General features: G+C 60.9%; 37 protein-coding genes, 2 rRNA genes and 1 pseudogene. 29 read left to right on the top strand and 11 right to left on the bottom strand.

Annotation, left to right across the window (positions count from 1 at the left end; all coding sequences use genetic code 11):
* Positions 1–98: ribosomal RNA gene (gene rrf, locus KGA97_RS14745) — 5S ribosomal RNA — on the top strand; the annotation flags it as partial.
* A 104-nt stretch (positions 99–202) separates the two neighbouring features.
* Positions 203–318, top strand: a 5S ribosomal RNA gene (gene rrf, locus KGA97_RS14740).
* A 215-nt stretch (positions 319–533) separates the two neighbouring features.
* On the opposite strand, the gene KGA97_RS14735 is transcribed toward rrf (KGA97_RS14740), so the two are convergent.
* Together KGA97_RS14735 and KGA97_RS29600 are read right to left on the bottom strand one after the other, a co-directional pair.
* Positions 534–1,580, bottom strand: coding sequence for a FecR domain-containing protein (locus tag KGA97_RS14735; protein ID WP_223481008.1), 1,047 nt, complete (start codon positions 1,578–1,580; stop codon positions 534–536).
* Positions 1,580–1,663: pseudogene (locus KGA97_RS29600) on the bottom strand (RNA polymerase subunit sigma); the annotation flags it as partial. The gene KGA97_RS14735 and the pseudogene KGA97_RS29600, both read right to left, overlap by 1 nt.
* A 309-nt stretch (positions 1,664–1,972) precedes the next feature.
* On the opposite strand from KGA97_RS29600, the gene KGA97_RS14730 reads away from it, so the two are divergent.
* Positions 1,973–3,853, top strand: coding sequence for a methyl-accepting chemotaxis protein (locus tag KGA97_RS14730; RefSeq protein ID WP_223481006.1), 1,881 nt, complete (start codon positions 1,973–1,975; stop codon positions 3,851–3,853).
* Positions 3,854–3,978: 125 nt separating this feature from the next.
* On the opposite strand, the gene KGA97_RS14725 is transcribed toward KGA97_RS14730, so the two are convergent.
* The 5 genes from KGA97_RS14725 to KGA97_RS14705 form a co-directional block, all read right to left on the bottom strand.
* Entirely contained in the window at positions 3,979–4,446 is a 468-nt protein-coding gene (locus tag KGA97_RS14725) for an SRPBCC family protein (RefSeq protein ID WP_223481005.1), read from the bottom strand.
* A gap of 22 nt (positions 4,447–4,468) precedes the next feature.
* Positions 4,469–7,885: a non-ribosomal peptide synthetase gene (locus KGA97_RS14720; RefSeq protein WP_223481004.1), complete on the bottom strand. Its 3,417-nt coding sequence runs from the start codon at positions 7,883–7,885 to the stop codon at positions 4,469–4,471.
* A gap of 13 nt (positions 7,886–7,898) precedes the next feature.
* Positions 7,899–8,828 (bottom strand): diiron oxygenase, encoded by a 930-nt coding sequence (locus KGA97_RS14715; RefSeq protein ID WP_207285538.1) that lies wholly within the window; start codon positions 8,826–8,828, stop codon positions 7,899–7,901.
* Entirely contained in the window at positions 8,825–9,601 is a 777-nt protein-coding gene (locus tag KGA97_RS14710; protein WP_008039599.1) for a DUF3050 domain-containing protein, read from the bottom strand. The genes KGA97_RS14715 and KGA97_RS14710 overlap by 4 nt, the downstream gene beginning before the upstream one ends.
* A gap of 638 nt (positions 9,602–10,239) precedes the next feature.
* Positions 10,240–10,950: a GntR family transcriptional regulator gene (locus KGA97_RS14705; RefSeq protein ID WP_008039600.1), complete on the bottom strand. Its 711-nt coding sequence runs from the start codon at positions 10,948–10,950 to the stop codon at positions 10,240–10,242.
* A gap of 193 nt (positions 10,951–11,143) precedes the next feature.
* Here KGA97_RS14705 and lapG point away from each other — a divergent pair, with 193 nt between their 5' ends.
* Both lapG and lapD read left to right on the top strand, forming a co-directional pair.
* Positions 11,144–11,836: a cysteine protease LapG gene (gene lapG / locus KGA97_RS14700; protein ID WP_008039602.1), complete on the top strand. Its 693-nt coding sequence runs from the start codon at positions 11,144–11,146 to the stop codon at positions 11,834–11,836.
* A gap of 14 nt (positions 11,837–11,850) precedes the next feature.
* Positions 11,851–13,797, top strand: coding sequence for a cyclic di-GMP receptor LapD (lapD, locus tag KGA97_RS14695; RefSeq protein ID WP_223481003.1), 1,947 nt, complete (start codon positions 11,851–11,853; stop codon positions 13,795–13,797).
* A 96-nt stretch (positions 13,798–13,893) separates the two neighbouring features.
* Here the strand turns inward: lapD and KGA97_RS14690 are convergent, their stop codons facing one another.
* On the bottom strand, positions 13,894–14,259 hold the full coding sequence (locus tag KGA97_RS14690; protein WP_192226609.1) for a tryptophan synthase subunit beta: 366 nt from the start codon (positions 14,257–14,259) through the stop codon (positions 13,894–13,896).
* A 499-nt stretch (positions 14,260–14,758) separates the two neighbouring features.
* On the opposite strand from KGA97_RS14690, the gene bcsQ reads away from it, so the two are divergent.
* From bcsQ to KGA97_RS14605, 17 genes are all read left to right on the top strand, one after another.
* Positions 14,759–15,898, top strand: a complete 1,140-nt coding sequence (gene bcsQ, locus KGA97_RS14685; protein ID WP_223481002.1) for a cellulose biosynthesis protein BcsQ — start codon at positions 14,759–14,761, stop codon at positions 15,896–15,898.
* Positions 15,895–18,117: a UDP-forming cellulose synthase catalytic subunit gene (bcsA, locus tag KGA97_RS14680; RefSeq protein ID WP_411738668.1), complete on the top strand. Its 2,223-nt coding sequence runs from the start codon at positions 15,895–15,897 to the stop codon at positions 18,115–18,117. Before bcsQ ends, bcsA begins: the two co-directional genes overlap by 4 nt.
* Positions 18,117–20,390 (top strand): cellulose biosynthesis cyclic di-GMP-binding regulatory protein BcsB, encoded by a 2,274-nt coding sequence (gene bcsB, locus KGA97_RS14675; RefSeq protein WP_223481001.1) that lies wholly within the window; start codon positions 18,117–18,119, stop codon positions 20,388–20,390. Before bcsA ends, bcsB begins: the two co-directional genes overlap by 1 nt.
* Positions 20,390–21,625 (top strand): cellulose synthase complex periplasmic endoglucanase BcsZ, encoded by a 1,236-nt coding sequence (gene bcsZ, locus KGA97_RS14670; protein ID WP_223481000.1) that lies wholly within the window; start codon positions 20,390–20,392, stop codon positions 21,623–21,625. Before bcsB ends, bcsZ begins: the two co-directional genes overlap by 1 nt.
* Positions 21,601–25,578: a cellulose biosynthesis protein BcsC gene (locus tag KGA97_RS14665; protein ID WP_223480999.1), complete on the top strand. Its 3,978-nt coding sequence runs from the start codon at positions 21,601–21,603 to the stop codon at positions 25,576–25,578. Before bcsZ ends, KGA97_RS14665 begins: the two co-directional genes overlap by 25 nt.
* 54 nt (positions 25,579–25,632) lie before the next feature.
* Entirely contained in the window at positions 25,633–26,256 is a 624-nt protein-coding gene (locus KGA97_RS14660; RefSeq protein ID WP_207285608.1) for an SGNH/GDSL hydrolase family protein, read from the top strand.
* Positions 26,253–26,921, top strand: a complete 669-nt coding sequence (locus KGA97_RS14655) for an alginate O-acetyltransferase AlgF (protein ID WP_223480998.1) — start codon at positions 26,253–26,255, stop codon at positions 26,919–26,921. The genes KGA97_RS14660 and KGA97_RS14655 overlap by 4 nt, the downstream gene beginning before the upstream one ends.
* 18 nt (positions 26,922–26,939) lie before the next feature.
* Positions 26,940–28,355 (top strand): MBOAT family O-acyltransferase, encoded by a 1,416-nt coding sequence (locus tag KGA97_RS14650; RefSeq protein ID WP_223451063.1) that lies wholly within the window; start codon positions 26,940–26,942, stop codon positions 28,353–28,355.
* A gap of 11 nt (positions 28,356–28,366) precedes the next feature.
* Entirely contained in the window at positions 28,367–29,509 is a 1,143-nt protein-coding gene (locus tag KGA97_RS14645; RefSeq protein WP_223480997.1) for an alginate O-acetyltransferase AlgX-related protein, read from the top strand.
* Positions 29,510–29,810: 301 nt separating this feature from the next.
* Complete coding sequence (locus KGA97_RS14640) at positions 29,811–30,698, top strand: TauD/TfdA dioxygenase family protein (protein ID WP_223480996.1); 888 nt, start codon at positions 29,811–29,813, stop codon at positions 30,696–30,698.
* 18 nt (positions 30,699–30,716) lie between these two features.
* A complete protein-coding gene (locus KGA97_RS14635) occupies positions 30,717–31,742 on the top strand; it encodes an ABC transporter substrate-binding protein (RefSeq protein ID WP_223480995.1) in 1,026 nt (341 codons plus the stop codon).
* A 5-nt stretch (positions 31,743–31,747) separates the two neighbouring features.
* Entirely contained in the window at positions 31,748–32,608 is an 861-nt protein-coding gene (locus KGA97_RS14630; RefSeq protein ID WP_008024500.1) for an ABC transporter ATP-binding protein, read from the top strand.
* Positions 32,609–32,628: 20 nt separating this feature from the next.
* Positions 32,629–33,495 carry an ABC transporter permease gene (locus KGA97_RS14625; RefSeq protein WP_084323356.1) on the top strand — a complete coding sequence of 289 codons (867 nt, stop codon included), beginning with the start codon at positions 32,629–32,631 and terminating at the stop codon, positions 33,493–33,495.
* 202 nt (positions 33,496–33,697) lie between these two features.
* Entirely contained in the window at positions 33,698–34,624 is a 927-nt protein-coding gene (locus KGA97_RS14620) for a LysR family transcriptional regulator (protein WP_192226630.1), read from the top strand.
* 212 nt (positions 34,625–34,836) lie between these two features.
* Positions 34,837–36,375, top strand: coding sequence for an MFS transporter (locus KGA97_RS14615; RefSeq protein ID WP_223480994.1), 1,539 nt, complete (start codon positions 34,837–34,839; stop codon positions 36,373–36,375).
* A gap of 26 nt (positions 36,376–36,401) precedes the next feature.
* Positions 36,402–37,466, top strand: coding sequence for an HlyD family secretion protein (locus KGA97_RS14610; protein ID WP_223480993.1), 1,065 nt, complete (start codon positions 36,402–36,404; stop codon positions 37,464–37,466).
* Entirely contained in the window at positions 37,463–39,049 is a 1,587-nt protein-coding gene (locus KGA97_RS14605) for an efflux transporter outer membrane subunit (protein WP_223480992.1), read from the top strand. Before KGA97_RS14610 ends, KGA97_RS14605 begins: the two co-directional genes overlap by 4 nt.
* On the opposite strand, the gene KGA97_RS14600 is transcribed toward KGA97_RS14605, so the two are convergent.
* A complete protein-coding gene (locus tag KGA97_RS14600) occupies positions 39,030–39,719 on the bottom strand; it encodes an NYN domain-containing protein (protein ID WP_192226638.1) in 690 nt (229 codons plus the stop codon). The two genes, KGA97_RS14605 and KGA97_RS14600, sit on opposite strands and share 20 nt — an antisense overlap.
* Positions 39,720–40,219: 500 nt before the next feature.
* Here KGA97_RS14600 and KGA97_RS14595 point away from each other — a divergent pair, with 500 nt between their 5' ends.
* From KGA97_RS14595 to KGA97_RS14580, 4 genes are read left to right on the top strand one after another with little or no spacing between them, the layout of a single operon-like run.
* Positions 40,220–41,005 carry an efflux RND transporter periplasmic adaptor subunit gene (locus KGA97_RS14595; RefSeq protein ID WP_008039635.1) on the top strand — a complete coding sequence of 262 codons (786 nt, stop codon included), beginning with the start codon at positions 40,220–40,222 and terminating at the stop codon, positions 41,003–41,005.
* Positions 41,002–42,321, top strand: coding sequence for an efflux RND transporter periplasmic adaptor subunit (locus KGA97_RS14590; protein ID WP_223480991.1), 1,320 nt, complete (start codon positions 41,002–41,004; stop codon positions 42,319–42,321). The genes KGA97_RS14595 and KGA97_RS14590 overlap by 4 nt, the downstream gene beginning before the upstream one ends.
* On the top strand, positions 42,322–44,418 hold the full coding sequence (locus KGA97_RS14585; protein WP_223480990.1) for an efflux RND transporter periplasmic adaptor subunit: 2,097 nt from the start codon (positions 42,322–42,324) through the stop codon (positions 44,416–44,418).
* Between the two features lie 11 nt (positions 44,419–44,429).
* The gene (locus KGA97_RS14580) at positions 44,430–44,927 is read left to right on the top strand and encodes a GNAT family N-acetyltransferase (RefSeq protein WP_008039649.1); all 498 of its coding nucleotides are present in this window, start codon (positions 44,430–44,432) and stop codon (positions 44,925–44,927) included.
* Positions 44,928–45,053: 126 nt separating this feature from the next.
* Here the strand turns inward: KGA97_RS14580 and KGA97_RS14575 are convergent, their stop codons facing one another.
* Positions 45,054–45,365, bottom strand: a complete 312-nt coding sequence (locus KGA97_RS14575; protein WP_223480989.1) for a DUF6916 family protein — start codon at positions 45,363–45,365, stop codon at positions 45,054–45,056.
* A gap of 54 nt (positions 45,366–45,419) precedes the next feature.
* Positions 45,420–46,007, bottom strand: a complete 588-nt coding sequence (locus tag KGA97_RS14570) for a phage tail protein (RefSeq protein WP_008039652.1) — start codon at positions 46,005–46,007, stop codon at positions 45,420–45,422.
* 240 nt (positions 46,008–46,247) lie between these two features.
* Between KGA97_RS14570 and KGA97_RS14565 the strand changes: the two genes are divergently transcribed.
* From KGA97_RS14565 to KGA97_RS14555, 3 genes are all read left to right on the top strand, one after another.
* Positions 46,248–47,819, top strand: a complete 1,572-nt coding sequence (locus tag KGA97_RS14565; protein WP_223480988.1) for a glycosyltransferase family 39 protein — start codon at positions 46,248–46,250, stop codon at positions 47,817–47,819.
* Positions 47,820–47,962: 143 nt separating this feature from the next.
* A complete protein-coding gene (locus KGA97_RS14560) occupies positions 47,963–48,817 on the top strand; it encodes a sulfotransferase family protein (RefSeq protein WP_223480987.1) in 855 nt (284 codons plus the stop codon).
* A gap of 51 nt (positions 48,818–48,868) precedes the next feature.
* On the top strand, positions 48,869–50,001 hold a 1,133-nt coding region (locus KGA97_RS14555), incomplete at its 3' end, for a DUF4347 domain-containing protein (RefSeq protein ID WP_223480986.1).

Here is a 50,001-nt window from a genome sequence, read left to right as displayed (position 1 = left end):
TTGGAACCACCTGATCCCATCCCGAACTCAGCAGTGAAACGATGCATCGCCGATGGTAGTGTGGGGTTTCCCCATGTGAGAGTAGGTCATCGTCAAGATTAAATTCCGAAACCCCAATTGCGAAAGCAGTTGGGGTTTTGTTTTAGTAGAAGTCACCAATTTTGCTGGCACGTTACGGCGTAACGGGCTGGACACAGAATTTCTTGACGACCATAGAGCATTGGAACCACCTGATCCCATCCCGAACTCAGCAGTGAAACGATGCATCGCCGATGGTAGTGTGGGGTTTCCCCATGTGAGAGTAGGTCATCGTCAAGATTGAATTCCGAAACCCCTGTCTGCTAACGCAGACAGGGGTTTTGTCGTTTCGGGCTCGCTAATATCTCGATTGCCTGCTTAGGAAAAACAAAAAAGCCAGCCCCTGAAAATCAAGGGCTGGATTTTTTGTATGCCGAGTATTTGGAACTGATAGCTCACTGTGGCGGTTTTCGATCAGTTGCCCACCTGGCGCACAAATTGATCGAGCACATCGCTCAAAGGTCCGGCGGCAACGTTGTAGCGCTGGCTGCTGACTGCCGCTCCAACGTCACCCACCATCGGGTGCGGTAGCGCAGTTGCACGGGCAAGGTCTGCGGAAGGATGGCCAGCAGCTTGTCGGTGTCCTCCAACCGGAAGACACCGGACAGCCGCAAGTCGGCAATATCTGTTGTGCACGTCAGATAACCATGGCGGTAGCGTCCGACCTCCTGCAGGAAATCGCCAAGACGCATGTTGCGGGTGACGATCAGACCGTCGACCCAGGCGCCGACATCCATGGCCTGCGGTGGTGCAAAACGTGCCCGCTGATGATCAATCACATAGTTCTGACCGGCCTGTACCTGAATCGGCATGCCATCGGCAGGCAGTGGTGAATGGATCGCGACCATGCCGCTGGTCACGCTGAGCCGCGTGCAGTCCGCTTCCTGGCGAAGGATGAAACGTGCGGCGACGCCCTCATACACACCGTGGTGACTGTGCACGCGTAGCGGTCGATCCAGTGAAGATCCTTCATCGGCCCCGCCGAACGTCACGATGATTTCGCCACGGGTCAGTTTGATCCGACGCTGGTGCGCGGTGTAGTCCAGATCCACTGAGCTGGCGGTGTTCAGTTCCAGTCGCGTGCCATCCGGCAGCTGGAAACCACGGCGCTCGCCCATAGCGGTGGCGAAATCCGCGGTCCACTGTTGCCAGCCCGTCAGATCCCTGCCCAGCCATGCTGCCGATCCCATCAACAACGCACCCGACAACAGTTTCAAGGCCTGGCGCCTGCCCAGTCCTTGAGCACTGTTTTCCAGCGTGTTGAAGGCGACGTGGGCACCGGGTACCGCATGCAAATTGTTGCTGAGTTCGGCGTGCAGGGACTGCACCCGTTGCCAGGCCAGTTCGTGTTCCAGATGTTCTGCCCGCCAGACATCGCATTGCTGGCGCAGCCTGGAATTGCTCGCGTTGTTTCGCAAGCGCAGCAGCCAGTGGATGGCTTGTTTGACCACCTGTTGATGAGGTTCGCCACGCCGACCCAGTGCCGAATTATCCACAGGCATCATGTTGGGTACCGCAGCAGGTAGCAGTGATAGAGCGAATCAGCGACATAGCGCTCCACCGAACGTTGAGAGTGAGCCCTTCGGCTGCATTAGCCCGAACGTCACAAATGATAATTACTCGCATTGTTGTCAAGGGACGGGGAATTTGCAACTGCCGCTCGAACAACCGTCATCACACCAATGCTACTCAAGCGCTCTAGCATGCCGTTCGGCGGGTATCTGACGGAAATACCGGTCATTTCGTACATGCCCCTAAGATTTATCCCGCCTGTGCCGACAGACTGGTGAGACATGCGTGCACCAAAGTAGAGCGGCCTTAGAGCCGCTTGAGCTGTACATGGAATGTTGCAACCCGGAACGCATCCCCACTTTCTGCATAGAAGCCCTATGAAATGAATCTCAAGTTCAGCCATAAAATCCTGTTGGCCGCCTCCGGCGTCGTGGTGCTGGCTTTTGCGTTGTTCACTTTGTACAACGACTATCTGCAGCGAAATACCATTCGGCAAAACCTCGAATCCTCCGTTCAACAAGCCGGCGACCTGACCGCCAGCAGCGTGCAGAACTGGATGAGCGGCCGCGTGCTGGTGCTGGAAAACCTCGCGCAAAACGTCGCTCATCAAGGCGCCAATGCCGATCTGCCGGGGCTGGTTGATCAGCCGGCCTTCACCTCCAACTTCCAGTTCACGTACGTCGGCCAGACTAATGGCGTGTTCACTCAGCGCCCAGACGCGAAGATGCCGGATGGCTACGATCCGCGTCAGCGTCCCTGGTACAAGCAAGCGGTTGTCGCTGACAAAACCATGCTGACCCCGCCTTACATGGCGGCCGTCGGTGGGTTGGTCGTGACCATCGCCATGCCGGTGAAAAAGAATGGCGAGTTGCTTGGCGTGGTCGGCGGCGACCTGAGCCTGGAAACCCTGGTGAAGATCATCAACTCGGTGGACTTCGGCGGCATTGGCCATGCGTTTCTGGTCAGTGCCGACGGCCAGGTGATCGTCAGCCCGGACAAAGACCTGGTCATGAAGAACCTGAAGGACATCTACCCCAACGCCGGCCTGCGCATCGAGAAGGGCAATCAGCAAGTCACCCTGAACAACCAGGAACGCATCCTCTCGTTCACCCCGGTCAACGGTTTGCCGAATGCTGCGTGGTACATCGGTCTGTCGATCGATAAGGACAAGGCCTACGCACCATTGAGCCAATTCCGCACCTCAGCGTTGATCGCGATGTTTATCGCTGTCACCGTCATTGCGGTGCTGCTGACCCTGCTGATCAACGTGCTGATGCGCCCGTTGACCACCATGGGTCGTGCGATGCAGGACATTGCCCAGGGCGAAGGCGACCTGACCCGTCGTCTGTCCGTGGAAAGCAAAGATGAATTCGGCGAACTGGGCGGCTCCTTCAACCAGTTCGTGGAGCGAATTCACGCGTCGATTTGCGAAGTGTCCTCGGCAACCCGGCAGGTCCATGACCTGTCGCAACGGGTGATGGCTTCGTCCAACGCGTCGATCGTCGGTTCCGACGAACAAAGTGCGCGCACCAACAGCGTGGCGGCGGCGATTAACCAGTTGGGCGCCGCCACCCAGGAAATCGCCCGCAACGCCGCCGACGCTTCGCAGCATGCAAGCGGCGCGAGCGAGCAGGCCGATGACGGTCGTCAGGTGGTGGAAAAAACCATTCTGGCCATGACCGAGCTGTCGCAGAAAATCAGCCTGTCGTGCACGCAGATCGAAACCCTGAACGCGAGCACCGACAACATCGGGCACATTCTCGATGTGATCAAAGGCATCTCCCAGCAGACCAACTTGTTGGCGCTCAACGCCGCCATTGAAGCGGCACGCGCCGGTGAAGCCGGTCGTGGTTTTGCGGTGGTGGCGGACGAGGTACGCAACCTGGCGCATCGCACGCAGGAATCGGCCGAGGAGATTCACAAGATGATCACGTCGCTGCAGGTCGGCTCGCGTGAAGCGGTGACCACCATGAACGCCAGTCAGGTCTCCAGCGAAGAGAGCGTTGAAGTGGCGAACCAGGCGGGTCTGCGTCTGGTCAGCGTGACGAAGCGCATTGGCGAAATCGACGGGATGAACCAGTCGGTGGCGGCAGCGACCGAGGAGCAGACGGCGGTGGTGGAAACCCTCAACGTCGACGTTAACCAGATCAATCTGCTGAATCAGCAGAGCGTGGCCAACCTCAATGAAACGTTGAAGGATTGCGATGCATTGTCGTTGCAGGCGAATCGGTTGAAGCAGTTGGTTGATAGCTTCAAGATCTGATTCAGGTCAGATCACCGCGTTATCGTTCTTCGCGAGCAAGCCTCGCTCCTACAGGTTACTCGATACCTTGTAGGAGCGAGGCTTGCCCGCGAAGAGGACTGGCGCATCACCGAAAAAAGTGTGTCCTACGCAAACAGCTTCAACACATTATTCATCGCATCATCGGCAAACCCCTGCACAAAATCCTTGAACCCCGGCAGTGCCTCGGCGCCACCCTGAGCCGGCTCGGCGTTGATGGTCCATGTCGCTCGGGACTTACCTTCGCCCAGCGTTTCAACCGTCATCGCCGCCCACAAATTGGCCACGCCCAAGGTGTTGTAGATCGTGGTCCAGGTCATGCTCCGCGCCTGGTCATCCCGCGAATTGAGTTGCTCGACCACCAGGTTGCCGTCCTTGAAGAATTTCTTGCGCAGCGATGACACGCCTTCGCCGGTCATCTCGATGTGCGACAACGCCGGGATGAATTGATCGAAGCCGGCAAAGTTGCCGACCACCGCCCAGACTTTTTCGGCCTGCGCCGGCACGTCCACCGAAGACACGACGAGGCAGCCTTGCGGGTTTTTGATCAGGGTATCGGGTTGCAGGTTTTTCATGGTTTTGCTCCGCTTGAGTGATTCAGATGAAGTTGATTTCTTTGAGGTAGTCGCAGCCGCGACGCAGCAGCGCCGGGGATTTTTCCGGGTAGTGCGCGCCCATCTGCCGTACGCCGGCCTGTGCGTTGTCATGGCCGATCATCGAGATGTCGCCGATGTCTTCTTCGAAGCCGTTGAGGTAAAAACCGAGTACGCCGAACAGCGCGTTGTCACTGTCGACCCGGCCCAATTGCTGCTGCCAGTCGGAGACGCTGACCATGGAGAATTCCCGACCCGCCTCACGAAAGGACGCGACGTAATCGTCCCAACTCAGCGGCTCGGGGTTGTGCAGGTTGAACACCGCTTTTTCCGCTGAATATCGGCTGGCGTGAAAGGCGATGAAACGGGCGAGAAAGTCCACCGGCATCAGGTCGAAATTCAACGCGAATTCCGGCACCTGACCGAGCTGGATCGAGCCTTTGAGCATCAGCATCAAGCGGTTTTTGTGCGGTTGGCAGACGCCGCTCAAGCTGTTGAAACTGATGTTGCCGGGGCGGTACAGATTGACCCGAACCCCGCGCTCCCGAGCCCTTTCCAGGATCCGTTCGCCGACCCACTTGGACAGGTTGTAGCCATTCTTGATGTAGATCGGCGGGGTCTGCGCGGCGGGCAGTTCGAGCACCCGGCCATCAGCGGAAATCGTGCTCGAAGCCGACAGCGTCGAGACGAAATTGAAGATTTTTTTACTGCGTCCTTCGCACAGGCGCAGGCACTCGAAGATCGGTTCTACGTTGTCCCGCGCCAGCGACTCGTAATCCAGCACGTGATTGACGTTGGCGGCGTTGTGCACCAGCGCGCCGTACTCGCGATCCAGGCGCTCATAAACATCCACCGCAAGCCCCAGCGAGGGCTGTGTGATGTCCGCCGCGTAAACCCGCACCCGGCTCAAATCCAGATGCTCCAGACGGTTTTCCCGCAACGCGTGGGCGAAGCGTTCCGCCGCCGATTGCCCGCTGCCATCGCGCACCAGACACGCTACTTCGCTGGCGCCCCACGCCAACAACGCCTCGACAATATGCACACCGACAAAACTGTTGGCGCCGGTGACGATCACCTTGTGTACATCACCCATGCGACTGACGGGCAGCGGCTCGATATTCAGCTCGCGGAAGGCATCCGCCATGGCCTGTTCGCTCAGTACTTCCTCTGTGCCGGAGCCGCGCACCAGTGTCGCCAGTTTCGCGATGGTCGGCAGTTCGATGAAGCGATTGATCGAGATGCTGCGACCGAACTCTTCACGCAGGCGCAACAGCATGCGCGACAGCAGGATCGAGTGGCCGCCCAAATTGAAGAAACTTTCGTCGGTGGAAATGTCGCTGGCCGGCAACTCCAGCAGCTCGGCCCAGATCTCCAGCAGCAGCGCTTCATCGGCACTGGCCGGCAAGCGTCGCTCGGTGTTTTCGGCGATGCTGACGGGCAGCTCCAGCAGGGCCTTACGATCGACCTTGCCGTTGCTGGCAAATGGCATGCTCGCCAGTTCGGTCCAGGCGGTGGGCTGCATGTAGTCCGGCAGAAACTGGGTGGCGTGCGCCTTCAGCGCTTCACGCGCCGCGCCGGGCAGCGCTTCTTGAGGCTGGGCGAGGAACGCCAGAATCCGCCGTTGGCTGTCGATGACCACGGCCACCTGGCGGTACAGCTGACTGTCGCGCAGGCAACGTTCGATCTCCTCCGGCTCGACCCGAAAGCCGCGAATCTTTACCTGATTGTCCCGGCGGCCGCACAGCTCGATGCCAGCGTCGGTCCACTTCGCCATGTCGCCGGTGCGGTAGGCCCACAGGTGCTCACCGCTCGGCAGGCTCACGTTCAAATAGCGCTCGACGGTCTGTTGCGGATTGTTCAGATAGCCCAGGCACACACCGGGTCCGACGATGTACAACTCGCCGACGGTCTGTTCGGCCACCGGTTGAAAATCTTCATCGAGAATCAGCACCTGACTGTTGGCAATGGGCGCGCCGAGGGTGCGATTGCTGTCGCCGGCGCGCAGTTGCCGCGCGGTGATCAGCACCGTCGCTTCGGTCGGGCCATAGAGGTTGTAGAGGTTGCCCTGGCGGGTGAGCTGCTCAATGACATAGGGCTCGCACACGTCGCCACCGGTCATCACGTGATCCAGCACCTGCAACTGCTCCAGCGGCAGAATGCTCAACAAGGCTGGCGGCAGAAACGCGTGGCTCAAGCGTTGGTGGCGGATCAGTTCCACCAGTTGCAGCGGATCACGGCGTTGATCGTCGCTGGGCACGATCAGCTCGGCGCCCTGCAACAGGGTCGGGAAAATATCGATCAGCGACGAGTCGAAACTCAACGACGAAAACTGCAGCGCCCGGCTCTGCTCCGTCAGTTGCACATAGTCGGCGTACCACGCGGTGAAATGCGCGAGGTTGGCCTGGCTGAGCAACACGCCTTTGGGATGGCCGGTGGTGCCGGAGGTGTAGAGCGCCATGCACGGCGCATCGAGGTCCGGGCGCTGGCGCATCAAAGGTTGGTCGAGATCCACGCTGTCGATGTCGATCGCGCTGATGTCCAGGCTGAGCATCTCGGATGCAAGAGGATGCTGCCCGTCGTGCAGCAGCAACACGGCACCGGCATTCGACAGAATGTAGTGCTGACGTTGCAGCGGATGGCTCGGCTCCAGCGGCAGATACACCGCGCCGCTGCCGAGAATCGCCAGAATCCCCGCATACAACGCGCTGCATTTCGGCAGGCAAATGCCGATCACCCACGGCCCGTCGAGTTGTTCGAGCATTGGCTGCAAACGCTGCTGGATGGCGCGGCTGTGAGCGTGCAGTTGGCGATAGCTGAGGGACGTGCCGGCAAGGTTCAGCGCCGGTCTGTCGGCGGACTGCATGAAGCGCTGTTCAAGCCGCTCGATCATCGGCACTTGCGCGAGTTGCAGCAACCGAGGATCAGCAGTGGAATTGAGCCGATGGACGAAGGCCAGGCGCTCCAGGAACCGCAGGCTTTCTAGCCGCTCGAAATGCACCGGGGTCGCTGGCTCGGCCAATAGAAAATAGTCGGCGTCCCGCGAGAAACGACTGACCAGCAACGCTACGTGGTCCACCAGCTCCGCCACCGCCCGCACACGCAATGCCTGGCCGTTGCCCGAAGGTTCGTCGGCAATCGGCACGCGCGTGAGCAGCGTCGAACCGTGCAGGCATAGCAAGTCCAACGTCACCAGACCTGAAGTCTGCGGCTCGCCGATGCCCAGTTGCAGCGTCAGTCGCGATGTCGCGCCGAAGTCCTCAAACGGCAGGCTTGTGTCGTCGATCAGCAAATCGAACGGTCCCGCCGCAGGCTGACCAACTGCCTCAAGCCGCATCAGTGAATGACCGTGTTGTTCGAGCTCCAGCGCCAGGTCGGTCAGGGCCTGGCTCTGCCCGATGAGCAGAATGTCGAGACGTCTCATGATGTGCTCCTCGTTAAACCAGGTAGTCGCTCAGGGCTTCTTGAACGCACGGCGAATCGAGCAGCGAACTGCTGCGGAAAAACCGCACGATGTTGGCGACCAGCGGGTGATGGCGGTTGATCGGGAAGGCCAGTCCCGACACCTCGCGCTTGAGTGCGGCGCGCGCGGCTTCGCTGATCTGCAAGGAATCGATCAGGCGGAAGTCGAACGACTTCTGAATGTCGTTGGTCAGGTAATGGCCGATAAACACCGGCAGAATCTGCGCGATGCATTGGCGGTCTTCTTCACTTGCGGTGTGCCAGTAGATGCGCACCAGCCGCGCCCAGAAGCCCGAGTGACGACCCTCGTCGAGCAGGTGGTCAGCCATCAAACCCTTGATCGATTGCTTGACCGTGTCGTCCTTGGCAAACGCCGCCACATCACCGGTGACTGTGTTCTCGGCGATGGCTACGCAGATCAATTCCACGGCACTGCGCAGGTGTTCCGGTGCGAGTGCCACGGCGGCCGGAATCGCCCGGCTCAGTTCGATTTCATCCGGCAGGTCGATGGGCGTAATGCCCGTCATGGCGACGGTTTGCTGCATGAAATCCATCGCCACCAGCGCGTGGTAATCCTCGTCCACCACCACGGTCATGGCGTCGTAACGGCAGGCGAACGGGAAGGCCACGGCAAAGCGGTTCTTGGCGATGCTGCGCGCGGTTTTGTCGACGATCTCGGTTTCGAAAATCACCACGTCGTTGATGAATTTGTAGAGCGTCTGCACCAGGGCGAAATCCCGTTGCTCCGGGCATTCGCGCAGAAAGGTTTCGCTCAATACCAGCGGTTGGCGACTGAGCGGGTAGATCAGCTTTTCGTCGTTCTCCAGCACGCGGCGCGGTCGGGTGCGGATGGTCGCGCGGCTTTCCCAGGCGTCGGCGAAGGATTGGTAGTCGGCGGCGTTCATGCGTTCACCTCCGCCAACGGCTCGCTCATGCTCAGACGCAGGCCGTCCCACAGGGCAATGCGGCTTTCCACGGCGGCGAGGGCGCTGGCGTAGACGTCTTCTTCGCGTTGCGGATCGCCATTGACCAATCGCGCGAGGAGTTTTTCCGCTGCCGGGCCGTGGTCTTCGGAATCGACTTCGATGTGCCGTTCCAGGTAGTAACGAAAGGTCGGCGCTTGCTCAATGCCGATGCCCCAATCGTCGAGAATCCGCTGGAACATCTGCGGAATCACGCTCTCACGACCGTGCAAAAATGCCGCTGCAACACTGTGGCCAGGTGCATGCAGCGCGGTGTGCAAGGTGTGGCGCACGAACTGCGCAGCGGCCGGGTCAACGTCCACGCTCTGCAATGCCACGTCATAACTCACGCCTTCTTGCTGCAGCGCCACGAAGCGTTCGATGACGGCCGTGCTGGCCCCCACTTCGCGCATCGCATCGAGGTACAACTCGAAATGGCTGTAATGGCCGTGGGCCGGACGATCATCGGACTCTTCACCAAGCACGATCTCGTTGATCAGGCGCGCCGCTTGCGGATCGCTCGGCGGCAGCCAGGGCAACTGAACGCAGGTCAGTTCCTGTTGCAGGCGCTTGGTCAGCGACATGAAATCCCATACCGCAAACACATGGGATTCCATGAAGCGTTGAAGTACCGAAAGCGAATGTATTTCAGAGAAAATCGGGTGCGCGCTAAGTTCTGCTTTCTTCTGATTAAGACGGTCTTTAGTCGATTTCATGGCGAGCCTATAAGTGGTCCGGAGTGAGGTGTGATCAATAAGTAATGAGTGCTTTAAAAAGTCTGATGGCGAGCGGATGCCTCAAATGAATTGATCGGTATTAGTTGCATATAAGTCTTATGGCTAAAGGGTTGCAGCCAGTAGCCAGTAGTGGCGGAGAAAAACTAATACACGAATAAAGTGCTGGGCAAGTTATTTTTATACTATTTTAAAGTTTAACTTTTTCGAGCGTGACAAGTTCCAATAAGACTTTTTGAATAAGTTTTATTTGGGCGTAGTTGCTCCTTTCGGCTTATATAAGTCGAAATCGAAATAAAGAGTGAATGCCTCACTCGAAGCAACTTTCTAAGGGTGATCGTTAGTGTGATTTGAGGGGTGGAAGTTGGCCGGGACGCCGATGCTTCCTTTCCCGTGGCAAGACTCCTTCCTTAGGTTCTTGATGCGGGGACTGCGCCGCTCATGCGGTGCGTCGCCCGTTTGTTATTCGTTGGCAGCCCAAGAGTGAGCGTAAATCAAGGCAGCCGCTATCACCGACGCGTCATAGGGTCAGTGCTAGGGGCGGGTTTGGCAGAAAGGATGTGCAGGCGCGGCAAGCGCGGGCGAGCAGGTCGACCTGCTCGCGCCGTTGCCGGGGTGATTTATTTCGAGGTTTTTCTGCTTTGCGCTTCGGGGCTTTCGAGATAGCGGGTGATGACCTCGACACCTCGGTTGAGGTGATGTTCGAGCAGCTTCACCGAACGCTCGATGTCGCGGTCTTCCACCGCCCGCAGCAGCGCACGGTGATCTTCCTGGGACAGTTTGCCCAGGCCCATGGCTTCCAGGTTGAAGCGCAGGAAGCGTTCCTCTTCGTTCAGTCCGTCTTCGACCAGCCTCAAGAGCCGACGGTTAGGCGCCTTGCAATACATCGACATATGGAACAGGCGGTTAAGCCGGCCGATTTCGGTGTAATCGTGTTCCGTTTCCAGTTCGTCGATGTAGCGGGCGGCCTGCTCGAAGTCTTCGTTGGTGAGCAAGGGGATCGACAGGCGCAGGGCTTCGGACTCCAGAAGGATGCGCAATGCGTAAGTCTCGACGGCGTCGCCCTGAACCAGTGGCGCGACCACCGCACCTTTGTGGGCGACCACGTTAAGCAGTGCATGGGCTTCGAGCTGGCGCAAGGCTTCACGGACCGGCATGCGGCTGACACCGAACAGGTCGGCCAGGTCTTGTTGGCGAAGGGCCGTGCCGCAAGGAATGCGACCATCGAGAATGGCGGCACGCAGGGTCTCTTCGATGACCGAGCGGGCCAAATGCGCGGGAATCGGCCCGTTGACCTTGATACTGCTGAGAGGGTTGGGCTTCTGTGTCACTACAACGCACCCTGAATGACTGAGATAATTTGGATCCAAGAGGACACTAGTGACTGCCTGACAGGTTGTCAAACGCACACAGGGTCACACTTCAAGTTTAGTCGGCCCGCAGTGATCTCACCGTGCCATTGTTATTTAACAGGCTAACCTTCAACATCAATCGATTCCACCTGCCCACCCTGGATGCCTCGCATTGGCGGCACGTTTCGCGATCCCTCGGACCTTGCGCTGGTTGTGCTGCGCGTTGCTGCTGGCCGGTGTCATTTCGGGCGGCCTGCACGCCGACTGGGATTTTTCCCTGATCAGCCGTCGGGCGCAGGCGTTGTACGGGCCATTGGGCGAGGGTCAGCAGCGCATCGATGCCTGGCAGCAATTGTTGGCGACGCAGAAGCAACTCAGTGAGCTGGACCAGCTCAATGTGGTCAACCAATTCTTCAACAAACAGATGCGCTATGAAGAGGACATCGACCTGTGGCACGAGGTCGATTATTGGGAAACCCCGATCGAAGCCTTGTGGAGAGGCGCCGGTGATTGCGAAGACTTCGCCATCGCCAAGTATTTCAGCCTGCGCCGCCTCGGCGTTTCCAGTGACAAGTTGCGCATTACTTACGTTAAGGCCCTGAGCCTCAATCGCGCGCACATGGTGCTGACCTACTACGCCAGCCCCGACGCCATGCCGCTGGTGCTCGATAGCCTGATCGACGCGATCAAGCCCGCCAGCCAACGTACCGATCTGTTGCCGGTCTACGCTTTCAATGCCGAAGGCTTGTGGTTGCCGGGTGCCAAGGGCAACAAGAAAGTGGGCGATACCAAGCGGTTGTCCCGTTGGCAGGATGTGTTGAAGAAAATGCAGGCGGAAGGATTCCCGGTCGAAACGATTAACTAGGAGCACGCGCTCAGATGTCTTTGTTCAAACAGCTATTGATCGCTATTTGTCTGTTCCTGGTGGTCGCCTTCACCGGCAGCTTCATGGTCAGCCTCGAGAGCTCGCGCACCCAGTACGTCAACCAGTTGCGCTCCCATGCCCAGGACGCCGCGACGGCGTTGGCGCTGTCGTTGACGCCGAACATCGATGACCCGGCGATGGTCGAGCTGCTGGTCAGCTCGATCTTCGACAGCGGTTACTACGCGAGCATCCGCGTGGTCGATCTGTCGAACGACAAGACACTGGTCGAACGCAACGGCATCCCGGCGGTCACCAATGTGCCGGACTGGTTCATCAAACTGATCGGCCTGGAACCGGCGGGTGGCGATGCGATTGTCAGCCGTGGCTGGGAGCAGGCTGCGCGGGTCGAAGTGGTCAGCCATCCGATGTTCGCGCTGGCCAAGCTTTGGCAGAGCGCACTGGGCAGTCTCGGCTGGTTGCTGCTTTGCGGCGCGGTGAGTGCGGCGCTCGGTGCGTTGCTGTTGCGCCGGCAATTGAAACCGCTGGACTACATGGTCCAGCAATCTCACGCCATTGCCCGCCGCGAATTCCTCAGCCTGCCGGACCTGCCGCGCACACCTGAATTGCGCCGGGTGGTGCAGGCCATGAACCAGATGGTCGAGAAGCTCAAGGCGTTGTTCCAGGAGCAGGCCGAACGCAGTGAAAAACTGCGCGCCGAGTCCTATCAGGACAACCTGACCGGGTTGGCCAACCGGCGCTATTTCGAGATGCAATTGAACGCGCGGGTGAGCAATCCGGAGCAGGCGAGTTCGGGTTATTTGCTGCTGCTACGGGTCAAGGACCTCGCCGGGCTGAATCAGCGTCTGGGCGGTCAACACACCGATGATTTGTTGATAGCGGTCGGCGAGCAACTGTCCCGCGAGTGCGCCAAATACCCCGAAACGCTGAACCTTGTCACGCGGATCCGTGGTGGTGAATTTGCCGTGCTGGCGCCGGGATTGCTGCGCGCAGAAGCGCTGCAACTGGCGCAAAACCTCGACAGCGCCTTGGTCACCCTGCATGCGACCGGCGCCACCGACGTGGCCGCCGTGGCTTTCATCGGGCTGGCGCCGTTTGTGTATGGCGACGCCCCGCAAGCGGTGCTCGGGCTGGCGGATCAGGCACTGGCGCAGGCTGAAGGCCAGGGCGATTCCCGGTGGGTGTGCCTGGACCGCGCAACGTCGGCCCCTGTCGGCGATGATCATCATGCCTGGCACAGCTTGCTCGATCTGGCGCTGAGTCAGCAGCGCTTCGAGCTGTATTTCCAGCCGGTGGTGGCCAGCCAGGACACGACACTGGTGCTGCATTACAAAGTGCTTTCACGCCTGATCGACGAGCAGGGCCAGGCGATCCCCGCCGGCCGGTTCTTGCCGTGGCTTGAGCGTTTCGGCTGGGCCGCGCGCCTGGACCGCCTGATGCTGGAGCGGGTGCTCGAGCAGATGGCCGACCATGAAGCGTCGTTGGCGCTGAACCTGTCCTCGGCGACGCTGGCCAATCCGCAGGCGCTGAGTCAACTCTTCGATATTTTGCGGGCGCATTCCAGTTTGGGGTCGCGGCTGACACTGGAAATCGGCGAGGAACAACTGCCGGAGCAAGCTGAGCTGGAAGAGCTGACACGGCGACTACGTGAACTCGGCTTCTCGCTGAGCCTGCAACACTTTGGCGGGCGCTTCAGCATGATCGGCAACCTGGCACGGCTCGGGTTGGCGTATTTGAAGATCGACGGCGTTTACATCCGCGCGATTGATCAGGAGAGCGACAAGCGTTTGTTCATCGAGGCGATTCAGCGGGCGGCGCACAGCATCGACTTGCCGTTGATTGCCGAGCGGGTCGAGACGGACGGGGAGCTGGCGGTGATCCGCGAGATGGGGATTTACGGTGTGCAGGGGCAGTTGTTTGGTGAGCCGAAGCCCTGGGAGTGATCAGATCTGAAGATCGCCATCGCGAACAACCCGGTAAACATTGTAGGAGCCGGCTTGCCGGCGATGGCGTCAGCACAGACAACGACAAAGGTTGGATCAGATCAACCCCGAATCATCCTCATCCACCAGATTACTCAACCCACCCAACGCCTCCCGGGCCTGTGACCGGTCCATCAGTTTGGCCTGTGCGGCGGCCGGCAGGTCGGTGACGCGGATCACGCCCTTATCGGTCAGCACCTGAATCAGGTCGTCGAGTACCCGGATCATGTCCAGGTCACTTTGCCTCAATTGCTTGAGTTGTTTGATTTGCTGAAGTTGTTTGTGGCTGGTCGCCATGACTTCGCTGGCAAACCAGGCTTGAAGATCGGGATGGTCGGCCGGGAGTATTTCGGTAGACCCGGCATAGGCCTCGGTTTCCACGCGCATCAGTTGGCCGTCTGCATTGCGTTGCACGTAGAACATTGAGCATCCCTCATGAATGACCCGCATAGGTCTGTCAGCAGCATAGCCAACGGAGCGGTGCCTGGATGTCAGGCCGTGGCAAAACATGCTTATGAACTAAGTAACTAATTGATTTAAAAGATATATACGAAACAACTAAACGTCTGTTGGTTAATTGCCTGGGTAAATGGTCCGCTTATTGCTCCGTTGTTACTCGTGTTCGTGATGTTGTCAGCGACTGAATGAGCCTGCCATTCGGCGCCAAAATGAGCGGTCGTTCAGGCTTGAGTGGATAATCGCGCGCCGTCCGGTCGAGCCGTTTTTTCGGTGAATGCATGCATAGATAAGCAGCCAAAAAAACAGCGCCAAGTCAAAAAAATGGCGATTAAAAAATAATTTTGATCGCGATTAAGTATTACGCTAGTGTAGTTCAAAATATTGACGATATCATTTTAGTGGCTCACCTCGACGGACCGTCACGAGCTTCGTGTTCTATCTCAGTAAGCGCCTCGGGCAGTCTATGAATCGTACAGACGATATATCGAACCTGTTCAACAGGTTCGGGGCAAGTGCGGACAGCTATCTCGAATTCGATAGCCATTTTGACTACAAAGAAAAGCCGTTGGCGCTGGTGCCGACTACGCCTGTGTCCGTGGTGATTGACGCCCCTGAGGCCGCTGCCGAGGTGGTTGAAGCCGCACCGGTCGAGCGCGCGATCCCTGTCGAGGCTGAACTGCCGCCCGTCAAAATCCCCAAGGTTGCTGCGCCGCTTCGCCATTTACTGGCCGAGGTCGCGCTGGCGCGTCAGGCAGAAGCGCAGGCACGCAACGAAGAGGCGCTGCGCCAGGTGCTGCCTCATGGCCGTCCGAGCAAAACCAAGGCGCATGTCATCGCGTTGATATCGGGCAAGGGCGGTGTTGGCAAAAGCACCCTGGCCTCGGCGCTGGCCACCCTGTTGCGGGTTGAGCACGGTCAGACGCTGGCCATCGACCTCGATCCGCAAAATGCCTTGCAGCATCACCTGGGTGCCGAGCCGGATGTAGCGGGCATGGCCAACGCCAGCCTGCAGGGTGAAAACTGGAATTCACTGCTGTTGGCCGGGCCGGCAGGCTCATTGTTGCTGCCTTATGGTGCGGTCACTGAAGATGAGCGCCGGACGCTGGAACGCTATCTGGAAAACGATCGATTCTGGCTGGCCCGTCAGTTGGCGAACATGGCGCTGGGCGAAAACGACGTGGTGATTCTCGACACACCACCGGGTCGTACGGCTTACCTGGACCAGGCCTTGATGGTGGCTGATCAGGTGCTGGTGGTGGTGACCGCCGACGCCGCGTGCTTCCTGACGCTGGACCCGATGCAGCGCTTGCTCGACGAACGCAAGGCCCGGGGGCAGGCTCCGCTGTGCAATTACGTGATCAATCAGTTCGACGGCTCCCGAGCGTTTTGCCGGGATATGCAAGAGGTGCTCAAGCGCCGTCTCGGTAACGATCTGCTGGGGGCCGTGGCGCTGGATCACAGCATCGGTGAGGCGTTGGCGTACGGTCAAAACCCGTTGCTGGAACCGGGCTTTTCCCCGGCCTGCCGAGACATGCGAGTCCTGAGTGACACGCTCAAGGCGCAACTGAAATCGATGGATATCGCGGAGTCGTACGCTTCGTGATTACAGCCTCAGCTCCCGATACCGAAGCCCTGACGCGATCGCAGCGTTGGGCGCAGGCGCTGTCCGAACGCGTAGACAGTTTGCCCAAGGCATTGCGTCGAGCGTTGATCCTCGGCATCACGCTGATGTGCGCGCTGCTGGCTGTTTTTATCATCACGGTGCCGTTCGATCTGTATTCGCAGTGCCTCTTTGCGGCGGGTTGCTTCGCCACCGCGTTGGTGCTGCGCAAGATTCCGGGGCGCCTGACGGTGATGGTGCTGATCGGTTTGTCACTGACGGCGTCCCTGCGCTATCTGTACTGGCGGCTGACGTCCACCCTCGGTTTCGAAGGCTGGCTGGACATGCTGTTTGGCTACGGCCTGGTCATGGCCGAGCTGTACGCGATGATCGTGCTGGTGTTCGGTTACATCCAGACCGCCTGGCCGCTGCGCCGCAAACCGATATTGATGAGCGGCCCGCCCAGTGAATGGCCGACGGTCGATGTGTTCATCCCGTCGTACAACGAAACACTGGATATCGTCAAAGTCACGATCTTCGCCGCTCAGGCCATCGACTGGCCTCGCGACAAGCTGCGCGTGCACGTCCTCGATGACGGACGCCGCGAGGACTTCCGCGAGTTCTGCGGGCAGATCGGCGTCAACTACATCGTTCGTGACAACAACCGCCACGCCAAGGCAGGCAACCTCAATGAAGCGTTGAAGGTCACCAGTGGCGAGTTCGTGGCGATTTTCGACGCCGACCACGTGCCCACGCGCTCTTTCCTGCAGGTGAGTATCGGCTGGTTCCTCAAGGACCCGAAGCTGGCGATGCTGCAAACGCCGCACTTCTTTTTCTCCCCTGACCCGTTCGAAAAAAACCTCGACACCTTCCGTTCCGTGCCGAACGAAGGCGAGCTTTTCTACGGCCTCGTACAGGACGGCAACGACCTGTGGAACGCGACGTTCTTCTGCGGTTCCTGTGCCGTCATCCGCCGTGAACCGTTGCTGGAAGTCGGTGGCGTGGCCGTCGAGACCGTGACCGAAGACGCCCACACGGCGCTCAAACTCAACCGTGCCGGCTACAACACTGCGTACCTGGCCATTCCTCAGGCGGCGGGCCTGGCGACTGAAAGCCTGTCGCGCCACATCAGCCAGCGGATTCGCTGGGCACGGGGCATGGCGCAGATTTTTCGCACCGATAACCCGCTGTTCGGCAAAGGCCTCAGCCTGGGTCAGCGACTGTGCTACGTGAACGCGATGCTGCACTTTTTCTATGGTTTGCCGCGTCTGGCGTTCCTTACCGCGCCGCTGGCCTTTCTGATTTTCGACGCGCGGATCTACCACGCCTCGGCCTTGATGATCACCGCTTATGTGCTGCCGCACATCCTTCACGCCAGCCTGACCAACTCCAGCATTCAGGGGCGATTCCGCCATTCGTTCTGGAACGAGGTCTACGAGACGGTACTGGCCTGGTACATCATGGGCCCGGTGCTGATGGCGCTGGTCAATCCCAAGTTCGGCGGCTTCAACGTGACCGACAAGGGCGGGATCATCGACAAGAAGTACTTCGAATGGAAGCTGGCGCGCCCCTACATCATCCTGCTGAGTTTGAACGTCGTCGGCATGATCATCGGTGTGGTGAAGCTGATGGAGGGCGCGGACGATGCGGCGACCACGATCCTGATCAACCTGGCCTGGACCGTTTACAACATCATCATCACCAGCGCCTCGGTGGCGGTGGCCAGTGAAACCCGGCAGATGCGTTCCGAGCCGCGGGTCGCGGCGGCGCTGCCGATGCGCCTGACCCGGGCCGACGGCAGCGTTATCGAAGGCACCACTCTCGATTTCTCGCAAAAAGGCCTGGGCTTCCGTTTGCCTGACGGGGTGACGGTTCCCCAGGGCGAGCGGGTACAGATCTCCCTGTTTCGCAATCAACACCTGAGCGTGTTCCCGGCGGTGATTGTGTTCAGTCGCGGCACCGTTTTGGGCGCGCAGTTTGATCAGTTGACGCTGCGCCAGCAAAGCGAACTGGTGCGCCTGACCTTCTCGCGCGCCGACACCTGGGCGTCGACCTGGGGCAGCGGTCAGGTGGATACGCCGTTGGTGGCGTTGCGTGACGTCAGTGCCATTGGCCTGCGCGGTATCTACGAACTCTTCAAGGCCACGGCCCTGGAAGCGCGGGCCTGGCTGCGCAACCGTCGTCCACCCCCACCCCTCTTAGAAAACGTTCTGGACAAGTGATGAACTCGAAGTCTTTCGCTGTCGGTAACCTGCGCGGCGTTCGCCGCGCTCTGGCTCGTGCGACCTGCACCTTGCTGGCGTTGGGGAGTGGTGTCGCGGCGTTCGCCGAAACGGCGCCGGTGACCAGTGCCACGGCAGGTGCCGGCAACTACAGCCTGACGCTCAAGCAGCTGGGCCGGAATTATCCGATGACCCTGCGCGGCGTCGAGTCCGCCGACAGCGTCAACTTCGACGTGCGCGCCGATGCGATCGTGACCGGCGCACACCTGACGTTGCAATACACCTATTCCCCTGCGCTGCTGGCCGATCTTTCGCAGATCAACGTGATGGTCAACGATGAGGTGGCTGCCAGCTTGCCGTTGCCCAAGGAAAACGCCGGGGCGATGCAAAAAAAGGTGGTGGAGATTCCCGCTCACCTGATCACCGAGTTCAACCGTTTGAGCCTGCAGTTCGTCGGCCACTATTCGATGAGTTGCGAAGACCCGCAGCACTCCAGCCTGTGGGCCAGGATCAGCAACAACAGTCAGCTCGACATTCAAGTGTCGCCACTGACCTTGCCGGACGATCTGGCGATCCTGCCGCTGCCGTTTTTCGACCGTCGGGATGCGCGTCAGCTGAGCTTGCCGTTCGTGTTTGCCGCTGCGCCAGACAACAGCACCCTGGAAGCCGCCGGCGCACTGTCGTCGTGGTTCGGCGCCCAGGCCAGCTATCGCGGCGCGGTGTTTTCCTCGCGCTTCAACCAGCTGCCGGCCAGCGGCAATGCCGTGGTGCTACTCAGTGGTCCTGATGCGCTGCAACTCGGTGGTTTGACGCTGCCGGCGGCGACAGGGCCGACCCTGACGCTGATGAGCAACCCCAACGATGCGAACGGCAAATTGCTGGTGATCACCGGTCGCGACGGGGCCGAGCTCAAGCGCGCAGCGACGGCGTTGGTGCTGGGCAGTCAGGCGTTGTCGGGCAGCCGCGTGGTGATCGACCATCTCGACAATGTGCAGCCACGCAAACCGTACGATGCACCGAACTGGTTGCCCACCGATCGTCCGGTCAAGCTGGGTGAGTTGATTGCGGCCAAGCAATTGAATGTCGCCGGCTACAACCCCGGCGAGATCACCGTGCCGCTGAATTTCCCGCCGGACCTGTTCACCTGGCGCGACGAAGGCGCACCGCTGGACCTCAAATACCGCTACACCCCGCAAGAGAAATCCTCCAACTCGTCGTTCATTGTCAGCTTCAACGACGGGCTGATTCAGTCTCGCAACCTGCCGTCCCAGGACAAACTCGACAGCGGTGTGCTCAGCGCGCTGAAGACCAACGACAGTCTGGCCCGCGAAGTTCGTGTGCGCCTGCCGTTGAACTCGGTCGCCCTGCAATCGCGCCTGCAACTGCGCTACATGTTCGATTACATCAAGCAAGGCGAGTGCGGCGACATCATCATCGACAACATGCGCGGCAGCGTAGACCCGGAATCGACCCTGGACCTGCGCGGCTACGACCACTTCATGGCCATGCCGAACCTCGGCGTGTTCAAGGATGCAGGCTTCCCGTTCACCCGTTTGGCCGACCTGTCGCAAACCGCCGTGGTGCTGCCGGACAACGCCGGGGCTACTGACCTGGATGCCTACCTCACGGTGCTCGGACGGTTTGGCCAGTCCACCGGCTACCCGGCCACCGGCGTACAGGTGACGCAAGCGGCGCAGGTCGCTGCGGCTGCCGACAAGGATCTGCTGGTGTTGGCGTCCGGTGCCAACCAGCCGCTGCTGACTCAGTGGGCTGACCGTCTGCCGGCGGCCGGAAATGACGGCCAGCAACGTTTCGAACTGTCCGATTTGCCCATGCGCGTACGGGATTGGTTCAGCCCCGACCCGGATGCCAACCAGCGCAAGGCACGGCTGGCCATGGCGTTTTCCGGCGGGCAGCGCAGCACGTACCTGACCGGTTTCGAGTCGCCGCTGAAGAGCGGTCGCAGCGTCGTGGTGATTGCCAGCGACCGGCCGGAAGGCCTCACCGAAGCGACCAAAGCCTTGGTCGGTGGCGAAGAGTACACCCAGTCGATCCAGGGCAGCCTGGTGGTGGTTCGCGGCAAATCCATCGAGGCGCTGGTGGCGGACGAGCAGTACTACGTCGGCGAACTCGGGCCGTTCAAGTACGTGCAATGGATGTTGTCGCGGCATGTGGGCTGGATGTTTGCGCTGACCGGGCTGGCCATCGTGCTGCTCAGTGGTCTGGCGTACGTGTCGCTGCGTGCCCGCGCCAAACGACGTCTTGACGTGTGATGCTCGTGCCCGCCTTCGCCCATAAACGCCCGTGCCGTGCCGCCGTGATCGCGCTGTCGACGCTGCTGCTGGCATGGCTGCTGCCCGCCACCGCCCAGGCGCAACGTTGCGAGGCATCGACCTGGCCGTTGTGGCAGACGTTCGTCGAGCACTTTGTGCAACCCGACGGGCGTGTGCTGGACGCCAGCACGCCGCAACGTCACAGCTCGTCTGAAGGTCAGTCGTACGCCATGTTCTTCGCCCTGGTGGCGAATGATCGGGTCACCTTCGACAAGCTGTGGCGCTGGAGTCAGGACAACCTCGCCCAGGGCGACATCAAGAACAATCTGCCAGGTTGGTTCTGGGGCCTGGACGAGCAGGGCCAATGGCGCTTGCTGGACAGCAATTCGGCTTCTGACGCCGATCTCTGGTTCGCCTACGCGTTGCTCGAAGCCGGAAGACTTTGGCAGAGCGACGCCTACACCCAGGCGGCGCGCCAGATCCTGCACAACGTTGTCACCCAGGAGGTCGAGGACCTGCCGGGGCTTGGCAAAATGCTGATGCCGGGGAAATTCGGATTTATCAAACCTGACCTCGACAAACCCGAGCTGTGGCAGCTCAACCCCAGTTACCTGCCGATTCCGGTGCTGCGCCGATTCGCCGACATCGATCGCAACGGACCGTGGGCGGAAATCGCCACGAACACCGCGACCCTGATCAAGGCCGTCAGCTACAAAGGCTTCGTTGCCGATTGGGTCAGTTATCGCCGCACCGGGCCGGGCAAGGGCGAGTTCATCGTCGACCCGGTCAAGGGTGAATTGGGCAGTTACGATGCGATCCGCACGTACCTGTGGGCGGGCGTAATGCCCGTCAAGGACCCGCTGCGCAAACCGCTGCTCGGCAGCCTGGGCGGCATGCTCGCCGCCACGCTCGCCGACGGTGTGCCGCCGGAGAAAGTCCAGGTGCTCAGCGGTCAGCGCAGCGGTGCCGGCCCGTTCGGTTTTTCCGCCGCGCTGCTGCCGTATTTCAAAGCGCTGGGCAATGCGTCGCTGCAACAGCAACAGGCCTTGCGCGTGCAGCAACTGATGGCCCAGACCCTGACCCCCGAAGCGGTCCAGGCAAAGCAGCCACCCTATTACTTTTTTGTACTGAGCCTGTTTTCGCTGGGCTACATGGACAACCGCTACCACTTCCTCGATCACGGGAAGTTGCAACCGATGTGGGAGAAGCAATGCCAGCGCGCCGTCACGCCATAGCCTTCGGGGTTTTCGCCGCCCTGATCCACAGCAGCAGCTTTGCCGAGCTCAATGGTGCCGGCAAGGCGCTGCTGCAACAGGGGCAATACTGGCAGGCACAAGGTGACCAGGTCCGGGCCACCGAAGCCTGGAAAAAACTGCTGCTGATCGATCCGCAGCAAGCCGATGCGATTTACGGTCTGGGCTTGCTGGAGCTCAAGGCCAACCGTCCTGCGGGTGCCAATCGCTACCTGGATCAGCTCAAGCAATCCCATCCCGGCGAATCGCAAACGTTGTTGCTGGAACAGGCCATCGCCTTGCAGAGCGGCAACAATCTCGATCAGTTGGAGCAGGCGCGCCTGCTGGCAACGGCGGGCGAACTGGACAAGGCCATGCCGATTTATCGGCAGATTTTCGCGGGCAAGGCACCTCAAGGGGAGCTGGGCCTGGAGTTCTACAACTACCTCGGTTACTCGACCGGTGGCTGGGCCGAGTCGCGCCAGGGCCTGGAGCGTTTGCTGCAACAAAGCCCGGACAACGCCAAGGTCAAACTGGTGTTGGCCAAGCTGCTGCTGCGCAACGAGACGACCCGTACCGACGGCATTCGTCGCTTGGGTCAGCTGTCGACCCTGCCCGAACTGGGCGGTGAGGCTACCGAAAGTTGGCGCGAGGGGCTGGTGTGGCTGGGTTCGCCACGAGCGGCGGAGATCCCGTTGTTCGAGGAGTACCTCAAGGCCAATCCGGATGACGCCGAGATTCGCACGCAAATGAACAGCCGTGGCACGGCTGCCGTGGCTGCCCAGCAGAATCCGAACCTGGCACGCGGTTTCAAGGCGCTTCAGGACAACCAGTTGAATGTCGCCGAGCAAGCCTTTCTGGCGCGACTCAAAGAACAAGCGCAGGACGCCGACGCGTTGGGCGGCCTGGGGATCGTTCGTCAGCGTCAGGGCCGCTTGAGCGACGCCAATGAATTGCTCAAGCGTGCCGCAGGCCGTGGCGGCAACCCGCGCTGGCAAGCGGCGCTGGAGAGCAATCGCTACTGGGATCTGCTGGGCCAGGCTGACAAAGCCAAATCCGACCATGATCTGGTGCGGGCGCGCAGCCTGTTGCAACAGGCCATCGCCAGTAAGCCGCGACAAGTCGAAGGCTATGTCGCTTTGGGTGGTGTGCAAGCGGAGCAGAACCAGTTGGACAATGCCGAGGCGAGCTATCGTCAGGCACTGACCCTGGACAATGACAACCCTGCGGCCCTGCTGGGGCTGATCACCGTGCTGGCGCAAAACGGTCAGGCCAGCCAAGGGTTGCGAATGATCGAAGGGCTGAATCCGGCCCAGCAAAAACGCCTTGGCGATTTGCGGCCATTGCGTGCCGCCGTCGCGGTCGGCCAGGCGAAAAATGCCGAGCGCAGCGGCGACCTCAACGGCGCGATTGCCGCGCAACAGGAAGCCGTGCGCAACGACCCGCAAAATGTCTGGACGCGCTATGACCTGGCGCGTCTGTACGTGCAAGCGAAGGCCCCGGACAAAGCCCGGCAGACCATGGCGGAGCTTCTTAAGGCCGATCCGCAGCGCGTTGATGCGCTGTACGTCAGCGCGCTGCTGTCGAGCCAGTTGGGCGAATGGTCGAACGCGCAAAGCACGCTGGAGCGCATCCCGGTGAGCCAGCGCAGCACGGCGATGCAACAACTGGCCAACGAGGTTCAAGTGCAATCCCTGGCCAGCCAGGCCTCGACCCTGGCCAAACAAGGTGACCGCAGCCAAGCCATCACCTTGCTGCGTCGTGCCGAACTGGCGGCCAACGGCAAACCCGAATCATTGGGCATGCTGGCCTCGGCGTACGTCGATGCCGGTGATACCGAACACGCGTTGTCGATGCTGCGCAACGCCATGGCACAAAGCAGCACACCGTCGGCGTCGCTGCGCCTGGCGTACGCCGGCGTGCTGCTGAAGACCGGTGACGACGTGCAGGTCAATCAGATCCTGCACGAGTTGCAGAGCCAGCCATTGGCGGCGGCGGATCAGCGCAGTTACGACCAATTGTTGTACCTCTACACCGTGCGTCAGGCCGATCTGTTGCGGGAGAAGGGCGACCTCGTGGCGGCCTACGACACGCTCGCGCCGGCCCTGGCGCAGCGTCCGAATGACCCCTTGGCGGTTGGCGCGCTGGCGCGCATGTACCTGGCCAACAACAACGCCAAAAAAGCCATCGAGCTGTATCAACCGCTGCTCGACCAGGCACCGAATGATCCGCAGCTGCAGATCGGCATGGCCCAGGCCTTGAATCAGTCCGGCGATTATCGCGGCGCTGAAAAAGCCATGGACAAGGCGCTGGAACTGGCACCGAACGATGCGCCGATCCTCGCCACCGCCGCCAGTCTGTATCGCGCCCAAGGCAAGAACGCCAAGGCCGCGCAGCTGTATGCGCGCGCCCTGGCACTGCAAGCGCCGAGCAAGGAAGACGCCAATCCGTTTGCCGGGACCGTGGCTGCCAACCCGTTCGTGGGCAAGGCTGGCCAGCGCAGTCAATCGCGGCTGGCCGAGGCTACGCTGTCGCAAATTCCGGCGCCCGCGCAGGTGCAAGTTGCGCAGGCGGCGGATGAGGCCGAGCCGGCCCTATCGAATGCCCTGGCGAGCAATGGCAGCGCTGGCGCTTACGCTGTGCAACCCGCGCGGGCCCCGGCCAAGCCGACGGACCCGCAGGCAGAAGCCCGCCAGGCGATGCAAAGTGCGCTGGACCAGATTGATCAGGAACGCAGCCCGCGTGTCACTCAAGGCGTGACCATCCGCAGCAATGACAGCGAGTCGGGCCTGAGCAAAATCACCGACGTCGAAACGCCGCTGGAAATCAGTGTGCCGCTGGGTGATGACCGTCTGGCGCTGCGCGTTACGCCGGTGTCGCTGAACGCCGGTGGCATCAGTGATCCTGCCAAGTCGCGCTTCGGTGGTTTCAATGAGCAGCAGATGGCCGCGTTGCAAGCCCAGTTGGCGAACAACACGAACCCGGTCCAGACCGATTTTCTGCGTAATCAGATCAGCGGCCCGATCGGGCGCCAAAAGGACACGGGTGTCGGCCTGGCCGTGGCTTACGAGAACCCGTCGCTGGGGCTGAAAACCGATCTGGGCGCAAGCCCCATGGGTTTCCTCTACAGCACCGTGGTCGGTGGTATCAGCATTGATCGCTCGTTCACCGAAGGCAGCGATTTCCGCTACGGCCTGAGCCTGTCGCGGCGCCCGGTGACCGACAGCCTGGTGTCTTTCGCCGGTGCGCGAGATGCCCGTAGTGGCCTGGAATGGGGCGGCGTCACCGCCAATGGCGGGCGTTTGCAGCTCAGCTATGACAATGGCGATTACGGCGTCTATGGCTACGGTGGCCTGCACAAACTGGTGGGCAACCACGTCGAATCCAACAGCCGTGCCGAGGCCGGCACCGGTGTCTACTGGTACTTGCTCAATGACGACAGCCGTCAGCTGACCGCCGGCCTGAGCCTCACCGGCATCAGCTACGACAAGAACCAGGGCAACTTCACCTACGGCAACGGCGGTTACTTCAGCCCGCAAAACTTCTTTTCCATCGGCGTGCCGATTGGTTGGTCGCAACGCACCGATCGCTTGAGTTACTCGATCAAGGGCTCGGTCGGCGTGCAGCACATCGAGCAGGATGCGACGCCGTACTTCCCGAATGACAACGACATGCAGAGCGTGCTGAGTCAGGTTTCGCAGCAGTACGCCACGGCCGGGATCATTGTGCCGACCCAGTACTCGGGACAGAACAAGACAGGCGTCGGCTACAACCTGAATGCGGCCGCCGAGTACCGTTTTGGCGACAACGTCTTCCTGGGCGGCAGCTTCGGCCTGGACAACGCCCGGGACTACAAGCAATTCACCGGTGGTTTGTACCTGCGGTACATGTTTGAAGACTTCACCGGTCGCATGGCGATGCCGGTCAGCCCTTACCGTTCCCCTTATTCGAATTAAGCAGCAGGAGTTTGCACCGTGGCAGTATCGATTCTGGCAGGCATGACCATTTTGATGATTGGCGACAGCCACCTGGCAACGCCTGACTATCTGATTTCCTCCCTGCACGACAGCCTGGTTGCCCAGGGTGCGACCGTGCATACCTTGGGTATTTGCGGCGCCAACGCCGGTGACTGGCTCAAAGCCACGCCGGGCACCTGCGGTGGTGCCGAGCGCCGTGGCACGGAAAAAACCGTGGTGCTGGGCGGCAAAGCCGCGACCTTGCCGATCAGCCAGTTGCTGGCCACCGACAAACCGGACCTGGTGCTGATTGTCATGGGCGACACCATGGCCAGCTACACCAAACCGGCGTTCCCGAAAGCCTGGCTGTGGCAGCAGACCACTGCGCTGACCAAGGAAATCGCGGCCAACGGCACCCGTTGCGCGTGGGTCGGCCCGAACTGGGGCACCGAAGGCGGCAAGTACGGCAAGACGTTTGCCCGGGTCGAGATGACCTCCAAGTTCCTCGCCGCCAACGTGGCGCCGTGCAGCTACATCGACTCGCTGCAGTTCTCCAAGCCGGGCCAATGGGCCACGGTGGACGGTCAGCATTTGACCGCGCCGGGCTACAAAACCTGGAGTGCTGACATCAGCAAGGCTCTGCTGGAAGCCCCGGCCGTCAAGGAAGCCAAGAAATGATCAAGCTGTTCGCGGCGCTCGCGGCCGTCCCGGTGTTGTCGATCAGTACCCTGGCCCACGCCGAAGTGGCGTTGTACCCCACCGGCCCGGCCGAAGATTCGGCGTTCATCCGCTTCGTCAACACCGGCACCACGCCGCTGGACGTGATCGCTCAGGCCGGCCAACCGCCGCTGCGTCTTGAAGTGGCCGCACCGGTATCGTTGTTTTTCCCGGTGCAGGCCAGCAGTCCGATCAAGGGCAGCCTGGTCAGCGGTGCGCAAAAACTGGCCATGGATTTGAAAGTCGAGCCGGGTGAATTCGCAACCGTGCTGGTGTTGCCGGACGGCACTGGCATCAAGCAAGTGGCCGTGCGCGAGCAGCCGGATGACTTCAACGGCCTGAAAGCGTCGCTGGCGTTCTTCAACGTTGACGCTTCGTGCGCCGACGCCAGTCTGCGTCCTGCCGGGCGTACCGCCGACCTGTTCAAAGCGGTGCCGATCGACAGCTTGCAACGTCGCTCGATCAACCCGGTGAGCCTGTCGGTGCAACTGGTGTGCGCCAACGCCAACGTCGGCGGGCCGCTGGATCTGGGGGAACTCAAAGCGGGTGAGCGCTACAGCGTGCTGCTGGTGCCGTCGGCCGCAGGACCACGTCTGTTGAACGCCACGGACTCGTTGTCCCACTGATCGGATCTCTGCGCCGCCATGGTCTTCGCCTCATTAGAGTTCCTGACATTGTTTTTGCCAGCGTTTCTGCTGGTCTACGCATTGGGCCGACCGGCCTGGCGCAATGTCATCCTGTTGCTCGGCAGTTGGCTGTTCTACGGCTGGCTGAGCCCGTTGTTCCTGACGCTGCATATCGTGCTGACGATTGTGGCGTGGGTGGGCGGCCTGCTGGTGGCCCGCGCACCGGACGGCTCCCGTGGGCGAGTGCGGTTGTTGATCGCGTTGATCGTGTTCAACACAGCGGTGTTGTGCTGGTACAAATACGCCAACATCCTCGCCGGGACCTGGAGTGAACTGATCACGTATTACGGGGCGATGCCGCTGGAATGGCAGCGGGTGGCGCTGCCGGCGGGCCTGTCGTTCATCGTGCTGCAGGCGATTTCCTATCTGGTGGATGTGCATCGGCATACCGTGCCGGTGGAGCGCAGTTTCATCAATTACGCCACGTACATTTCCATGTTCGGCCACTCGATTGCCGGCCCGATCATTCGTTATGACTGGGTGCGCCGAGAGCTGACGCAACGGTATTTCAGCTGGCAGAATTTCTCCCTCGGTGCGCGTCGATTCATGATCGGCATGTGCATGAAGGTGCTGGTGGCCGATACGCTGTCGCCGCTGGTGGATGTCGCGTTCCACCTGGAAAACCCGTCCTTTGTCGATGCCTGGATTGGCTGCCTGGCCTACTCGCTGCAACTGTTTTTCGACTTCGCCGGCTACAGTGCCATGGCCATCGGCCTGGGCCTGATGCTGGGCTTTCACTTTCCGGAAAACTTCAACCGGCCGTACCTGGCCAGCAGCATCCAGGACTTCTGGCGGCGCTGGCATTTGTCGCTGTCGAGTTGGCTGCGCGATTACCTGTACATCGCCCTTGGCGGTAACCGCAACGGTGCGTGGAAGACTTATCGCAACCTGTTCCTGACCATGGCCATCGCCGGTTTGTGGCACGGCGGCGATAGCTGGAATTACCTGTTGTGGGGTTCGGCGCATGGGGTCGCATTGTGCGTTGACCGCCTCTGGTCCCGTTCCCGTTTGCCGAACATTCCACCGTTGCTCTCGCACAGCCTGACGCTGTTGTTCGTGTTCCTCGCCTGGACGCTGTTCCGCGCGCCGGATTTCCATTCGGCGCTGACAATGTATGCCGGGCAGTTTGGCCTGCATGGCTTTGCGTTGGGTGATGCGCTGGCGGTGACCCTGCGCCCGGTGCATGGGCTGGCAGCGCTGCTCGGCGTGGTGTGCATCCTCGCGCCGCTCCTGCAAAGCCGTGTCGAGCAGCGGTTCGCCCGTCACGCTTTGTTCGTTCCGGTCACGGCTCTGTGGCCGGTGGCGGGGTTCCTGCTTTCGTTTGCGTTGATCGCAAGCCGTGAAGCCGTACCCTTTCTGTACTTTCAGTTCTGATGACCGCGCCCATGACTTCTTCGTCTCCCGCACCGGCTCAACCCTGCGAACGTACCGCCTGCATCAGCAAGCTGTCGGGCGTCGTGTTCGTGGCTTTTCTGGCGCTGGGTTTCGCCTCTTGCGCCTGGCTGCTGGTGAGCGGCAAAGTCGAGTTCGTGCCGCCAAAACTCACGCGTCAGGCCGCACTGGAAGGCGACATCACCCACAAGATTGCCAAGCAGTTGTCGCAGGCGTCGGTGCCTGAGCAGGCGGCGAATCTGGAGCGCGGCGCAAGCTGGCTGGCGCTGCACGACACCGGCCCGCGTGTGCGCTCGGGGTGTGCCGGCTGGTTGTTCCTGACCGATGAGATGCGCATCAACCGTCACGCCGGCGCCAATGCCGATACCAAGGCCGGCGTGGTGCGTGAACTTCAGCAACGCCTCGCCAAACACGGCGTCACGTTGCTGGTGGCGGTGGTGCCGGACAAGAGCCGTATCGCCCAGACGCAACTGTGCGACCTGCGTCGCCCGGCGATGTTGCAGGACCGCGCTGCGACGTGGGTCGAGGGGCTGAACAAGGTCGGTGTCGCTGCTGTGGACCTGGCGCCGAGCCTGCAACCGTTGGGCGCTGACGCGTACCTGCGCACGGACACCCACTGGAGCGAAACAGGCGCCGCCGCCGCGGCCAAAGCCGTGGCCGCGCAGGTGCAGCGCATGGGCATCAGCGCCACGCCGCACAAAGATTTCGAGGCGCAGGTGCAAGAACCGGCACGCCGTCCGGGCGACCTGGTCAGGCTTGCCGGTCTGGAATGGCTGCCGGTGACCCTGCAACCGGCCCCGGAAACCGTGGCGGCCACCCGGATCAGCGAGAAAGCGGCCGCAGCGCAAAGTGGCGGCGATAACCTCGATGACCTGTTTGGCGATGACAACCTGCCGAACGTGGCGCTGATCGGAACCTCGTTCTCGCGCAACTCCAACTTCGCGGGATTCCTGCAGCAGGCGCTGGGTGCATCGATCGGCAATTTCGCCAAGGACGGGGGCGAGTTTTCCGGTGGCGCCAACGGCTACTTCAACAACCCGGCGTTCAAACAGACGCCGCCCAAGCTGATCATCTGGGAAATCCCCGAGCGGGATTTGCAGACGCCCTACAGTGAAGTGATCGACTGGACGAAGTGAGGTGGGGCTGATGGCCTCTTCGCGAGCAAGCCCGCTCCCACAGTTAACCGAGTAGTCCTGACAGACACGGTCAAGGTGGGAGCGGGCTTGCTCGCGAAGGCTGCCTGACAGACAACACAATTCAAAAGCCATATCGTTATTCGCTAACGGTATTTAAATTTCAATTCTTATATCTATAAAGTCACTCCCCTGCGTACCTGCCGACCAATCGGCGCGCCGCACGAAACGAACCAACACGGGACCTCCGTGAGTTTCTGATCGACGCGCGCGCCTTTGAGCGTGCCGTGCGTGGGAGTGATTTATGTCTGTCGTCTCTGCAACTCAAAGCATCGCACCGCAAACCTTCGAGATTCGCCCGTTCAGCGGTGCCGTCGGAGCCGAAATCATCGGCCTGGACCTGTCCCGCCCGATCAATGATCAGGACTTCGCCCGCATCCATCGCGCGCACCTGGATCATCACGTCGTGGTGTTCCGCGACCAACGCATTACCCCCGAACAGCACATCGACTTCAGCCGCCGTTTTGGCGTGTTGCAGATCCACGTGCTCAAGCAGTTCTTGCTGACCGGGCACCCGGAAATCCTCATCGTTTCCAACATCATCGAAAACGGCCAATCCATCGGCCTCGGTGACGCCGGCAAGTTCTGGCACTCCGACCTGTCCTATAAAGAATTGCCGAGCCTGGGCTCGATGCTGCACGCCCAGGAATTGCCGTCCGAGGGCGGCGACACCTTGTTCGCCGACATGCACAAAGCCTGGGACAACCTGCCTGAAGCGTTGCGCAAAGCGGTCGAAGGTCGCTCGGCGGCGCACTCGTACACGGCGCGCTACAGCGAGACCAAATTCGAAGGCAACTGGCGTCCGACCCTGACGCCGGAGCAACTGGCCCAGGTTGCCGAAGTCGTCCACCCCATCGTGCGCACGCACCCGGAAAACGGTCGCAAGGCGTTGTTCGTCAGCGAGGGTTTCACCACCCGCATCGTTGGTTTGCCGGAGGACGAGAGCAAGCAACTGCTCGACGAGCTCTACGCCCACAGCGTGCTGCCGCACAACATTTACCGCCATCAGTGGCAGCCCCATGACCTGGTGTTCTGGGACAACCGTTCGCTGATCCACCTCGCCGCCGGATGCCCCAGCCATCTGCGCCGCAAGTTGTATCGCACCACCATTCAGGGCGACGCGCCTTTCTGATTTGTCGGAGATTGAATCATGTCCAAACGTCTTCCCTTTGCACCGCTGGCTGCGGCCATCGGCCTGGGTTTCAGCCTGATCGCCAGCAGCCTGGTGGCGCCGACTGTGGCTCACGCCGAAGGTGAAATCCGCATCGCCGAACAGTTCGGCATCGTTTACCTGTTGCTCAACGTGGTGCGCGATCAGAACCTGATCGAAAAGTACGGCAAGCAGGAAGGCATCGACATCAAGGTCGACTGGACTCAACTGTCCGGCGGCGCGGCGGTCAACGATGCGTTGCTTTCCGGTTCGATTGATATCGCCGGTGCCGGCGTCGGTCCGCTGCTGACCATCTGGGACCGCACCCACGGCAAGCAGAACGTCAAAGCCGTGGCTTCTCTCGGCAACTTCCCGTACTACCTGGTGAGCAACAATCCGAAGGTCAAAACCATCGCCGACTTCACCGAGAGGGACCGCATCGCGGTGCCGGCCGTGGGCGTATCGGTGCAGTCGCGCTTCCTGCAATACGCGGCCGCCAAGCAATGGGGCGACAAGGAATTCAATCGCCTCGACAAGTACACCATCGCCGTTCCGCACCCAGACGCCACGGCGGCGCTGATTGCCGGCGGCACCGAGTTGACCGGGCATTTCTCCAACCCGCCATTCCAGGATCAGGCGCTGGCCAACCCCAACGTCCATGTGGTGTTGAACACCTATGACCTGCTCGGCCCGAACTCACCGACGGTGCTGTTCGCCACCGAGAAATTCCGCAACGAGAACCCGAAAACCTACAAGGCCTTCGTCGAGGCGCTGACCGAAGCGGCGCAATTTGCCCAGAACGATAAAGGCGCTGCCGCCGATACCTACATCCGCGTGACCAAGGCGAAAATCGATCGCGCCGCGTTGCTGAAAATCATCGATAACCCGCAGTTCGAATTCAGCGTCACGCCGAAAAATACCTACCCACTGGCCGAGTTCCTCTACCGCGTCGGCGCGATCAAAAACAAACCGGATTCATGGAAGGATTACTTCTTCCAGGACACCAAACCGCTGCAAGGGAGCTGACCGACATGAACGCCCCTTTGCAAGGCCACACGGTCAGCAAACCGAACGTCGCAGCCCAGGCGCTGCTGTCGGTCGACAACGTCAGCCTCGAATACCGCACGCCTCAGCGTGTGGTTCGAGCGACCCACCAAGTCAGTTTTGAAATCGACCCGGCGGACCGCTTTGTGCTGCTCGGTCCTTCCGGTTGCGGCAAATCCACATTGCTCAAGGCGGTTGCCGGGTTCATCCAGCCCGTTGAAGGCGAAATTCGCCTGCAAGGGCAAACCGTCCATGCACCGGGGCCCGACCGGATCGTGGTGTTCCAGGAATTCGATCAGCTGCCGCCATGGAAAACCGTCAAACAGAACGTGATGTTTCCGCTGCTGGCGTCGAAAACCCTCAAGCGCCAAGAAGCCGAAGAACGGGCGCTGCACTATCTGGACAAGGTCGGGCTGGCGGCGTTTGCCGATGCTTATCCGCACACCTTGTCTGGCGGCATGAAGGCTCGCGTTGCCATCGCGCGGGCATTGGCGATGCAGCCGAAAATCCTCCTGATGGACGAACCCTTCGCCGCCCTCGACGCCCTCACGCGTCGCAAGATGCAGGAAGAATTGTTGCTGCTGTGGGAAGAGGTGCGTTTCACGTTGCTGTTCGTCACGCACTCCATCGAAGAAGCGCTGGTGGTGGGCAATCGCATCCTGCTGCTGTCGCCGCATCCCGGTCGGGTACGGGCGGAAGTCCACAGCCATCAGTACGATTTGCACAGTCTTGGCGGCGTGGCGTTTCAGGAGTCGGCGCGGCGGATTCATCGGTTGTTGTTCGATGAAGGCCAGTCACCGGAAACCGAGCGTGAGCTGGATTTTTCCGACATTCGCATCGCTTACTGAGCCATTGAGAGGAGTGCCCGATGAGCCAGTTATCATCTGCGCGTGAAGAGTTCGAAACCGTTTTGCAGCCGCTGACCAGCGTACCGCTGGAGCGTGAGTTGCCCCTGGGTCAACGCCTGTGGCAACAGGGCTGGATTCGCAAAAGCCTGATCCTGATTTTGCTCGCTGTGCTGTGGGAGGTGGTTGCTCGCATTCAGAACAACGACCTGCTGCTGCCGAGTTTTCTGCAAACCGCCAGTGCGTTGTATGGCGGGCTGCTCAGCGGCGAGTTGCTAGGCAAGGTGTGGATTTCGCTGGTGGTGTTGCTCAAGGGCTACTTGATCGGCATCGTCCTGGCGTTTGCCCTGACCACCTTGGCGGTGTCCACACAGTTCGGTCGCGATCTGCTGAGTACGCTGACCTCGATGTTCAACCCGTTGCCGGCCATTGCACTGCTGCCGCTGGCGCTGCTGTGGTTTGGGTTGGGGCAGAACAGCCTGATTTTCGTGCTGGTGCATTCGGTGCTCTGGGCGTTGGCGTTGAACACCTATGCGGGTTTCCTGGGTGTCTCGGAAACCTTGCGCATGGCCGGGCGAAATTACGGTTTGAAGGGCATGCGTTTCGTGTTGTTCATCCTGATTCCGGCGGCGCTGCCGTCGATTCTCGCCGGGCTGAAAATCGGTTGGGCGTTTGCTTGGCGCACGCTGATCGCCGCTGAGTTGGTGTTTGGCGCGACCAGTGGCAAGGGCGGTTTGGGTTGGTACATTTTTCAGAATCGTAATGAGCTGTACACCGATAAGGTGTTTGCCGGGTTGGCGGTGGTGATTCTGATCGGGTTGCTGGTGGAGAACCTGGTGTTTGATTCGCTGGAGCGGGTGACGGTGAAGCGGTGGGGGATGCAGCGCTAGATTTTTGTTGCCTGATCGGGCCCCATCGCGAGCAGGCTCGCTCCCACAGGGGATCTCCAGTGGGAGTAGATTTTGTGTACTACGGAAACCCCATGTAGGAGCGAGCCTGCTCGCGATGGGGCCAGACCTGCCAAAACAAAAAATGGAAGATGTTTGCTAGCATTGCGTCCAGGTCAATCCAGCCCTATCAAGAGTGCTCAGCATGCAACTCCCGGACATGAATCTTCTGGTCGCCCTCGACGCCTTGCTCGACGAAGGCAGTGTGGTGGGCGCCGCGCGCCGCATGAACCTCAGCCCGGCAGCCATGAGCCGCACGCTCACACGAATCCGCGAAGCCATCGGCGATCCGATTCTGGTGCGCGCCGGCCGCGGCCTGGTGCCGACGCCCAAGGCTTTGGCGTTGCGCGAACAGGTGCGGGAGGTGGTCGAACAGGCCGCGTTGCTGTTCCGTTCCGCCGATGACGTGGAGCTGGGCAGTTTGCGCCGACGCTTCAGCATTCGCGCCAACGATTTCTTTGTCGGTGTCTACGGCGGCAAGCTGTTCGACACCATGGAGCGTCAGGCGCCGCACTGCGAATTGCGCTTCGTTCCGGAGGGCGATGGGGATGACGAAGCGTTGCGTGAAGGGCGCATCGATCTGAGCGTCAGCAACAATCGGCCGCTCATGCCGGAAGTGAAGGTCCAGAACCTGTTCTCCACCCATTTTGTCGGCCTGGTGCGCGAAGACCATCCGCTGTTCGACGAAGAAATCACCGCTGAGCGTTTTGCCGGGTTTTCTCACATCAGCATGTCCCGGCGCGGGATTGCTCGCGGCCCGATCGATACCGCGCTCAATGCCTTGGGCCTGGAACGGCGAGTGGCGGTGATTGCGCCGAGTTTCCATGCGGCGATGTTTGCCTTGCCTGATTCCGATCTGATTCTGCCGGTGCCCAAGGAAGCGCTGCTGAGCGTGCGGCGGCTGGGCTTGAAATTGCGCTCGTTCACCCTGCCGATCCCGTTGCCGACCCTCATGCTGACCCAGGCCTGGCACCCGCGTTTTGACAAAGACCCGGCGCATCGCTGGATGCGTGAAACCCTCAAGGCGTGTTGCGATGCGACATGGCTGGCCGCGCAACCCACGTCAGACTGAACACGGGCCCTGTAGGAGCCGGCTTGCTGGCGATAGCGATTTTTCATTCAACATTTTCATCGACTGATACACCGCTATCGCCAGCAAGCCGGCTCCTACAGGGGTTTTGTATTGCTGCGTGGGGCGCACTTATAACCTGCCAATAAGTTGATTTTCGTCAGGTCCCGCGCTTCTTAAAATGCTCCGACATTCACATCCCGGAGCTTGCAGTAATGACTTCCCTCACGGCCCCGGCAGCTCTCGCCGTGGCCAGCCCAACGGTCGCCGTGACGCCACCGGTCTTCGGTCCGCGAATCATCATTGGTCTGGTGGGTGTTTTGCTGGCGGTGCTGGTGTCGGGCCTCAACGAGATGGTGACCAAGGTCGCCCTCGCCGATATTCGCGGCGCATTGGCCATCGGCTATGACGAAGGTACCTGGCTGGTCGCCAGTTACACCGCGACCTCGGTGGCCGCGATGGCGTTCGCGCCGTGGTGCTCGGTGACGTTCTCGTTGCGGCGCTTCACCCTCTGCGCGATCAGCGTGTTCACGTTGTTGGGCGTGCTGTGTCCGTTCGCCCCGAACTACGAAAGCCTGCTGCTCATGCGCACCTTGCAAGGCCTGGCGGGTGGTGCCTTGCCGCCGATGTTGATGACCGTCGCCCTGCGTTTTTTACCGGCCAACGTGAAGCTCTACGGTCTTGCCGGGTATGCCCTCACGGCCACCTTCGGTCCGGGGCTCGGCACGCCACTGGCCGGGTTGTGGACCGAGCATGTCGGCTGGCAGTGGACGTTCTGGCAAATCATCGCGCCGTGCCTGCTCGCCATGGCGGCGGTGGCCTACGGCTTGCCCCAGGATCCGCTGCGCCTTGAGCGTTTCAAGCAGTTCAACTGGCGCGGATTGCTGCTGGGTTTTCCGGCGATCTGCATGCTGGTGATCGGCATCCTGCAGGGCAATCGGCTGGACTGGTTCGAATCGACCCTGATCTGCGGATTGCTCGGCGGCGGGCTGGTGTTGCTGGTGCTGTTCCTGATCAACGAATGGTCGCAGCCGACGCCTTTTTTCAAGATGCAGATGCTCGGCATCCGCAACCTGTCGTTCGCCTTGCTGACCCTGGCCGGTGTGCTGGTGATTTTGCTGGCGGTGATCATCATTCCGTCCAGTTACCTCGCGCAGGTCCAGGGTTATCGCCCGGTGCAGACTGCACCGGTCATGTTGCTGGCGGCGCTGCCACAGTTGCTCGCACTGCCGTTGGTGGCGGCGCTGTGCAACCTGCGCCGGGTGGATTGCCGCTGGGTGTTGGGGATCGGCCTGAGCATGCTGGCGCTGTCGTGCGTCGGTGGCTCGCAACTGACATCGGCGTGGATTCGCGACGATTTCTATGTGCTGCAACTGCTGCAAATCTTCGGTCAGCCGATGGCGGTGTTGCCGCTGTTGATGCTCTCGACCGGCAGCATCAGCCCGATGGAAGGGCCGTTCGCTTCGGCCTGGTTCAACACCGTCAAAGGCCTGTCGGCGGTGATCGCGACTGGCGTAATCGACGCGCTGACCACATCGCGGCTGCATTTTCATTCGACCATGCTGGTGGACCGTCTCGGCAACTCGCCGCTGGCCGACAGCGACAGCGCGGGCCTTGCCCACCGGCTGCATGAGCAAGCCGTGGTGCTGACCGCCTCGGACCTTTATCTGTGTATGAGCGGTGTCGCCTTGGCGCTGATCCTGTTGATTTTCTGGCTGCCGACGCGGATCTATCCGCCGCGTGCGCCGACATGAATGCTTCACTGAAACAGAAGGTTTTTATGACGACTCAATCCAAGCAAAAAATCGCCGTCGCGATTGCCTCCGTGGTGGCGGTCGGCGTGCTGGTGTATCTGCTGGCGCCGGGAATTTTTGGCAAGCGTACGCAACAGAACACCAATGACGCCTTTGTCTCTGCCGACTTCACGTTGGTCGTGCCCCGCGTCGCCGGGTTCATCAAGGAAGTGCTGGTGGAAGACAACCAGCAGGTCAAGGCCGGGCAGTTGCTGGCGCTGATCGATGACCGCGACCTGCGCGCTGCCGCTCAAGCCGCCGACGCCGAAACGCTGGTGGCGCGGGCGCAACTGCAAAACGCTCGGGCGACCCTTGAGCGCCAGACATCAGTGATTGCGCAGGCGCAAGCCACGGTGGTGTCGGCGAAGGCTGAAATGGCGTTCGCCGAGCATGAATTGAACCGCTACAACCACCTTGCCGGCGTTGGCGCGGGTACGGTTCAGAATGCTCAGCAAGCACGTACGCGTATTGATCAAGCCAGCGCCCGGTTAGCCAATGCCACAGCGGTACTGTCGGCGGAGCGCAAGCAAGTGGAGATCCTCACCGCCCAGCGTGACGCCGCCGACGGTGGATTGAAACGGGCGCAAGCGGCACTGGAAATGGCCAGCTACGAGCTGTCCTATACGCGCATCGTCGCGCCGCAGGACGGTATGGTGGGCGAGCGTGCGGTGCGTGTCGGTGCGTATGTCACGCCGGGCAGCAAGCTGCTGGCCGTGGTGCCGCTGGCGCAAGCGTATGTGGTCGCCAATTTCCAGGAAACCCAACTGACCGAGGTGCAGCCGGGGCAGGATGTGCAGGTACGCGTCGACAGCCTTGGCGGCGAAGCGTTGCGCGGTCGTGTCGAGAGCATTGCGCCGGCCACCGGGGTGACTTTTGCGTCGATCAAACCGGACAACGCGACCGGCAATTTCACCAAGGTTGTGCAGCGGATACCAGTGAAAATCGTCCTCGATCCGGGGCAGCCATTGGCTGAGCGGTTGCGGGTGGGGATGTCGGTGGAGGCGAGTATTGATACGGCTGAAACCGGGAAGCATGAGGTTGCTCAACGATGAAGAGGTTTGTTAACCGAGCTGGCCTCATCGCGAGCAGGCTCGCTCCCACAATGGATCTGCGCAACGGCCACATTCTCAGCACAAAAGAAGACCCCTTGTGGGAGCGAGCCTGCTCGCGAAGAGGCCATCTGCTTCGACACAGTATTTGTGCCTTGCTCGTCATGAGCCTCACCGCCTGCACCGTCGGCCCTGATTTCCAGAAGCCTCAAGCCCGGCAAGTTGCCGAATGGTCGAAACCGTCGAAAGCCGCCGCCAGTGAAGTGATAACCGCTCATATGGACGAACGCTGGTGGGAAGTTTTCCAGGACCCGAAACTCTCGGCCCTGACCCAACGCGCTCTGACCGACAACCTCGACCTGAAACTCGCCAGCAGCCGCTTGCAGCAAAGCCGCGCCGCGCGCCAGGTGATCACCGCCGAACGCTATCCCAACACCGCCGCCACCGGCAGCTACGGGCGCAAACGCAACAGCGGTGAAGGCCTGAGCGATCCGTCGGGGCACCACGGTGACTCGGCGTTCAACCTGTGGGACGCAGGTTTCTCGGCCTCCTGGGAACTGGATTTCTGGGGGCGTGTGCGACGCGAAACCGAAGCGGCTGATGCCACCCTCGAAGTCGCGGAGAACGACCAGCGCGGTGTGCTGCTGTCGGTGCTCGCCGAAACCGCCCAGGACTACATTCAACTGCGCGGCGTGCAAAGCACACGAGCCGTCATCGAGCAGAACCTCGACGTCGCCCGCCACAGCCTGAAACTGTCGCAACTGCGCCTGGCCGACGGTGTCGCCACCGACCTGGATGTCGCCGAAGCCGCCGCGCAAGTCGCGGCCATCGAATCGCGCTTGCCGGCACTGGAGCAGCGCCAGTCGCAACTGATCAACGCGCTGAGTCTGTTGATGGGCGAGCCGCCGCAAGCGCTTCACGCCGAGTTATCCACAGACGCGCCAGTGCCACAAACCCCGCGTCAGGTCGCCATCGGCCTGCCGTCGCAACTGGCCGAGCGCCGCCCGGACATCCGCCAGGCCGAAGCCCGCTTGCATGCCGCCACCGCAAACATTGGTGTGGCCAAGGGCGATTTTTATCCGCGCATCACCCTGTCAGGCAACCTCGGTTCGCAGGCCATGCAACTGAGCGACTTCGGCTCATGGGGCTCACGTGCTTTCGGCATCGGCCCGCAATTCAGCCTTCCGCTGTTCGACGGCGGTCGCCTGCGTGGTGTGCTGAACTTGCGCGAAGCGCAACAACAGGAAGCCGCCATCGCCTACCAACAAACCGTGCTGCGCGCCTGGCACGAAATCGACGATCAACTGACCGCCTACAACGCGAGCCAACTGCGCCGCGACAGCCTCGCCGAAGCCGTACGCCAAAACCAGATCGCCCTGCGCACCGCGCAACAGCAGTACGTGGAAGGCGTGGTGGATTTCGTCAACGTACTCACCGTGCAAGGTGAATTGCTGGCGACTCAGCAGCAATGGGTCGAAAGTTCGACCGGAGTGTCGCTGGCGATGGTCGGGTTGTACAAGGCGTTGGGTGGGGGATGGGAGTCGGTGTATCCGGTGGTAGAGGACGCTACCAATAATCCGGTTTGATCGCGGGTGCTTTGTGGGTGGGGACTCGGGGCGGGAACTGGTGCGAGTGCAACTCTTCTGAGGAGACGACTCGACGCATCCAGTGGGAATGTTCTATCAGCGAGCCGGGTGGAGAGCGTTTGAATCCGGTCCGGCATGGAAGAACCACGCCCACGGTCACTTGCGGGAAGTCCTCTCGGATAGCGCGTAACGCGGGAGTCATGTCGGTATCTCCGGATACCAGAACGAATTGCTGTATGCGTTCAGTAATGTGAATGTTGGCCTGCCTGGCGGCCGTGCGGTACATGCTGATTGCGATATGGACGTCGGTTTCTTTCTCTTCGAGTTTCCATATCGCGACTTTATCCTGGCGTGAGGCGGCGATTTTTTTGTCGATAAAACGTGGCGCTGCGGCCCTCTCAAGTTGGTGACGGCCATAATGAACAGTCACATTGCTGGCTCTCAGGGCGCGAACGTAGGTGTCTTGAGCCTCTTTTGAAATCCTGCCACGAGTAGCCAGCTCAGGTTTGACGGAAGAGGTGAAGTAATCGATTGAGGTGAGGACGCTTTGAGGATTCTCGATATTGGCAATATGCGTCAGTAACCGCGGCAGGTTTAGCCATTTGTATGGCGTGCCGGCCAGCAATCCGTAGAACACGTTGTAGCCGTCAACAAAGAACGCAGTGCGCACAAATTCAATCCTCAGAAACGAAAAAACCGGCCGAAGCCGGTTTTTTCACCCCAACGGCCAGAGAACTGAATCTCTGCGTACGGGGTTGAGTAGTGGGTTGATCCTAAATGGGGTCCGCGATATGCGTCAACCATTGTCTGACCGAACTCTACTTCGCTGGATGTTTCTCCACCGCCGGCAACTCAGTTTTGTGTATTTGCCTGGCAAATGGTCAAGGTGCTTCGGGCTTCAACTATTAACAATTGTTGCGACTTTAAGGTTCCGGTGACAGCGAGTGTGTAGGGATGTGAATGTCTATGACTACTTTCATTTTTGGCCGAGTGGAAGTTCCCCATTTCGTGTGGGATTTAATTCCATGTACTCATCGCATGGGTGATCAGCCCACTCCACGGGAAATAGTTATCAATTTGAAACCAGACATTTCCTACCAATAAACCCCACCCACTTGACGCTCACCCACGCTGTCATAGACTCCGCTCATCCGTCAGGGAGTTACGGTTATGCGACGAGTTCGTGTGTGGGTTATCGGATTGACCATTTTAACGTGTACTGCTCAGGCGCAAACGCCCGTGCCAGACGATCCGCTGCTGGACAGCAGCACCGTCGGCAGCAGCGGTTCGGCAGCCAGCACCGAGGCCCGTGGTGTGTTGCGGGCCCGGGATCAGGCGATGCTTGCCAGTGAGTTGTCCGGGCGGATTGTCGAGTTGCCGTTCAGTGAGGGCGAGTCGTTCAAGAAGGGCGATACGCTGGCGCGTTTCGATTGTTCGGCTTATCAGGCGCAGCTCAATGCGGCGCAGGCTGCGAGCCGTGGGGCCGGTGAGGAGTTGGCTCACAATAAACAACTGGCGGCGTTGAATTCGGTCGGGCGCTTCGAAGTGGCGCGGGCCGAGGCCAGGCTCAGCGAGACGCAGGCGCAATCTCAGGTGTATCAGGTTCAGGTCAAACGCTGCAGCGTGGTTGCGCCGTTTGATGGCCAGGTGGTGGAGCGCAAGGTTCAGCGTTTTGAAAGCGTTGCTGCCGGCGCGCCGTTGCTCGATGTGGTCGACAACCGCACCCTGGAAATCCATTTGCTGGTGCCGTCGCGCTGGATGGGCAAACTCAAGCCCGGCCAGACGTTCAGTTTTGTCCCCGATGAAACCGGCCGGCCACTGGATGCCACGGTCAAACGACTGGGGGCGCGAATTGACGAGGGCAGTCAGACCTTGCTGTTGGTCGCGACGTTGCCCAACGCCTCTGGCTTGTTGGCCGGCATGAGCGGCACGGCGCGTTTCGCGGAGCTCAAGTGAACGCTCCGGTCAGCGGCGGCGCGGAACAGGTCTTCGCCCGCTTTCTCGATCTTGAACGCCTGACCCGCGCCGCACGCACTCCGTCGCAACTGGCCTACAGCCTGGTCAATGACGCTCAGGGGTTGTTCGGTTTTCGTCATGCCGCGTTGTTGATTGCCGGCAAGGTGCACGCGGTGACGGGCGTGAGCACCGTCGACCCGAACGCGCCGTTCGTGGCGTTCGTCGAGCAGGCCGTGGCGCAGTTGTTCAAGCGTGATGTGCTGAAGCAGGCGCGGGTGATTGCGCCCGATCTGCTCAGCGAATCGATTCAGGCGGACTGGCAAAGTCTGTCCGCCGCCCAGGTGTTCTGGCTGCCGCTGATCGATCACCAAAACGAAGTGTTCGGCGGACTGTGGCTGGCCCGGGATTTGCCGTGGAACCCGGCCGAACAAGTGCTGCTGTCGCAACTCGGCGACACTTACAGTCACGCCTGGCTGGCGCTGCAACCGCACAAGCCCTGGCGACTGCGCTGGACCCGAAAACGTCAGGTCGCATTGATCGCGCTGCTGGTGCTCGGAATGTTGATCCCGGTGCGCCAATCGGTGCTGGCGCCGGCCGAAGTAGTGCCATTGGGCGGGCGCGTCGTGGCTGCGCCGCTGGACGGCGTGATCGCCGAATTCCTGGTCAAACCCAACCAGACGGTGAAAACCGGCGACCCGTTGCTGCGCTTCGAAGGCACCACCCTCAAGGCTCAGGCTGATGTGGCCGAACGCGCGTTAGGCGTTGCCGAAGCTGAATTGAAAGCCAATTCCCAGCGCTCGTTTGCCGATGCCGAGTCCAGTTCGAAGATTGATCTGCTGGCGGCGCGCGTCGAACAAAAACGCGCCGAACGGGACTACGCCCGTGAACTGCTCAAGCGCAGCGAAGTGCGGGCCGAGCGCGACGGCATCGCGGTGTTCGCCGACGCCGAGCGCTGGACCGGCAAACCGGTGCAGACCGGCGAACGGCTGATGGAAATCGCCGACCCGAGCCAGGCCGAACTGCGTATCGAGCTGGCGGTGAGCGATGCGATTTCCCTGGAGCCGGGTGCGCAAGTCGCACTGTTCCTCGACAGTGATCCGTTGCAACGGCATTCGGCCCGGCTCGAGCGCGCCGCATACGAAGCACAACCCACCGCCGGCGGGCAGTTGGCCTATCGGCTCGATGCCAGTTTCGATCAGGCGCCGCCGCGCATCGGCTTGCGAGGGACGGCGAAAATCTTCGGCGATCGCGCGCCCCTGGCGCTGTACCTGTTACGTAAACCACTGGCCGGTTTGCGCCAGAGCGTGGGCCTGTAGATGAGCCTGCCGAGCCTGCGTGCGGATTTGCAACTGACGCCCGCTTCACCTGCGCTGGACGGCTCGCCGCGCTGGACGTTGGCCGACCCGGTGCGCGGTCGCTATTTCAAGCTCGGGGTGGCGGCGATGCGCTTGCTGCGACATTGGTCCCTAGGCGATCCCGAAAAAATACTGCACGCCGCCAATCGCGAGCCGGGTTTGCCGTTGGCCGGCAGCGATCTGGAGCAACTGCTGAGCTTTCTGCGCAGCCACGATCTGATCAGCGCCCTCGACCCGCAGCAGCGTGAAAGTTACAACTTGAAAGCCGCCGCCCAGCATCAGTCGTGGTGGCAGGTCTTGTTGCATCAGTACCTGTTTTTCCGGATTCCTCTTTGGCGGCCGGATGCTTTTCTCAATCGCGCCTGGCCCTGGCTGTCACGATTCGGTCCGCAAACGCTGCGCTTCGGATTGCCGGCAACACTGATCCTGGGGGTATTTCTGGTGTCCCGGGATTGGCAGCGATTCATCGCGACTTTCCCCCATTTGTTCAGCCTGGGTGGCGCGCTGGCCTTCGGCGTGGCGTTGTTCTTTGCCAAGCTGTGCCACGAATTCGGCCACGCGTTCATGGCCAAGCGCGCGGGCTGTCGGGTGCAAAGCATGGGCGTGGCGTTCATGGTGCTGCTGCCGATGTTCTACACCGACGTCAGCGATGCCTGGCGGGTCAATGATCGACGTGCCCGATTGCTGATCGGGGCCGGTGGCGTGTTGGCCGAACTGCTGCTGGCGAGCATCGCGCTGCTCGCCTGGTCGCTGTTGCCCGACGGACCGGCGCGCACGGCGGCGTTCATGCTCGCCAGTGCCACCTGGATTACTACGCTGGTGATCAACCTCAATCCGTTCATGCGGTTCGACGGTTACTTTCTGCTCAGTGATTTCTGGGACGTGGAGAACCTGCAAGGGCGAGCCTTTGCCCTGTGCCGCTGGCATCTGCGTGAGACCTTGTTCGGCTACGGCGCCCCGGCTCCGGAACCCTGGTCGCCGACGATGCGGCGGCGTTTGCTGGTCTGGGGTTATGGAACGTGGTTGTGGCGCGCGGTGCTGTTTTTCGGGATTGCGCTGGCGGTGTACCACTTGTTCTTCAAGCTCTTGGGGATTTTCCTGATGCTGGTGGAGCTGGTGTGGTTCATCTTTCTGCCCATCGTGCGCGAGTGGCGCGAGTGGTGGAGCCAGCGAGAGCACGCCCATGTGTCGCGGGTGTTGTTGAGTGCGTTGGGGCTGGCCGCGTTTGTGTTGTTTCTGGCGCTACCCTGGCGCAGTGCCGTGGAACTGCCGTCGATGCTCGAGGCCGGGCGCGTCAGTACCTTGCATGCGCCGGTGGCGGCGCGGGTCAAGCAGGTAAACGTCAGTGACGGTCAGGTGGTGGCTCAGGGCGATGTGCTGATCGAATTGGTGTCGCCGGATCTGGATTCGCGCCAGGCCATCGTCCGTCGCGAAATCCAGATCCAGCAATTGCAGATGCGCCGCCAGGCAAGTCGCAGCGAAACCGCCGCCGATGCGGGCATTGTCGAGCAGCGCCTGGCGGAGGCCGTGGCCGAGTACCGTGGGTTGGCTGCGCAACGGGAGCGGCTGCTGATTCGGGCGCCGCAGGCGGGCAAGGTGCGAGATCTGTTGCCGCAGTTGTCCGCCGGCCGCTGGTTGTCGCCCAAAGATCCGTTGGCGCGGGTGGTGGAGGACGGCGCACGGCTGCGTGGTTATCTGGCCGAGGCTGAGTTGTGGCGTGTTGCACCGGGCGCCAGTGGGCGGTTTATCGCCGATGATCCGATGCACCCGGCGATCGCTGTGCAATTGACCGAAATCGACACCAACGGTGCGACCTATGTCGATCAGGAGGCATTGACCTCCGATCACCACGGGCCGATTGCCGTGCGCCGGGATGCCTCGCAACGGGCCGAGCCGGTACAGGGACAATACGGCGCGCGGCTGAACACCCTTGAGGCCACCCCGACGCCGCTTCAACCTTTGCGTGGCGTGGTGGTGTTGCAGGGGAGCGGCGAGTCTTTGCTGGGCGTTGCCTGGCGGCGGATGGCCGCGCTGGGTGTCAGGGAAAGCGGTTTCTAGGGAGAGCAGCGATGGCGAACACGGATGCTGTGGTGGCCGACGGTTTGGTGGTGCGGCCGTCGCGCGTTAACGATGGTCCTTTTCTGCACAGGCTTTATCAATCGGCACGACCGGATCTGCAATGGATCGACGGCGAGCGAGAGGTGGTTGAGCAGGTCGTCGCCCAGCAATTCCAGGTACAGGAACAAGGGCTGGGAGAGCACTTCCCCAACGCGATGCACTACGTGATCGAAAAACTCGACACGGCCATCGGTGCGCTGACCACTGATTTTGGTCCCAATGAAATCCGCGTGCTGTACCTGGCGTTCGTCCCCCAGGCTCGTGGCCAGGGTTATGGTCGGGCGGTGCTGCAAGGGGTGCAGAAAGCTGCGCAGCAGATTCGCTGCCCGGTGGCCACGGTGGTCTGGGCCAACAATGCCCACGCGCGCCAGCATTACCTGGCGCTGGGGTTTCAGGTTGAAGAGCGTAATCCGGCGGCGGAGCGGTTGGTGTGGTATCCCAATGGCTGAATACAACCATGACCCTGTGGGAGCGAGCCTGCTCGCGATAGCGGTGGATCATTCAGCAGTGATGTTGAGTGTGAAGGCCCCTTCGCCGGCAAGCCGGTCTCGCTCCTACATTTTGATCCCTGTGAATCAGTTGAATGCGATGTAGAAATATCCCACGCCCGGATCACGCCCCATGGCGGGCACCCGCGAGACAAAAATATCCTCCACGTAGCCAAGTTCCGGTAACTCCAGCGCACACAACCCATCTACGAACTCCGTGGGTTGCAGGCTGTTGAACTCGACACTGAACGGCATGCGCTCGCTATTCGGCATGCGCGACCGGGGTGTTTCTACAAGGCTGTCGATATGGATCGGCAGCTCACTGCCATCCGGCAACCGCAGCGTCCCCGTCTTTCCCAGAAGCGCCTGAAAGTGTTGGTGTTGAACCTGTTGCAGCATGGCGTCACTCCCAAAATGAAAGTGACCGGGGGGGTTGAATCCCCCGGCCGGATTTCAACCGCGCGAAGGGAACAGCCCTTCCAGGGCAATGCTGAAGTTCAGCACCAGGAACGGGTTCATCGTTGCCATGGGCAGGCCGTTGCCGGCGGACGAGATTTCCCCGGTGACCGTCGTGGCCACACCCTTGAGCGGCACGGCCGCCGCACCTTGCTGATCGGAGTAGATGCTCGCCGAGCCCGGTCCGCCGCCGGAAGCGCCGATGTACGAGTTGGTCGCGGTGGGGGTGGTGACCGGGTTGCTCGCCGGGCTGGCCAGTTGCAGGGTGGTGGTGGCCGTCAGCCCGGACAGGGCGTGGGTGTGATTGGGCAGGTTGGTGATGGTCGCGGTGACGTTCTCGGTCCCGGAGAACTCGCCGATGACGCGTGGAGTCAGGTTCAGCCCGTTACCCATGCACACCGGCATTCGGCCTTGCAGGTTGGGCAGCATGAAGTTGGAGACGCCATTGCCTCCGAAGTTGACGCCCAGCAGCGCGAACAGTGCGTTGTATTGCTGGACAGAGAGCGTCTGGCCATTACACAAGGCCCAGCCGCTGGGCGCGTAGTTAAAGGCGAAAGGCTGGATAGTGCCGATGAATACTTCCATAGTTCCTCATCCCTCAGGTTAGTTGTCTGGCGCGCCACAAGCGTGGCCCGGACGTCCGGAACCATCGTTGCGATCAGCCGACTCCATTCATTTCCCTGGCTGAGTCACGCCAAACCAGAGCGTAGTTGATGCGCCTCACGGCCGAATGTCGCTGGTCGCAAAACCGGCATCGACGACGAACCGGCGCCGTCCTAAAGTGATCAAGAGGCAGGGTGGTCGAGGGCTGTTTCAGGGGGGGTAATGGAGGCGCGCAGAGAAACACCGTTTGGCGGCACCCATGAGCCGCACGCAGCCCCCGGCATCTGGGCGATCGTTCAGCGCTGGTTGCGCTGGGCGCAGGAGCACTGGCTGTTGCCGATCCTGGCGTTGGCGGCGCTGGTGCGTTTCTACGACCTGACGGCAGCCGCCATTTGGGGCGATGAAGGGTCCAGCCTGCTGCTGAGTCAGTATTCACTGTCCGACATCTGGGTCCATGCGGCCCATGACGTGCACCCTCCGCTGTATTTCCTGCTGTTGCATGGCTGGGTCGGGTTGTTCGGCGACGGCATTTTTTCGATCCGCTGCCTCAGCGCCTTGCCCGGCATCGTCACGGTGTGGCTCGGCGTCTGGCTGATGGATTTGCTCGCCACTCGCCGTGCAGCGCTGCTGGCCGGTTTCCTGTTGGCACTGTTGCCCACGGCGGTGCGCTACAGCCAGGAAGTGCGCATGTATTCGCTGCTGGGGTTGTGGCTGATCGGCGCGACGATTGCCCTGGCCTACTGGATCAGACGCCCGCATCGCAGGCGGTATCTGGTGGCGTATGTGCTGTTGATGACTGCTGCGTTCTACACCCACTACTTCACGGCCCTGTGCGTGCTCTGCCACTGGCTGTATCTGGGGCTGATCCGCGTCCAGCCGGGGCATCGCTTGCGCCATATTCAACGCCCCGGCTGGTGGCTGGCGAATGTCGCGATCGTGTTGTTGTACCTGCCGTGGGCGCCGAGCCTGATCGATCTGCTCCAGCACCTGGATCAGCTCAAGGCCAACGGCGACGTGGGCTGGGAAACGCCTGTCACGTTCGGCTCGTTGCCTTCGATGTTCTGGTCGTTCCTGATCCAGGACGATGGCGAGAACCTGCCGACGCTGATGTTCATCGCGATGCCGCTGGCGTTACTGGCCATTGTGGGGGTGGCGCTGGCGCGGGACCGCAGTGTCTTTCGTGGCAGCGCTCTGCTGGTGATCTACACGGCGTTGCCGTTGCTGCTGGTGTTCGGGGTTTCGTTTATCACGCCGGTGTTCATCGAGCGCTACCTGACGGCGTATGCCCTGGGGCTGCCGATGATTGTCGCGTTGGCGGTTGATCGTCTGTATTCAGGCTTTCGGGTGCTGGCCGTGACGGTGCTGGTGCTGTTTGTCGGTGTTGAACTGGTGGGTTTGAAGAACAACGCCACGGTGGACACCAATGATCAAATCAACGTCATGGTCGACTACGTGAACCAGCACTTCGTGACCGGTGACCGGATCGTCACCAGCGACATGCTCTGGTACCTCAGTTACGTCTATTACAACCGCACCGAGGCCAAGCCGCTGCTGTTCACTCCGCCGCTGGCCAATGGCGCTTCGAGCCGGCCGAACGCCTATGGCTTCGGCACATTGGTGACTCAGGACACGTACCTCGACAGCCTCGACCGCTTGCCCAAGGGCAGTGGCCGGGTCTGGCTGATTGGCACCGTCGATGTTCCGGACGAATTCGCGCCGTTGCCCTCAGGCTGGCAGCGCTCGGGCGAAACACAGGCGGGAGGCGCCACTGCGCGATTGTTCGTACTGCATTGAGCCGGTGGAATGCTTAAACGATTCACCTCACAAGCAGTAATAAAAAACGCGTTTTAGTCAGCGCCGTAACTTCGATTTGATATCAAAACACCACTACTTCTAAGGCCATTCATGGTCTACGCTCCGTCATACATAAAGGACTTATGACTAGGGTGAAGGGATTGCAGCAGTTCCATTTTATTTCCGGCTTGCCGCGCTCGGGCTCGACCCTGCTTTCTGCAATCCTTTTGCAGAACCCGCGTTTCCATGCCGGCATGACCAGCCCTGTCGGCTCACTCTTTTCCGGTGTCCTCGAACAATGCAGCGCCGGCAGCGAGTTCGGCGCGGTGATCGATACCGACCTGCGCCGCCGTTTGCTTCGCGGCCTGTTTGACTCCTTCTACGCCGACAAGGCCGACAAACCGGTGGTGTTCGACACCAACCGCTTGTGGAGTTCGCGCCTGCCGGCCATCAGCGATCTGTTCCCGCAAGCCAAGATCATTGCCTGTGTGCGCAACGTTGCCTGGGTCATGGACAGCATCGAGCGTCTTTATCGCGCCAACCCTTTTGAAAACACCAAGCTGTTTGGCGATGCGGTCGAACGCAACACGGTCTACAGCCGCTGCGAAACCCTCGCCCAACGCAATCGCCTGGTCGGTTTTGCCTGGGCGGCGCTCAAGGAAGCCTATTACGGTGAACACGCCGACTCGCTGCTGATCGTCGATTACGACCTGCTGACCCAGGCGCCTGACCGGGTGATGCGGCTGGTCTACGACTTCATTGGCGAACCCTGGTTCGAGCACGATTTCGACCACCTGGCCTACGATGCGCCGGAGTTCGATCAATCCCTCGGTGTGTCCGGCCTGCACAAGGTCAAACCCAAAGTCGAGTTGCAATCTCGGCGCACGATTTTGCCGCCGGATTTGTTCAAGCAGTACGCAGAATTGTCCTTCTGGCTCGATGGCTCTGCCAGCGCCGCCAATGTCATTCGTATGAAAGCCGATGCCGCGATCAGTTGATCGCGGCGTTTTCGTTTACGCAGAAAAAACGTTCGAGTCCGGGTGAGTAACATGTGGTGGAGCAACGGCAAGTCACGGATTACCAAAGGCGCACGAGCGCTGGCCTCTCCAATGATCATGTCCCTGGAACCGCGAATGCTGTTCGACGGCGCGGTCGCGGCCACGGTGGCCGATAGCGCCCAGGCTGACAGCCACACCACGGCCGACGCGGCCAAGCCGCCCGTTGCGGAAAAACCGGTCGCCAGCCAGGACACCCACGGCCAGGCCGATGCCACGCCTGCCGTGGCGCCCGTTGCCGTGCCGGGACAGAGCGTGGTGTTCGTCGATTCCCGGGTCAAGGATGCCGACAGCCTGCTCAAAGGTGTGGCGCCCGGTACTCAGGTGGTTCAACTCGATGCCACCAAGGACGGCTTGCAGCAGATTGCCGATTACCTGGACACCCATCAGGGCATCAGCTCGGTACAGATCATCGCCCACGGCAATGCGGGCGATCTGTGGCTGGGGAACAGTTACCTGTCAGCCGACAACGTCGCGGCCCGCAGCGCGGTGCTGGCGGAAATCGGCAAAGACATGAACGTCGGCGGCGACATCCTGATCTACGGCTGCTACACCGCCGAGGGTGAACGGGGTTTGAACTTCGTCGATTCCCTGGCGCAATTGACCGGCCGTGATGTAGCGGCGTCCAGCAACCGTACCGGCGTGGGTGGCGACTGGGATCTGGAGATCGCCACCGGCAATATCGAAAGCGCCAACGTGCTGTCGAAAATGGCCATGAGCGACTATCAGTGGGGCCTGGCGAGCTGGACGGCCACCAACAACGCCAACACCGGCGTGGGCTCGTTGCGTGCCGCCATCGCTTCGGCGCAGAACGGCGATACCGTCACTTTCAGCACCGGCATGACGGTGCAGTTGACCTCCGAACTGCTGATCAACAAGAACATCATCGTTGATGGCGACTTGAACAACGACGGTGTGGCGGATGTGACTCTCGACGGTCAGTACAGGACCCGGGTGATTGAAATTGCGGCGGGCAAAACCGTGACGCTCGATGGTCTGGTGATCACCCGTGGGCTGGTGTCGGGCACGGGCGGCAACGGTGGCTACGGCGCCACGGGCGCGATGGCCGGGGGGATTTTCAACGCAGGGGTCCTGACGCTGAACAACGTGACCGTGACCTCAAACGC

This window comes from Pseudomonas sp. BF-B-15, assembly GCF_019946675.1.
Taxonomy (GTDB): Bacteria; Pseudomonadota; Gammaproteobacteria; order Pseudomonadales; family Pseudomonadaceae; genus Aquipseudomonas; species Aquipseudomonas migulae.
Note: the sequence above shows the minus strand (reverse complement) of the source record. Positions and strands in the feature narration are given on the sequence as shown.

Bases quoted from the DNA above. Each gene is read 5' to 3' on its own strand.
- KGA97_RS14570 (WP_008039652.1), bottom strand. From the start codon at position 46,007: ATGGAAGTATTCATCGGCACTATCCAGCCTTTCGCCTTTAACTACGCG.
- KGA97_RS14580 (WP_008039649.1), top strand. From the start codon at position 44,430: ATGGCGAACACGGATGCTGTGGTGGCCGACGGTTTGGTGGTGCGGCCG.
- KGA97_RS14585 (WP_223480990.1), top strand. From the start codon at position 42,322: ATGAGCCTGCCGAGCCTGCGTGCGGATTTGCAACTGACGCCCGCTTCA.
- KGA97_RS14605 (WP_223480992.1), top strand. From the start codon at position 37,463: ATGAAGAGGTTTGTTAACCGAGCTGGCCTCATCGCGAGCAGGCTCGCT.
- bcsZ (WP_223481000.1), top strand. From the start codon at position 20,390: ATGCTCGTGCCCGCCTTCGCCCATAAACGCCCGTGCCGTGCCGCCGTG.
- KGA97_RS14690 (WP_192226609.1), bottom strand. From the start codon at position 14,259: ATGTTCTACGTGCAACGCAATGCAGACGGCCAACTGATGCGCGTGGAA.
- KGA97_RS14655 (WP_223480998.1), top strand. From the start codon at position 26,253: ATGATCAAGCTGTTCGCGGCGCTCGCGGCCGTCCCGGTGTTGTCGATC.
- KGA97_RS14725 (WP_223481005.1), bottom strand. From the start codon at position 4,446: ATGAAAAACCTGCAACCCGATACCCTGATCAAAAACCCGCAAGGCTGC.
- KGA97_RS14620 (WP_192226630.1), top strand. From the start codon at position 33,698: ATGCAACTCCCGGACATGAATCTTCTGGTCGCCCTCGACGCCTTGCTC.
- KGA97_RS14625 (WP_084323356.1), top strand. From the start codon at position 32,629: ATGAGCCAGTTATCATCTGCGCGTGAAGAGTTCGAAACCGTTTTGCAG.
- KGA97_RS14730 (WP_223481006.1), top strand. From the start codon at position 1,973: ATGAATCTCAAGTTCAGCCATAAAATCCTGTTGGCCGCCTCCGGCGTC.
- lapD (WP_223481003.1), top strand. From the start codon at position 11,851: ATGTCTTTGTTCAAACAGCTATTGATCGCTATTTGTCTGTTCCTGGTG.
- bcsB (WP_223481001.1), top strand. From the start codon at position 18,117: ATGAACTCGAAGTCTTTCGCTGTCGGTAACCTGCGCGGCGTTCGCCGC.
- KGA97_RS14710 (WP_008039599.1), bottom strand. From the start codon at position 9,601: ATGAAATCGACTAAAGACCGTCTTAATCAGAAGAAAGCAGAACTTAGC.
- KGA97_RS14610 (WP_223480993.1), top strand. From the start codon at position 36,402: ATGACGACTCAATCCAAGCAAAAAATCGCCGTCGCGATTGCCTCCGTG.
- KGA97_RS14665 (WP_223480999.1), top strand. From the start codon at position 21,601: ATGCCAGCGCGCCGTCACGCCATAGCCTTCGGGGTTTTCGCCGCCCTG.
- KGA97_RS14595 (WP_008039635.1), top strand. From the start codon at position 40,220: ATGCGACGAGTTCGTGTGTGGGTTATCGGATTGACCATTTTAACGTGT.
- KGA97_RS14560 (WP_223480987.1), top strand. From the start codon at position 47,963: ATGACTAGGGTGAAGGGATTGCAGCAGTTCCATTTTATTTCCGGCTTG.
- KGA97_RS14630 (WP_008024500.1), top strand. From the start codon at position 31,748: ATGAACGCCCCTTTGCAAGGCCACACGGTCAGCAAACCGAACGTCGCA.
- KGA97_RS14635 (WP_223480995.1), top strand. From the start codon at position 30,717: ATGTCCAAACGTCTTCCCTTTGCACCGCTGGCTGCGGCCATCGGCCTG.
- KGA97_RS14645 (WP_223480997.1), top strand. From the start codon at position 28,367: ATGACTTCTTCGTCTCCCGCACCGGCTCAACCCTGCGAACGTACCGCC.
- KGA97_RS14715 (WP_207285538.1), bottom strand. From the start codon at position 8,828: ATGAACGCCGCCGACTACCAATCCTTCGCCGACGCCTGGGAAAGCCGC.
- KGA97_RS14615 (WP_223480994.1), top strand. From the start codon at position 34,837: ATGACTTCCCTCACGGCCCCGGCAGCTCTCGCCGTGGCCAGCCCAACG.
- KGA97_RS14735 (WP_223481008.1), bottom strand. From the start codon at position 1,580: ATGCCTGTGGATAATTCGGCACTGGGTCGGCGTGGCGAACCTCATCAA.
- KGA97_RS14660 (WP_207285608.1), top strand. From the start codon at position 25,633: ATGATTGGCGACAGCCACCTGGCAACGCCTGACTATCTGATTTCCTCC.
- KGA97_RS14650 (WP_223451063.1), top strand. From the start codon at position 26,940: ATGGTCTTCGCCTCATTAGAGTTCCTGACATTGTTTTTGCCAGCGTTT.
- KGA97_RS14720 (WP_223481004.1), bottom strand. From the start codon at position 7,885: ATGAGACGTCTCGACATTCTGCTCATCGGGCAGAGCCAGGCCCTGACC.
- KGA97_RS14575 (WP_223480989.1), bottom strand. From the start codon at position 45,365: ATGCTGCAACAGGTTCAACACCAACACTTTCAGGCGCTTCTGGGAAAG.
- bcsQ (WP_223481002.1), top strand. From the start codon at position 14,759: ATGAATCGTACAGACGATATATCGAACCTGTTCAACAGGTTCGGGGCA.
- KGA97_RS14640 (WP_223480996.1), top strand. From the start codon at position 29,811: ATGTCTGTCGTCTCTGCAACTCAAAGCATCGCACCGCAAACCTTCGAG.
- KGA97_RS14565 (WP_223480988.1), top strand. From the start codon at position 46,248: ATGGAGGCGCGCAGAGAAACACCGTTTGGCGGCACCCATGAGCCGCAC.